We start from the raw sequence: 57,547 nt of genomic DNA on the forward strand, positions 1-57,547 counted from the left end.
GCTCACCGGGATACAGACGGAACCGGATTGGAAGCTGGTGGTCGCGGCGGGCCTGGTCGCGCTGGCCGTCGTCGCCGTCCGTCCGGTGTGGCGGGTCGCCCGCAACGCCGTGACCATCGCGCACGAGGGCGGCCACGGACTGATCGCCCTGCTGTCCGGGCGCCGACTCGACGGCATCACCCTGCACTCCGACACCAGCGGGGTCACCGTCAGCCGCGGCAAGCCCTACGGGCTCGGCATGATCCTGACGGCCGCCGCCGGGTACACGGCGCCGTCGCTCCTGGGCCTGGGCGGGGCCGTGCTGCTCTCCGCGCACCGCATCACGCTGCTGCTGTGGGTGGCGACCGCGCTGCTGGCCGTGATGCTGATCATGATCCGCAACGCGTACGGGGTGCTGACGGTGGTGCTGACCGGCGCCGTCTTCGTCCTGGTGTCCTGGTTCGCGCCGTCCGAGGTGCAGGCGGTGTTCGCGTACGCGGTGGTGTGGTTCCTGCTGCTGGGCGGCGTCCGGCCGGTCTTCGAGCTCCAGGCCAAGCGGCGGCACGGCGGGGCGCCCGACTCCGACGCCGACCAGCTGGGGCGCCTCACCCACGTGCACCCGATCGTCTGGCTGCTGTTCTTCCACATCGTCGCGCTGTGCTCGCTCGTCGGGGGCGGGACCAGGCTTCTCGGCCTCTGAGACGGGACCACGATCAAGATCTGGGGTCCGGGGAAGCCACTAAAGTGGAGGCCATGACCGAGACCCCCGCGCTCCACGCCCTCTGGCCCGCCCCCCTCGCGGACGGGGCCGTCCACGCCACCGTCACCGTGCCGGGTTCGAAATCGGTCACCAACCGCGCGCTCGTGCTCGCGTCCCTCGCCTCCGAACCGGGCTGGGTGCGCCGCCCGCTGCGCTCGCGCGACTCGCAACTGATGTCCGACGCGCTGCGCGCGCTGGGCGTCGGCATCGAGGAGACCGTCGCCTCCAGCTCGACCGACGGGGACAGCGGCGAGGCCTGGCGGATCATCCCGGCGGGCCTGCACGGCCCGGCCACCGTCGACGTCGGCAACGCGGGCACGGTCATGCGCTTCCTGCCTCCCGTCGCGACCCTGGCCACCGGCGACATCCGCTTCGACGGCGACCCGCGGTCCTACGAGCGCCCCCTCGGCGAGGTCATCAACGCCCTGCGCGCCCTCGGCGCCCGGATCGACGACGACGGCCGGGGCGCGCTGCCCATGACCGTCCAGGGCGGCGGGGCCCTGGAGGGCGGCACGGTCGAGATCGACGCGTCCAACTCCTCCCAGTTCGTCTCCGCGCTGCTGCTCTCCGCCCCGCGCTTCAACCAGGGCGTCGAGGTCCGGCACACCGGCGCGACCCTGCCGTCCATGCCGCACATCCGGATGACGGTGGAGATGCTGCGGGCGGCCGGGGCCCAGGTCGACACCCCCGAGGCCGGCGGCGAGAAGAACGTGTGGCGGGTCGCGCCGGGCGCGCTGCTCGGCCGCGACATGGTCGTCGAGCCGGACCTGTCCAACGCCCAGCCGTTCATGGCCGCGGCGCTGATCACGGGCGGCACGGTCACCATCCCCGACTGGCCGCGCCGCACCACGCAGCCGGGTGACGCGCTGCGTCGGATCTTCACCGAGATGGGCGGCTCCTGCGAGCTGACCGACGCCGGCCTGGTCTTCACCGGCACCGGAAAGATCCACGGAATCGACGTCGACCTGGGCGAGGTCGGCGAGCTGACCCCCGGCATCGCGGCGGTCGCGGCGCTGGCCGACTCGGAGTCGGTGCTGCGCGGCGTCCAGCACCTGCGACTGCACGAGACGGACCGCCTGGCGGCCCTGACGGCGGAGATCAACGGTCTGGGCGGCGACGTCACCGAGACGGCCGACGGCCTCCACATCCGCCCCCGCCCGCTGCACGGCGGCGTGTTCCACACCTACGACGACCACCGCATGGCCACCGCCGGCGCGGTGATCGGCCTCGCGGTCAAGGGCGTGGAGATCGAGAACGTGGCGACGACGGCGAAGACCCTGCCGGACTTCCCGGCGATGTGGGCGGACATGCTCGGCGGAACGCCGCGGGGAGCGGGAGCGTAGGGCCCGTCATGCGCAGGTACGGCAAGAACACCGACGAGGACGACATCCGCCAGCGCCCGAACCCCAAGGGCAACCGGCCGCGGACGAACATCCGGCCCAAGCACGAGGACGCCTCGGAGGGCTTCGTCCTGACCGTCGACCGCGGCAGGCTGACCTGTCTGGTCGAGGACCGGACCGTCCACGCCATGAAGTCGCGCGAGCTGGGCCGCAAGGCCGCGGTGGTGGGTGACCGGGTCAGGATCGTCGGTGACCTGACCGGCAAGAAGGACACCCTGGCCCGCATCGTGCGGATCGAGGAGCGCAAGTCGGTCCTGCGGCGCACCGCGGACGACGACGACCCGTACGAGCGGGTCGTCGTCGCCAACGCCGACCAGCTGGCCATCGTCACCGCGCTGGCCGACCCGGAGCCCCGGCCCCGGATGATCGACCGCTGCCTGGTCGCCGCGTACGACGCCGGGCTGGAGCCGCTGCTCGTGCTCACCAAGTCCGACCTGACCTCGGCCGACAAGATCCTGGAGATCTACTCGACCTTCGGCCTGAACTACGTCGTCACCAACCGGGAGGAGCTGGCGACGGGCGACGCCGCCGAGCGGGTGCGCGAGCGCCTGAACGGTCGGATCACCGCCTTCGTCGGTCATTCGGGCGTCGGCAAGACGACGCTGGTCAACTCGCTGGTCGCCGAGGGCCGCCAGCGCGCCACCGGTCACGTCAACGCGGTCACCGGCCGCGGCCGGCACACCACGACCTCGGCGCTGGCCCTGCCGCTGCCCTCCGGCGACGGCTGGGTCATCGACACCCCGGGTGTTCGCTCCTTCGGCCTGCACCACGTGGACCCGTCCCGGGTGATCCTGGCCTTCCCGGACCTGGTGCCCGGGACGGAGGACTGCCCGCGGGCGTGCAGCCACGACGAGCCCGACTGCGCGCTCGACGCCTGGGTGGAGAAGGGCCAGGCCGACCCGGCACGGCTGTACTCGCTGCGCCGGCTGTTGCAGACGCGGGAGCGCCGCGAGGGCGACTGACCCCGTCCGCGGGGTCGTCCGGCGGGGTGGGCCCGGGTTTACCGGAGGTCACATCGGGATAAATGCTCATCGCACCAAGTGACACGACGTCACCTGACGCGGGGAGGCACAAGCCATGGCGTGGCTGTTGGTCGTGGTCGCCGGACTCCTGGAGACCGGTTTCGCGGTCTGCCTCAAGCTGTCCCACGGGTTCACCCGCCTGTGGCCCACCATCGCCTTCGCGTGCTTCGCGCTCGGCAGCTTCGGCCTCCTGACGCTCGCGCTCAAGAAGCTGGACGTCGGTCCGGCGTACGCGGTGTGGACGGGCATCGGCGCGGCCGGCACCGCGATCTACGGCATGGTCTTCCTCGGGGACCTGGTCTCCACGCTGAAACTCGTCTCGATCTCGCTGGTCATCCTCGGTGTCATCGGACTCCAGCTGTCCGGTTCGGCCCACTGACCGCCGCCGCGGGCACGGCTCCCGTGAGCCGCAGCAGCGGCCCGGGGCCCGCGTCGTCCGCGCAGGGCGCGAGGACGTAGGACAGCGCCAGCCGTACGACGAGCTCGCAGTGCTGCGCCGGCTCCGGCGCGAGCGCGGTCGCGGCCCGCTCGCTGACGGCGCGCACCAGTTCCGCGGGCCCGGGCGCCGCCTGCCCCGGCCGTAGGCCCATCGTGGGCGGCGAGGGCAGCGCCCCGTCCCAGCACCCGGTCAGCAGGGCCCGTACGAGGGGCCGCTCCCGGGCTTCCCGTACGGTCCACTCGGCGACGGCGGCCAGCCGTTCGGCGGCGACGGCCGGGTTCCGGGCGGCATCGGGGGCCGGGGCGTCGGGGGTCAGGGCCCGGTCCACGCCGGCGAGGTAACGATCGGCCGCCCGGCGGACCAGGGCGCGGCCGAGGCCGCCCTTTCCGCCGAACTCGTTGTAGAGGGTCTGCCGGGACACCCCGGCGACGGCCGCCACCTCGGTCATCCGCACGGCGGGCCAGGGGTGGGCGGACAGGGCGGCCTCCGCCGCTCGCAGCAAGGACTCGCGCGCCGCAGGCATCGCCGTCTCCCCCCGATAGGCTCGGAGCCAGAGTTGACGGAGCGACAGATTCTGTCAAGGGCGCCTACCGGCCGCACTGTGGGACCCGTTCGCCGGTCCCCCGCAGTGTCGATACTGTTCGGACATGCCCGAGTATGACGATGACCTGCGCCTTGCCCTTGAGCTCGCCGACGCCGCCGACGCCGCCACGATGCGGCGGTTCCGCGCCCTGGACCTGGCGGTCGAGACGAAGCCCGACATGACCCCGGTGAGCGAGGCGGACACCGCCACCGAGGAGATCCTCCGGGCCGGGATCCTGGCGGCGCGGCCGTCCGACGCGATCCTGGGCGAGGAGTACGGCCTCAAGGGCGAGGGCCCGCGCCGCTGGGTCGTCGACCCGATCGACGGTACGAAGAACTACGTGCGCGGGGTCCCCGTGTGGGCGACGCTGATCTCCCTCACGGCGGAGGGCGCCGACGGGGTGTTCCGGCCGGTCGTCGGGGTGGTCTCCGCCCCGGCGCTGGGTCGGCGCTGGTGGGCCGCCCAGGGTTCGGGGGCCTTCACGGGTGGCGCCCTCGGCGGGACCACTGCCCTAGGGGTGTCGAAGGTCGCGACCCTGGGCGACGCCTCCTTCGCGTACTCCTCGCTGAGCGGCTGGGAGGAGCAGGGCCGGCTGCCCGGCTTCCTGGACCTGACCCGCGCGTGCTGGCGCACCCGCGGCTACGGCGACTTCTGGCCGTACATGATGGTCGCGGAGGGGTCCCTCGACCTGTGCGCCGAACCCGAGCTGAGCCTGTGGGACATGGCCGCGCTGGCGGTCGTGGTCGAGGAGGCGGGGGGCCGCTTCACCGACCTGGACGGGACGGACGGGGTGCACGGCGGGAACGCCGCGGCCTCCAACGGCCTGCTGCACGAGGAGATGCTGGAGCTGCTCCGGCCCCGCGCCTGACCTTCCGCACGCCGGTGAGTGCGCCGAGCACGCCCCCTTGTTGACCCTCCGCCGCCGTGGGAATCTGAGGATCCCCCCGCTTGTGCGCTTGTGAAGCGTTTCTCGAAGGAACGCCTCGCCGGAGCACCTCACCCAAGCGGGGGGCTCACCCCCAGGAGGTGGCTCTCTCCATGCTCGTCCGTGACGCCATGAGCACCGTGATCCTCACCCTAGGACCCGCGCACACCCTGCGTCAGGCGGCCTGCCTGATGTCCGGCCGGCGCGTCGGCGCGGCCGTCGTCCTCGATCCCGACCACAGCGGCATAGGCATCCTGACCGAGCGCGACATCCTCAACTCCCTCGGCGCGGGGCAGGATCCCGACCGCGAGTCCGTGGGCGCGCACACCACCAACAACGTGGTCTTCTGCACCCCGGACGCCACCCTGCGGGAAGCGGCCGAGGCCATGGTCCACGGCGGCTTCCGCCACCTGATCGTGCTGGAGGACGGTGGCCCGGTGGGCATCGTGTCCGTGCGCGACGTCGTCCGCTGCTGGGCGCCGGCCCGGCGCACCGTCCCCGCCTGACCCTCACTCCACCGTACGCGCGCAGCCGGAAACGGCCGCCGGGCCGGAACCCCGACTGGGGGTTCCGGCCCGGCGGCCTGCCACGACAAGCGGACCGATCAGCCGCGAAGGGCCTGGACCGCGGCTTCCAGCCGCTTGCCGAAGTCGCCGTCCGCCTGGCGGAAGTTGTTGATGGCCCGCTCGGCGATGTCGTCGCGCGAGACCTTGGCGATGAAGCCCGAGAGGTTCTCGATCAGACGGGTCTTCTCGTCCTCGGAGTACAGGCGGTACAGGTTGCCCGCCTGGACGAAGTCGTCGTCCTCGGAGTGCGAAGGGGTGGCGTGGTTGCCCGTGCCACCGGTGACGGGGGTGGACTGCCACAGCGGCCGGTCGGTCTGGAAGGGACCGCCGAAGCTGTTGGGCTCGTAGTTCTTCGCACCCTTGTGGCGGCCGTCGTACAGGAAGCCGTCACGGGAGTTGGTGCGCGCCTCGGTGGCGTGCGGGCGGTTCACCGGCAGGTGGTCGGCGTTGATGCCGACGCGGTAGCGGTGGGCGTCGCCGTACGCGAAGAGGCGGCCCTGGAGCATCTTGTCCGGGGAGGGTCCGATGCCGGGGACGAAGTGCGCCGGGCTGAAGATGGACTGCTCGACCTCGGCGAAGACGTTCTCCGGGTTGCGGTTGAGCTCCAGCTTGCCGATCTCGATCGGCGGGTAGTCCTCGTGCGGCCACACCTTGGTGAGGTCGAACGGGTTGAAGCGGTACTCCGCCGCCTCGGCCGCGGGCATGATCTGGACCTGGACGGTCCAGGACGGGAAGTCGCCGCGCTCGATGGACTCGCGCAGGTCGCGCTGGTGGGAGTCCGGGTCCTCACCGGCGAGGGCGTTCGCCTCGGCCTGGGTGAGGTTCTTGATCCCCTGGTCGGTCTTGAAGTGGTACTTGACCCAGAAGACCTCGCCGGCCTCGTTGTTCCACTGGAACGTGTGCGAGCCGTAGCCGTTCATGTGACGGTAGGACGCCGGGATGCCGCGGTCACCGAACAGCCAGGTCACCTGGTGCGTGGACTCGGGCGACAGGCCCCAGAAGTCCCAGACGTTGTCCGGCTCCTGCGAGCCCGTGTACGGGTCGCGCTTCTGGGTGTGGATGAAGTCGGGGAACTTGATGGCGTCCCGGATGAAGAAGACCGGGGTGTTGTTGCCGACGAGGTCGTAGTTGCCCTCTTCGGTGTAGAACTTCAGCGCCCAGCCGCGGGGGTCGCGGCGGGCGTCGGCACCGCCGAGGCTGTCCGCGACGGTGGAGAAGCGCAGGAAGGTCTCGGTCTCCTTGCCGACCTCGGACAGGAACTTCGCCCGCGTCCACCGGGAGACGTCACGCGTGAGGGTGAAGGTGCCGTAGGCACCGGCGCCACGGGCGTGCACCACGCGCTCCGGGATGCGCTCGCGGTTGAAGTGGGCGAGCTTCTCCAGCAGGAGCTGGTCCTGGACGAGAACCGGTCCGCCGACGCCGGCGGTCTCACTGTTCTGGTTGTCGGCGACCGGAGCCCCGGCCTCCGTGGTGAGCGGTCCCTGCGTCACGTGCGCCTCCTGCGTCATTACTGCTCGTCCTGTCCTTGGCGTTTGCCGAAACCGATCCTACAATGGACATTGTCTAAGTCAAGTAAGCATCCAATTCCGCACCGGTTCGGGATCTACACCGAATCGCCTCGCTGTTAGGCTGGCGTCCATGAGTGACCGCTTGCTGGAACGACTTCGCGGACGCGGCTGGCGCATGACCGCCCAGCGGCGCGTCGTCGCCGAAGTGCTCGACGGCGACCACGTCCACCTGACGGCGGACGAGGTGCACGCGCGCGCCGTGACCAAACTGCCCGAGATCTCTAGAGCCACGGTCTACAACACCTTGGGCGAGCTCGTGAGCCTCGGCGAGGTCCTGGAGGTCTCGACGGACCGCCGGGCGAAGCGGTACGACCCGAACGCCCACCGGCCCCACCAGCACCTGGTCTGCGCCCAGTGCGGCGCGATCCGCGACGTCCACCCGGCGGGCGACCCGCTGGCCGACCTGCCCGACGGCGAACGCTTCGGCTTCGCGATCTCGGCGGTCGAGGTGACGTACCGCGGCGTGTGCCCGAACTGCGCGGGCGCCTAGCCGCGAGAGCGCGGACGCGAAAGCGGCGCCGGTCGGGGCGGACAGCCCCGACCGGCGCCGCTCGTTTCGCGCCCGTCACGTTTCGCACCCGTCGCGTCCCGTGTGCGCTCACCGCCGTCGCGACTTGCACCCGGAAACGACTCAAGGCCCGGATCCCATGGGATCCGGGCCTTGAGCCTTCAGTAGCGGGGACAGGATTTGAACCTGCGACCTCTGGGTTATGAGCCCAGCGAGCTACCGAGCTGCTCCACCCCGCGTCGGTAAACCTCACTGTACGGGGAGGTCGACGGCAGATGCAAATCGGTTAACGGGTGCACCCGGGCGGGGTGCGCCCCGGGCCCGGCGGACCCGGATCGGGTGCCGGCGCGACCCGGGTCCGGATCAGGCCGAGAGCTCCTCGGCCAGCGCGTCACGCAGTCTGGCGGCCCGCTCCGACACCTCGGCCGGCCCCAGCTCCATGGCCCGCACACACCACTTCTGCCCCTCCGAGAGGTCCCCGTGACGGGCCGCGAGCAGCCCCAGCCGCAGGGCGGCCCGGCCGTGGCCGGCGACCGCCGCCCGGGTCCACCACAGGGCGGCCTCGGGCTCGCTGCCCTCACGGGCCAGCAGCAGCCCGAGGTTGAAGGCGCCGTTGCGGGAACCGGCCTCCGCCGCCTCCCGGTACCACCGCGCCGCCACGGCCAGGTCGCCGCGGGCGGCGGCCAGCATGCCGACGCGCACCTGGGCCCTGCGGTGCCCCTGCTCGGCGGCCCGCTCGTACCATTCCTCGCTCTCGGTCCGGGCGGCCCCGCCGGCCGGCTCGCCCAACGCCACCGGCTCGGGCGGCGGGGCCAGCGACTCCAGCAGGGAGGCCAGCCTGAAGGCCGCCTCCGCGCTGCCACCGCCCGCCGCGCAGCGCAGGTGCCGTTCGGCGGCGCGCTCGGCGCCGTCCCGCACGAGGGCGATGCCGACCTGGAGCGCCGCGTCGGTGTGTCCGGCCGCGGCGGCCCGCTCGTACCACTTCAGCGCCGTGCGGTCCTCGTCCCGGCTGGCGAAGAGGATCCCGAGGTTGAAGGCGGCGTCGACGCTGCCCGCCTCGGCCGCCTTGGAGAACCAGGGCTCGGCCCCGGCCGCGTCCCCGCCCTGGAGGAGCAGGATGGCGAGGGCGTTGGCGGCCTCGCGGTGCCCGGCGTAGGCGGCACGGCGGTACCACTGCTCGGCCTGCGCCGTCCGGTCCTGGGCGACGCACAGCAGAGCAAGGTTGTACGCCCCGTTCTGGTCGCCCGCGTCCATGGCGGCGCGGTACCAGCGCTCCGCGGTCTGGGTCTCCCCGCGGGCGGCGTGCAGGGCGCCCAGGGCGTTCGCGGCGTTGCCGTCGCCGTCCTGCGCGGCCCGGTGCCACCAGGTCGCGGCGCTCTCCTCGTCACCGGCGTCGCGCAGCAGGAAGCCGAGGGCGCAGGCCGCCCGGGCCTCGCCCTGCTTCGCCGAGCTCAGGTACCAGCGACCGGCCTCCTTCAGTTCGCCGCGGGCCTCCAGCAGGGCGCCCAGGTGCAGGCCGGCCCGCCGGTGGCCGCGCGCGGCGGCCTGCCGGTACCACTGCTCGGCCTCCTTGGGGTCGCCCTTGCGCAGGTGCCGCGCGAGCCGGTACGCCGCTTCGCGGTGCCCCTGCTCGGCGGCGGCCCGGAACCAGCGCTCGACGCCCTTGTCCCCTCGGTGTTCGAGGAGGTCGGCCAGGCCGTAGGCGCCCAGGGCATGGCCGGACTCCGCCGCCTGGCGCATCCAGTACTCGGCGGCCGGCTCGTCGCCGCGCTCGCGGTAGTGGCGGCCCAGGGCGTGCGCGGCGGGGGCGGATCCCGCGACGGCGGCGACCCGCCACCAGCCGGCGGCCTCGTCCGGGTGACCGCGCTGGTGCAGGAGTACTCCGAGGTTGTTCGCGGCGGCGCGGTCCCCTTCCCCGGTGGCGCCGCGCAGGTAGGGTTCGGCCCCGGCGAGGTCACCGCGGCGCAGGAGGAGGGCTCCGAGCACACTCATGGCTCCGGGGTCGCCCTTGTCGGCGGCCACCCGATGGCGTGCCTCCAGCTCGGCGTCGGTGGCTCCCTCGGCCTCTCCGAACGCTTCTTCCGCGAACGCCGCATCGGTCAGTGCGTTGTGCGCGTCAACGACCTGAGCCGCCCCACCGGCTTCCGTGACCGACTCGGTCTCCGCCCTCACAAACCGCCCTGTCTCCAGCAGAGTTGACCTGTCCCCCATAAATCCCATCGTCGCATCACCTGCTACCCGCGTACACCTGGTATGTCGCAGCCAGTGAGGTCACTACAGCGTTTTGTCGACATGCCCACAGAGAGACAAGTCAAACACGCTCCGGCCTCAACTCACCCGCCCCGGTGACCTCGTGTTCCCCGAATCACCCCGCACGGCCCCCACGCGCCGATCCGGGCATGACGAAGGCCCGGATCCCATGGGATCCGGGCCTTCGTCTTCAGTAGCGGGGACAGGATTTGAACCTGCGACCTCTGGGTTATGAGCCCAGCGAGCTACCGAGCTGCTCCACCCCGCGTCGGTGAAACCACAGTATCACGACGCGGGACGGAGCCATTACCGCGTTGGCGTCAGCCGCCCGGCTTGGGGGCCTGCAACTTCGCCTCGGCGTCGATCGCCCGCTTCAGCGCCGCCTCCAGGTCGTCCTGGGCCTTGCCGTAGGCGGACCAGTCGCCGGCCTTCATGGCCTTGTCGGCCTCCTCGACGGCCTTCTGCGCGTCGGAGAGGGCCGCCTTGACCGTCGGGTCCTGGGGCACCGGCTGCTGCGGCGTGTCACCCGGCGGCTGGTCCGGGTTCGTCGGCGTCGTCGGGACGGTCGGGGCCGCGGCCCCGAACACCACGTTCAGCGCCTTGTCGAGGGTGTCCTCGAAGGCCGTCTGGCCTCCGTAGGTCACCAGCACCTTGCGCAGCAGCGGGTACTTGAGCCCGGAACTGCGGACGTAGACCGGCTCCACGTAGAGCATGCCGCCGTCGAGGGGCACCGCGAGCAGGTTGCCGTACTCGATCTCCGAGTCACCACCGCGCAGCAGGCGGATCGACTCGGCGATCTTCGGCTCGGACTGGAACTTGCTCTGCACCTGTCCGGGGCCGTCCGGCGGCTTGCTCGTCGGCATCTTCAGGATTCGGATCTTGCCGTAGTCCGGGGTGCCCGGATCGGCGTTGACCGCCATGAAGGCGCTGAGGTTGGGCCGCTCGTTCGGTGTGAACGTCGTGGTGAGCGAGAAGACCTGGTCCTTCTCCTCCTGGCCCGGCATCTTCATCGACAGGTAGTACGGCGGGACCGCCGTGCCGGCCTTCGTCGTCGGGTCGTCCGGGACGGCCCAGGCCTCACTGCCGCTGAGGAAGGTCTGCGGGTCGGTGACGTGGTACCGGGTGAGCAGTTCGCGCTGGACCTTGAAGAGGTCCTGCGGGTAGCGCAGGTGGTCCATGAGCGGCTTGGAGATCTCGCTCTTGGTCTTGACCGTGCCCGGGAACGCCTTCATCCAGGTCTTCAGGACCGGGTCCTCGGTGTCCCACTGGTACAGGTTGACCGTGCCGTCGTACGCGTCGACGGTGGCCTTCACCGAGTTGCGGATGTAGTTGACCTGGTTCTCCTGGGCCACCACCGCGCGCTGGCTGTTGGTCAGCGAGTCCGCGGTGCTCCGCCCCAGCGTGGTCCGCGAGGCGTACGGGTAGCCGTTGGTGGTCGTGTACGCGTCGACGATCCAGACGACCCGCTTGCCGATGACCGCCGGGTACGGGGCGCCGTCGATGGTCAGCCACGGGGCGACGGCCTCGACGCGCTCCTTGGGGGTGCGGTGGTAGAGGATCCGCGAACCCTCGCCGATGGCCCCGGAGTACAGGATCTGCGGCTCGCTGAAGGCGAGGGCGTACGCGGCGCGGTTGACCGGGCTGTCGAGGTTGACGCCGGAGCCGCCCTTGTAGCTCGTCTCCTTCTCGCCCTTGTCGTCCGAGTAGTCGAGCTCCTTCTGCGGACCGCCGACGATCGAGTACTGCTTCGTCTGCTCGCCGTAGTAGATGCGCTGCTCGAAGTCCGTGCCGAACATGCCCTTGGAGGGCAGGTCGGCCTGGGTGAAGTCGGGGGCGCCGTCCTTGACGGTGGTGCCCTTGGCCGCGACCACGCCGTAGCCGTGCGTGTACTTGAAGTGGTCGTTGATCCAGTTGTTCTTCGGGATGCCGCCGATGTTCAGCTCGCGGAGCCCGATGACCGTGTCCTGGCCGCTGTACCGGTCCACGGCGAGCGTGGACGGGAAGCCGTAGTAGCCCTTGACCTGCTGGAGCTGCTGGAAGGCCGGGGAGACGATGTTCGGGTCGAGCAGGCGGACGCTGGCCGTGGTGTCGGCCGCGGACCGCAGCTTGGTGCGGTCCTCCGTCTGCGGGACGCCCGGGTAGTCCTTGACCTCGGACCCGGCGATCCCGTAGGCGTCGCGCGTCGCCTTGATGTTCTTCTCGACGTACGGCGATTCCTTGGCCTGCTCGTTCGGCTGGACCTGGAACTTCTGGACGATCGCCGGGTAGAGCCCGCCGATCAGGATCGCCGAGAGGACCATCAGGCCGAAACCGATGACCGGGAGCTGCCAGGTGCGGCGCCACAGGGTGGCGAAGAAGAGCACCGCGCAGATCGCCGCGATCGCCACCAGGATCGTCTTCGCCGGCAGGTAGGCGTTCGCGTCGACGTAGCGCAGGCCGGTCCAGTTGTCGGCGGCCTTGAAGTCGCTGGACTTCACCGCGAGGCCGTACCGGTCGAGCCAGTACGCGATCGCCTTCAGGGTGACGAAGAGGCCGAGCAGCACCGACAGGTGCCCGGTCGCCGCGGCGGTGGCGCGGGCCCCGGGGCTGGTCACGCGCAGGCCGCCGTACAGGTAGTGCACGACGACGGCGGCGATCACCGACAGCACGACCGCGGCGAAGCCGAAGCCGAGCAGGAAGCGGTACCAGGGCAGGTCGAAGGTGTAGAAGGACACGTCCAGGCCGAACTGGGGGTCCTTACGACCGAAGGGCACCCCGTTGACGTACATCAGCCAGGTCTTCCACTGGCCGGCCGCCGAGGCGCCCGCGATCAGTCCGACGATCACGGCGATGCCCAGGAGCAGCCACTTCTTGTACGCGGCGATGCTCATGCGGTAGCGGTCGAGGCTCTGCTGTTCCAGCGACATCGCGCTCAGCGGCGGCCGCAGCCGGTGCGCCAGCCAGATGTTCAGCCCGACCGCACCGGCCATCAGCAGGCCGAAGACGGCGAAGAGGCCGATCTTGGTCCACAGGGTGGTGGTGAAGACGGTGGAGTACTTGACGGAGCGGAACCAGAGCCAGTCCGTCCAGAATCCGGCGAACATGATGAACGCCATGGCCAGGACGGCCAGGACGCCCAGGGTCGTCAGAAGAGTCCGGGCGCGCCGGGAGGGGCGGCCGACTCTCATCCGTGGCCCGGAGGGGCCTCCGCCGCGGTCCGGCATCTGGAAAGCCAAGGTGCGCACCTCGAAAGTCGCTGAGTCTGGGTACTGAATCTGGGTAATGCGTCCGGTTGCTGCGCCCGCCGTGGGAGGAGCGGAGCCGGGCCCCCGATGGTAGGGCCCACTCTTGCAACTTACGGAGGCTTTAGTCAGTTCCCGGTAACCGGGGGAAAGGAGGCAGGATGTTGTCCATGTCCAACCTTTCGCCTTCCCCCGGCACGCCGATGGCCGCCACCCCGCTCACCCGTGCCGTCCTGGAGATCGACGAGTACGCCTCCACCCTCGGCTGGGACAAGCCGGCCCGGCTGTTCGCCCTGGTCGACACCGCCCGGCTGCGCAAGCAGGAACCCGGTCTCGCCCGCCAGCTCGGCCTCGACCAGGACGACACCGGCAAGAGCCAGCTCACCCCGATCGAGCAGGACTCCGTGCCGGCCGGGACCCCGCTGGACAAGTTCCTGGGAACCATCGCCTGGCCGGACGCGATCGTCGGCTGCGCGCTGACGGTCGAGCGGCTGATGCTGCCGCCGTCCGCCGAGGCGTCCGTCCCGGAGGGGTTGAGCGACAAGCAGCTGGCGAAGTGGGTCGCCGCGCACCCCGACCGTCAGGAGGTGCGGCTGACCGTGGGCGTGCTGCGCGACGGTTCGCGGGAGTCCGCCGTGCGGCTGCGGGAGAAGGACTCCTCCAACGAGGTGCTCACGGGTGCGACCCTGGTGCCGGGCCTCGCGGAGGCGCTGGCAGCCACCTTCCTCGACTAGGAGGGACCTGTTCCGGCGCCCGCCGGCCCCGCCGCTCCGCCGCCGTCAGGAGGCGGAGCACCTCGGGAGGCCGGCGGTGTCGCCCTTGGAGATCTTCTCCAGGGCCTTCGTCGCGTCGTCGATCGTGGAGACCTTGACCAGGGTCAGTCCGTCGGGCACGTGGGAGGCGGCGGAGGCGCAGTTGTCGGCCGGGGTCAGGAAGTATTCGGCCCCGGCCTGGCGGGCGCCGATGGTTTTCATCTGGATGCCGCCGATCGGTCCGACCTTGCCGCTGTCGTCGATGGTCCCGGTGCCCGCGATGAACTTGCCGCCGGTCAGGTCCTCCGGGGTGAGCTTGTCGACGATTCCCAGCGCGAACATCAGGCCGGCGCTGGGGCCGCCGACGTCGGCGAGCTTGATGTCGATCGGGAACGGGAAGGTGTGGTCGGTCCCGGCCCGGATGCCGACGATGGCGTGGCCGTCGTCCTCCGCCTTGCCCGCGGTGATCGTGATCTTCTCCGTGGTCGTGGGCTCGCGGTTCGCTCGTTCCGCCTCGGCGGCGTCCTTGGCGGGTACCACGATGAACTCGACCGGCTCGCCGGGCTTGTGCTTGGTGACCAGTTCGGCCACGTCGGCCGGGTCGGTGACCGGGGCGCCGTCGACGGACTTGATCACGTCTCCGGCGTGCAGCCTGCCCTCGGACGGGCCGCCCTTGACCACCGAGGAGACGATCACGCGGGCGTTGACCGGGATGCCGATCTGCTTGAGCGCGGCCACCTTGGCGCTCTCCTGCGACTGGCTGAACTCCTCGGCGTTCTCCTGCGTGGATTCCTTGTCGGTCTTGCCGTTCGGGTAGAGGTTCTCGTGCGGTACGACGATGTTGTCGCCGGCCGCCCAGCCGTACACCGCTTCCAGCAGGTTCATGTCGTAGTCGGCACCGGTGACGCGGACCGTGGTCATGTTGAGGTGGCCGGTGGTCGGGTACGTCTTGTGCCCCGAGATGTTCAGCACCGGCTCGCCGTGCGAGTCGCCGAGCGTGTTCACCGTGGGGCCGGGACTCATCTCGGAGTACGGGACCTTGATGAACACCCCGACGCAGAGCAGCGCGAACAGCATGAGGGTGGAGGCGAGCATCGTCGCGGTGCGGCGTGGCATGAATCGACAGTACGGGACGGTGTCGGAGGGCGGCCCCTGGGGCCGGTCCGTACGGGGGCCGTGCGCGGAACTCTCAGCGGATTCTCAGCGGGAGCACCGGGACGCTCAGACGGCGTCGGAACCGGAGTGCGCCTTTTCCTTCGTCCGGGCCTGATCGGCCTTCCCCATGGCCTCGCGGAATCGCGCGTAGCCGGCGAGTTCGGATATGTCGCCCTGGGTGCGGTCGCGAGCCGCCCAGCTGCCCCATATCGCGGCGCCGATCGCGGCGAACAGCGGAATGAGCAACCACGCCAGTGATGCCATGAACGTGCCTCCCTGCCCCGAAAGTACGTGTCGTTGGTGGCTTCAACGCTCGTGCCCGGAAAGGGGTTACGCAAATCGAGGGCGTGTTGCGCGGCCGAACGGGGGTGAGGCTACCCCCTTGCGGGGGAAGCCCCGCGTCCGGGGGGTTGGGAGGGCGAACGGTGGTGGTTCAGCAGGCGCCGACCCATTCCTCGGTTCCGTCGCTGAAAGTCTGGTGCTTCCAGATGGGGACCTCGTGCTTGAGGTCGTCGATCAGCATCCGGCACGCCTCGAAGGCCTCGCCGCGGTGCGGACAGGAGACGGCGACGACGACGGCCAGGTCTCCCACGGAGAGGTCGCCGACGCGGTGGACGGCGGCGAGGGCGCGGACCGGGTACTTCGCCACGACGCGCTCGGCGACGCGTCGCATCTCGGCCGCCGCCGTCGGGTGGCAGGAGTAGCCGAGGGAGTCGACGTCGGCGCCGCCGTCGTGGTCGCGCACCGTGCCGACGAACAGGGTCGTGCCTCCCGTCGAATCGTCGCCGACGGCCCCGAAGACCTCGTCGATCGAGAGCGGGGTCTCACGGATGTCGAGCAGCCGGATCGGGTCCGGAGCGGCCTGCTCACCTGGGTGGTCGAAGTGCGGTGCCATGTCATCCATCGTGCCTCAGCCGCTGACATGGCGGTATAGCCGATTCGCCCGGCGCGGGCCCGCCCGGTTGGGATCCTCCTACAGGAACGGGCCCCGCCGCGGGGCGTACGGACGTACCGGGCGGGCGTGTCCGGGCCGGACGCCGTGCGGGATCAGATGCCGCGGCGCTTGCGGGCGCGTCGGACGGCGGCGGCGGCGCCGAGCAGGGCGACCGTCGCCCCGGCGGCCCCGGCGGCCGTGGCCGCGTCCTTGCGGCCCAGCCGGCGGCCCGCGACGGTGTGCCGGCCCGACACCTCCTGGAGCAGCTCGGCCAGCACCTCCTCGTTGGTCCAGCGCGGCCGCCAGCCCGCCGCGTGCAGCCCGCTGACGCTGACCACCCACGGGTGCATCGTGTACGCGAGGTCCCCGGCCGGGGACGGGGTCAGACCGATCCGGTGGAGCCGGGCCGCGGCGCCCAGGGCGACGGCCGAGGGCAGCTCCATGCGCCGGATCCCGCTCAGCTCCTCGACCTCCTCCTGTTCCAGCCAGCCCTCGCAGCCGACGGCGAGCTCGCCCTCGGCCTTCTCCAGGGCCGCGTACTCCAGGGCGCTGACCAGGTCCTCGACGTGGCAGAACTGCCAGGTGGGCCGGGATCCCGCGACGACGAGCAGCCGCGGGGACTCGAAGTAGCGGGTCAGCGCGGTGTCGGTGCCGCCGACGAGGACCGCCGGGCGGACCACCGTCACGTTGAGGCCGGGGTGCGCGCGGGGGGCCCTGCGGCCGAGGCGCTCGATCTCCAGGAGGTCGCCCACGCCGGTGGCCTCGGCGGTGGCGCGCAGCTCGGAGTCCTCCGAGAGCGGGATGTCGTTGTCCGGGAGGGCCCCGTAGACCATGGCGGACGTGCACAGCACGACCCGGTGCACGCCGGCCGCGGCGGCGGCCGTCAGCACGGTCTGGGTACCGCGCACGTTGTACGCCGTACGGGTCGCGGGGTCGGTCTCCAGGTCGAGGTCCAGCGCCAGGTGGACGACGACGTCGGCGCCGCGCAGTTTCTCGGCGATGGCCGGGTCGCGGACGTCGAGGAGGTGCCAGTGGGCCTCGGCGCAGTCCCCGCGCCGCTCGTCGATGGCGACGACCTGCTTGACCTCGTCGGATGCGGCGAGGCGGGCCACCAGGGCCGCGCCGACGCCGGATGCGGCGCCGGTCACCGCGATCACCGGGCTGTGTCGTCGGGGTTCGGCCTGGTTTCGCGGCCGGCGAACGCCGGGGGCGCTGTCGCCGTGCTCGGGGCGGTTTTCGGCGTCGTGCGGCGCGCGAGCCTGCGGATCTGGGGAACTCACCGGGCGTCTCCAGCGGTTGTCTTCAGTAGGAACACGTCGTGACGCGTACCCACCAGGTGATGTCCATCCTGCCGCAGCCCAGGAGTCGGCGGAGCACCGAGCCCGTAAGCGGGTCAGGTGTCTAGGCTGGGTGGTGTTGCCGGACCATCGCCGTCGGCTCCCGCCGGCGGCCCTACGAGCCGAGGAAACCCGTGAGCGACACCCCATTCGGATTCGGCCTTCCGCCGGAGGAGCCGGAGAACGGCGACGAGGGCAAGAAGGGCGGCCAGGGCGGCCCCGCGAATCCGTTCGGGTTCGACCCCTCCGCTCTTCCGGGCGGCGCGGACAATCCGTTCGCCGCGATGTTCGGTTCGATGAACCCGGGCGACCTCGGCGCGGCGTTCCAGCAGCTCGGCCAGATGCTGAGCTACGAGGGCGGTCCCGTGAACTGGGACATGGCCAAGGACATCGCCCGCCGTACCGTCGCGCAGGGCACGGCGGACGGCGTGAAGGACACCAGCGTCGGCATCGCGGAGAAGTCCGCCGTCGAGGAGGCCGTGCGCCTCGCCGACCTGTGGCTGGACGGCGTGACGTCCCTGCCGTCGGGGGCCAACGCGGCCGTCGCGTGGAGCCGGGCCGAGTGGGTCGAGGCGACCATCCCGGTGTGGAAGGAGCTGGTGGACCCGGTCGCCGAGCGCGTCGGCGCCGCCATGGGCGGGGTGCTGCCCGAGGAGATGCAGGCCATGGCGGGCCCGCTGCTCGGCATGATGCGTTCCATGGGCGGGGCCATGTTCGGCCAGCAGATCGGCCAGGCCGTGGGCGTGCTCGCGGGCGAGGTCGTCGGCTCGACCGACATCGGTCTGCCGCTGGGGCCGGCCGGGCGGGCGGCGCTGCTGCCGCTGAACATCGAGAGCTTCGGCAAGGACCTCGGCGTTCCCTCGGACGAGGTGCGCCTGTACCTGGCGCTGCGCGAGGCGGCGCACGCCCGACTGTTCGCGCACGTGCCGTGGCTGAGGTCGCACCTGTTCGGTGCGGTGGAGGGCTACGCGCGGGGCATCAAGGTCGACACCTCGAAGTTGGAGGACGTGGTCGGGCAGCTCGACCCGTCGAACCCGGAGCAGCTCCAGGAGGCGCTGGCGGGCGGTATGTTCCAGCCGGAGGACACCCCCGAGCAGAAGGCCGCCCTGGCCCGCCTGGAGACGGCGCTCGCGCTCGTCGAGGGCTGGGTGGACGCCGTCGTGCACGAGGCGGCCAAGCCCCGGCTGACCTCGGCGGACGCCATGCGCGAGACCATGCGCCGGCGTCGTGCCTCGGGCGGTCCGGCCGAGCAGACCTTCGCGACGCTGATCGGCCTGGAACTGCGTCCGCGCCGGCTGCGCGACGCCTCCCGTCTGTGGGCCTCGCTCACCGACGCGCGGGGCGTGGACGGGCGGGACGGCCTGTGGGAGCACCCGGACATGCTGCCGACGGCCTCCGACCTGGACGACCCGGACGGCTTCGTGCACCGCGAGCAGCTCGACTTCTCCGAGATCGACAAGATGTTGGGCGAGGCGGCCGAGAAGCGCGAGCGGCCCGAGGACGAAGGCGACGAAAAGAAGTGAGCCTGCACGAAGACGCGGTCCTCGTCCTGAAGCGGTACGAGGACCAGCCCGAGCTCCGCGCCCTGTACCTGGAGCACCTGGAGGCGCATCCGGACGGGGTCTACAAGCCCTGCACCGCCGGGCACGTCACGGGCAGCGCGCTGGTGGTGGACCCGGTCCGGGGCCGGGTCCTGCTGACCCTGCACAAGAAGCTCGGCATGTGGCTGCAGATGGGCGGACACTGCGAGCCCGGTGACGCCACGCTCGCCGAGGTGGCGCTGCGCGAGGCCGTCGAGGAATCGGGGATCGCCTCCGGGCTGACCCTGGTGCCGGGTGGTCCGGTGCGGCTGGACCGGCATCCGATCCCGGCGCCGTGCAACTGGCACCTGGACGTCCAGTACGCGGCGCTGGCCCCGGCCGGTGCCGTTGCGGAGATCAGCGAGGAGTCGCTGGACCTGCGCTGGTTCCCGTACGAGGAGGTGGCGGCGGTGGCCGACACCTCGGTCGTGCGGCTGCTGGAGGCGACGCGGGCCCGTCTGGGCGACTGACGCGCGCGACGCGCGGGAGGGGCGGACCTTGTCGGGTCCGCCCCTCCCGCGCTGTGCGTCCGGGCCCGTCAGTTCCAGGCGTTGTTCTGGTTCTGGGCGTGCGCGCCGTGCTGGCCCATCCCGAACTGCGCCGCGGCGCCCTGTCCGACCTGGGCGTTCTGCGGCGGCAGCACCTCGCTGGGCTGCACGAGGGCGAAGCCGGTGCCGAGGAAGCTGAGTTCCCAGCCCTCTCCGGTGTTGCCGCGGCGGCGCCACACCCCGGCGGAGTGGGTCTGTGCCTGCATCTGGACGCGCAGCGAGGTCGACCAGGCGACGATCGCGTCGGCGTCGGCATTGACGTACTTGTCCGGGGTGACCTGCATCATCAGGGGCTGTCCGGAGGTCATCAGGGCGACCTTGCCGCGGCCGCTGATGTTCAGCTGGTACTTGCCGGAGCCGGAGATCCCGTACTGGCTGTCGACGGCGATGGCCTCGGTGTGCAGGGTGGAGTCGAGGGCCAGCACGTAGCTGCTGTCGACGGTGAGGCCGTCCTGGTCGACGTCCACGACGTGGACGTACTGGGCGAGGTTCGCCAGGTAGACGGTGCCCTGGCCGGAGCAGCGCATCAGGTCCAGGCCCTCACCGGTGCGGGCGCGGGCGTTGCGCTGGTTGCTGCTCTGGTACTCGCCGTCGAAGTCGACGATGCCCTGGTAGGCGACCATCGCGCCCTTGCGGGCGAGGACGTCGTCGGAACCGCTCAGGGAGACCCGCAGGAGCTGGGGGTTCTGGACGGTGTACCGGTCCTGGGACTGCGCTTCCGCGTAGCCGAAAAGTGCGCTCTGCATGATGTGTCCGCTCCCCCTCAGCCCCGGGTCCGGAGCCGGTCGGTGCTGTCCTCGCTGGGCTGTACGACGACGATGCCCTGGCCGGAGAAGGCCATCTGGTAGGCCTCCCCGCTGCCCCGGCCGATCATCGACGAGGCCTTGAAGCTGCGCTTCCCCTTGACCTTGAGGTTCGGGGACCAGGCGACGAGCGCGTCCGGGTCGACGTACGTCTCGTCGTCGCCTCGGCCGCAGTCGACCACGATGGGCGTGCCGCGGGAGGTGATCGCGACCCATCCGGTGCCGGAGATCTGCACGTTGAACAGGCCCTGGCCGGCGAACTTCGCCATGCCCTTGACCCGCTCGACGCCCCACTGGAGGTGGGCGTCGAAGGCGAGGAGGTTGGTGCCGTTGACGGACAGGGCGTCGTTGTTGAGGTTGATCACGACGACGTCGGCGCCGTAGTCGGCGAGGTAGAGCAGGCCGTCGCCGGTGGCCTTCATCAGCGGGGCGCCCTCGCCGGTCAGCCACTGCGAGGCCATCTGGCGGACGGCGGGCGGGTTGGGCTCGTACTGGACGAAGCCCTCGTAGGCGACCATCGAGCCGGTGCGGGCGAAGAGGTCCTGGCCGCTCTGCATGGCGACCTTGAGCATGGCCCGGCCGTGGTTCTCCATGCGGGCCGTGACGGGACCGGGGGCGTAGCCCGCGAGCTGCTGGTTCGTTGCGTTCATGGCGTTCATGTGGGGCTCCCTCAGACCTCGTACGGCTGGACGACGATGAAGTTGCCGGGAGCGCCGCGGAACTGGAGGTTCACGGTCTCCCCGCTGTGACCGGGGTACGCGTTGCGGCGCAGCCGGACCTGGCTGGAGATGATCACCTGTGAGGCGGCCGACCAGGCGACGATGGCGTTGCTGTCCGCGAACGTCGTCGGGGTGACGGGCAGGACGACGGGGACGCCGTGCGTCTTGACGATGACCGTGCCGGTGCCCTGGAAGAGCATGGTGAACAGGGCTCCGCCGGGGATGCCGTGGCCCTCGATGCGCCGGACCTCGTGCTGGAGGGACTCGTCGAACGCGAGGACGCTCTCGGCGGAGACGCAGATCCCGTCGCCCTGGAGCTCGATGGCGTGCAGGTGGGCGCCGTTCTCCGCGAGGAAGACCTGACCCCGGCCGGTGCAGCGCATCAGCTGCATCTCCTGGCCGGTGGCGTTGCCGACGATGCGGCCCGCGAAGCCCGCGCCCTTGTAGCTGAAGTCGACCTTGCCCTGGTAGAGGACCATGCTGCCCTGGCGGGCGAGGACGGCCTGCCCGCCCATCGACAGGTCGACCCGCATGAGCTGCTGGTTCTGCGGGGTCCAGCGGGCGCCGGTGGGCGCCTCCTTGTACGGCTGGAGCGCGGCGGCGAGGCCGGCGCCGGCCTGCGGGGCCTGGCCGTGGGCCGGCTGCAGGCCGTAGCCGGGCTGCTGGCCGTACGGGGGCGGCTGCTGGCCGGGGATCTGGCCGTACGACGGCTGCGGCGGCTGCTGCCCGTAGGGCGCCGGGGCCGGGGGCGGGACCTGGCCGCCGTACGAGGGCTGCGGCTGCTGCCCGTACGAGGGCGGGCCGGGCTGCTGCGGCGGGTGCGGCGGGTTGCCGTAGGGCGCGGGCGGGGCCAGCGGGGCGACCATGGTCGGGGCGCTGTGCACCGGCGCCGGGGGCTGCTGCGGGGCGGGTGCCTGCGGCTGCTGCGCCGGACCGCCGAAGGACGGAGCGGGGGCCGGCGGCTGCGGTGCGGGCTGGTGCTGCTGGGCCGGTGCCCCGAAGGACGGGGCGGGGGCGGCGCCCTGCGGCGGCGGGGCGAATCCCGGCGTCGCGGATGCCTGAGGCTGCGCCTGCTGCGGTTCCTCCTCGGCGACCTCGCCGCCGAAGTTCTGCAGCAACGCGGCGAGCCCGCCGTCGAAGCCCTGTCCGACGGCGGCGAAGCGCCACACGTCCTTGAGGTAGAAGTCGCCGATCATCAGCGCGCGCTCGGTGCTGAACTCGGAGCCGTCGAACGAGTAGCGGACGACTTCCTCGCCGCCGGCCACGATCCTGATGTAGCCGGGGCCGATCTGCGACATCTGCCCGGCGCCGTCGAGCGTGGCGCTGAAGGAGAGCCGGTGGATGGAGGCCGGGATCCGGTCGAGGGTCACCCGGAAGGATTCCGTGTCACCCGCCTGCGGGCCGAGCTGCTGGATGGACTCTTCCGGCGACTTCGGCTGGTTGAAGAAGACGAAGTAGCGGTCGTCCGAGAGCTGCTCGTTCGCGTCGAGGCCGAAGCAGCTGATGTCGAAGGTCAGCCCGGGCCCGGAGATCTGGACGCCCACGTACAGATCCGTACCCGCCGTCAGATCACTGATCCTGGCCTTGTGGCCGCGCTGGAATTCCCTGGCCATACGTCCGACCGTCCCCCATCCCGACTCTGAAATGTGTCCCGCGGCATGCGTGCCGGTGCATGCGTGCCGCTCAGGCTAACGGCTCCCGCCGACATCCGGCCAAGTCGGTACCGACCCGGTACAAACCGTGTTCCGGGGCCCGCGCTCATTCGTCCCGGGAGGCCGGAACCTTCGGGAGGCGCTCGGCCGCGACCACTCCTTCGAGGTATCCGCGGGCCCTCTCGGTCTTCGGATACGCCTCCAGGAGTTCCCAGAAGCGGGGGCCGTGGCCGGGCACGAGGAGGTGGGCCAGCTCGTGCAGCAGCACGTAGTCGACCACGTATTCGGGCATGCCCTGGAGGCGGTGCGAGAGCCGGATGCTGCCCTCGGCGGGGGTGCAGGAACCCCAGCGGGTGTTCTGGTTGGTGACCCAGCGCACCGTGCGGGGGCGGGCACGGGCACCGAAGTACTGCTCGGACAAACGCTCGGCGCGTTCGGTCAGTTCCGCGTCGCCGAGGGTGCGCCTGCTCTCCTGGGCCGCGAGCTTGTCGAGCATCACGCCCACCCAGCGGCGCTCCTCCGCCTCGGACATCCGGGCAGGGATCAGGACGACCGTACGGTCACCCTCGCGGTAGGCGGATACGGTCCTTCGGCGGCGCGCGCTCCGGCGGACTTCGACGGCGCGCTGCGGTGGATCGGCGGACACGCGTCGAAGGTACCCGCTCGTCGTGGTGGAAGTCCCGCGCGTCCGGGGTTCGAACATGATCGATTCGCTGCGGATTCGGGATCGGATACCGAAACCTCCCCTTTTCTCCATCTCATATGCCTAATACCCCTTGCCTGTGGACAAATTCCCGCACGCGGCGCGACGGACGGGCATGGTGGCCGAAAGCGGCGAATCGGGGCCGGCCGATCCATCGGGGATCGGGCGGGGATCCGGGGGGCCGCGCTCGAAGGGGGTCGTCATGTATCCGAAGGTGAAGCCCGCGCTGGCACGGGCCTGGCGCGATCTGCAAACGGTGCAGTTCGGGGTCACTCCGGCCCACGCGGTGGTGCTCGGTCCGGTGGACACGGCCACCGGCTCGCTCATCGACCGCATCGACGGGACGCGGAGCATGGACCTGCTGCGCTCGGAGGGCACCGGTCTGGGGCTGCCGCAGGGGCGGGTGGACGAACTCGTACGACGGCTGGCGAGGGCCGGGCTGCTGGACGACGTCACCGCGGGCGGGCCACGGGCCCAGGCCGTGCGGCGCCGGCCGGAGACCCTGGAGCGACTGGGGCCCGACCTGGGCTCGCTGTCACTGGTGCGCCGGGAGCCGGGTGGTGACTTACGGGGGATCGCGGCGCGCAGGGTGATACGGGTCCAGGTGCGCGGGAGCGGGCGGGTCGGGGCGGTGATCGCGGCCGTGCTGGCGGCGGCGGGGGTGGGTCGGGTCGAGGTGCTCGACGGTGGCCGGGTGGTGCCGGCCGATGTGGCGCCGGGCGGGCTGGGTCCCGCGAGCATCGGCCGGCTCAGGGCCGAGGCCGCGGCCGCGCTGGTGCGGGACTCCGCCCCGGGGCGGGGTCCGCGCGCCGGGGAGGCGTCCGGGCCGGAGCCGGGGCTGGCGCTGGTGGTGGTCGCTCCGCGGGACGGGCTGCGGTCCTGGGCGCCGGATCCGCAGGAGGCGGCCGACTGGGTGGCCACCGGCACCCCGCACCTGTACGCGGGGGTGCTGGAGGGCACCGGGACGGTGGGGCCACTGGTGTTGCCGGGGTGCACGGCGTGCGCCGGGTGCATGGAGCGCGACCGGGTCGATCGGGATCCGGCGTGGCCGCGGATGCTCGTCCAATGGCGTTCCGCGCACCGCCGCCGCGCCACCGGCGCCTGCGACGTGACCCTGTCCACGGCGGTGGCCGGTCTGGCCGCGGCCCACGCCCTGTCCTTCCTCGACGGGGAGGTGCCCGCGTCGGCCGGGGCCCGCTGGGAGGCGGCGCTGCCGGGCCTGTCCTGGGACCGCTCGGCCGTGTGGCCCCATCCGGACTGCCCGTGCGGGGCGGCCGCGGCCGGGGAGACGGCGCCGCCCCCGGCCCCGGTGCCCGTGTCGGTCCCCGGTTCGGGGCGCGGTGCGGGAAGGTCGGTCGATCATGGCGGGGGCCGTGGCGGTGGCGGCGTCGGCGGCGGTCGAGTGGCGCTGCAGAACGTCGGGGCAGGATCGGGCGCGGACCTCCGGAGTCGGCCATGACAGGATGCGTCGGTGCCGAGGATCGCTTTGAACCGCAGCTTGCGGCACAGCTGTCTGGGAACTGGAGGGGCGCATGTCTGATCTTCCCCGGAAGGCCGTCACCCGCACCGTCAAGCTGGCCGCGCTGCCACTCGGGATCGCCGGCCGCGCCACCTGGGGGTTGGGAAAGAGGATCGGCGGCAAGTCCGCCGAGATCGTCGCCCGCGAGCTCCAGCAGCGCACCGCCGAGCAGTTGTTCCGCACCCTCGGCGAACTCAAGGGGGGTGCCATGAAGTTCGGGCAGGCCCTTTCGGTGTTCGAGTCGGCGCTGCCCGAGGAGGTCGCCGGGCCGTACCGGGCGGCGCTGACCAAGCTTCAGGAGGCGGCCCCGCCGCTGCCGGCGGCCCGGGTCCACGAGGTGTTGGCGGAGCGTCTGGGCGCGGACTGGCGCGAGCTGTTCGAGGAGTTCGAGGACAAGCCGGCCGCGGCGGCCTCGATCGGGCAGGTCCACCGTGCGGTGTGGCACGACGGCCGGCAGGTCGCGGTCAAGGTCCAGTACCCGGGTGCCGGCGAGGCCCTGTTGTCGGACCTCAAGCAGCTGGGCCGGTTCGCCGGACTGCTCGGGCCGCTGATCCCCGGCATGGACATCAAGCCGCTGATCACCGAGATGCGCGACCGGGTCTCGGAGGAACTCGACTATGAGTTGGAGGCCGAGGCGCAGCGCACGCACGCGGACGCCTTCGTCGACGACCCGGACGTGTTCGTGCCGGACGTCGTGCACCAGGGCGACGAGGTGCTGGTGACGGAGTGGATGGAGGGCACCCCGCTGTCGGAGGTGATCGCCGACGGCACCCAGGAGGAGCGCGACCGCGCCGGGCAGCTGCTGGCCCGGTTCCTCTTCTCGGGGCCCGCCCGGACGGGACTGCTGCACGCGGATCCGCACCCGGGCAACTTCCGCCTGATAGCGGGGGCGGACGGCCGGACGCGACTGGGCGTGCTGGACTTCGGCACCGTCGACCGGCTGCCCGGTGGCTGGCCCAAGCCCATCGGCCGGTCCCTGCGGATGACGTTGGACGGGGATGCCGAAGGGGTCTACGGAATCCTGCGGGCCGAGGGCTTCGTCCGGGACTCCATCGACCTCGACCCCCAGGCCGTCCTCGACTACCTCAAGCCGATCATCGAGCCCGCCGAGGCCGAGGAGTTCACCTTCACGCGGACGTGGCTGCGCGGGCAGGCAGCCCGGATCGCCGATCCGCGCTCCCCCGCGCACCAGTTGGGGCGTCAGATCAACCTGCCGCCGTCGTACCTGCTGATCCACCGGGTGACGCTGAGCACCATCGGGGTGCTGTGCCAACTGGGCGCGACGGTGCGACTGCCGGACGAACTGGGCGCTTGGCTGCCGGGGTTCGGGGCGGAGGACCGGCCCGCGTAAGCGGCGGCGAGTCCCTCGCCGGGCGGACGAGCAGCCCGGAGGGAGGGACTGCCCCGACCCGGTGGGGATCGCCCCATGGGGGTCGCCCGATGGGGATCGCCCGGTGGGAACGCGCTCGCCGGGGGCCCGGCCGGGTGACGGAAGGGTCATCGGGCGGAGGCGGTCACCGGATCGGTCGTCACCACCAGGCGGAGTCGAGGCGGCCCTCGATGGCCCGGAGGTTGGCCCGCGCGCAGTCGACACAGAAGTACTGCCTGGTCCCGTTCTCCACGGAGCAGGTCCAGGTGGGCGGGGCGCCGTCGGGGGCACGGGTGCCGCAGCGCGCGCAGACGTCGGGCTGGGCCTCGGGTCCCGGCGGGGCGGGGTGGGGAGTCGGCTGGTCCACCTCCAGACGATATCCCCGCGGGCCCGGAGCGGCCGGCGCAACGCACCGGGGGGCCGGTCCGTTCGGACCGGCCCCCCGGGTACTTCGTGGTTCGGGCTGTGTCAGCCGTCAGTGCATGACGGCCATGGCCAGCGCGCGCCGGGCGCGCAGCGACACGCGCTCGGCGCGACGCTGCATGCGCCGCGCGGCGACCAGGCGCAGGGCTTGACGCTCGGCGTCCGCCTCACGCATGCGGTCGTCCATATGGGCACGAGCCATGGCTTCTGGGATGAGTTGCATTTCGCGGGTCCTGTTCTGACGCGAGGTGATCGCGCCTGCGGTGATGAAGTCTGCGGTGGCGGAGCCGTGCGGCTGCTCGCTCGTGGTGGCGTTGGGGGACATGAGGGCCTGCTTCAGGGGGTCGCGCGTCAGGGGGCGGTCGATGGTTCCGATGGCGGTCATGCCGCTGCAACCGGGTTCTTGCGCGGACGGCCACGCGGGCGCTTCCGGGCCACGACGACGCCCTGGACGAAGAGCTCTCCACCCCAGACACCCCAGGGCTCGCGGCGCTCCTTCGCGCCGGCGAGGCAGGCCTCGACGAGCGGGCAGGTGCCGCAGAGCGACTTGGCGTACTCGACGTCCGCCGGGGACTCGGCGAAGAAGACCTCGGGGTCGAAGGTGCGACAGGGAACCGGTACGCCGAGGTTCTCGATGGCGTCGTCGAGCGCGGTGAGCGCGGTGAGGGGGATCAAGGTGGAGTCCTCCGGGACTGCGGGCGGGGAGATCGTTTGGGTCTGCGGTACGGACGGGGCGTGCGCTTCGAGTTGCACGGTGTTTTCTTCCTCGTCTTGTTCGGCTAGTCGTTCCGGCCTGTTGGCCGGGGGCGGCTCGGCTGCCAACTCACACCGACTGGTTCTGCCAGTCCCGAGGCCCCTTCGCTCCGTCGTCCCCGTTCGGGGACAAACAGAAGGGCCGCGGATCCCGGGTGGGGTTCCGCGGCCCTGAAGGCGCCGGCCTGATCGTGCGATCAGGCTGGATCACTCCAGGGTTCGAGCCCGCGGAAGGCCCACATCAGGTGGTGCTGCTGCTTCGTCGTCTGCTTCGTCCGAGCTCCGGCACCGGCTGCGGCCGCGAAGCCATAGGCGCCATGCGCCTGGGCTTCGGCTACTGCCACCAGTGCCTTGGTCGGTCGCTCATTGCGCTCACTGACGGGAAGGACCGCCAGCAGGGCAGGGCTGTCAGCGCAAATCGCGGACAGACCGGTACCCGGAAGGGAGACGGAACCGAGCAGGCAGGAAGCGTCGACCGAGCGATCGGTCATTTTGGTGAAGTTCGTGTAGCCGGCCACTGGTCTCGCCTCCTCTCGGCGTCTCGGGGACCCTGCCCGAAGGCCGGTCCCATACGTATTCGGATAAGTACAGCACGGATCCAGGGCTTCGGAGAAGCCACCGTTTCCGTTGCTAAGAACCTATGGGGATTCGCTGGGCATGTGCAAACTATTTTTCCGACGAGTTTCTACGCGTCGTCAGGATCCTCGCCCGCAGGCTCCTGGCCTGCGCAGATGGCCAGGACATCGGCTCCGTACCGGTCGAGCTTGCGGCCACCCACTCCGGAGATCATCGAGAGCTCGCCCGCCTCGGAGGGCGCGGCCTCCGCGATCGCCATGAGCGTCTTGTCCGTGAAGACGCAGTATCCGGGCAGCCCCTGGGCCTTCGACTGGACGGCCCGCCAGGCGCGCAGCCGCTCGTAGAGCCCTTCGTCCATGTCGGACGGGCAGTCCTCGCAGCGCATCAGTTTCATGTCCCCGGCCTCGGTCAGGGTCCTGCCGCAGACACGGCACAGCGCCGGGCCGCGGCGGCCGCGCTTGCGGGCAGCGCGGTCGGTCACGGCGCCGGGGCCGGTTCCCGGGGCCGCCGAGCCCGGCCGCAGGCCGTTCAGGAAGCGACTGGGGCGACGGGAGGCCCGACCGCCGGGAGCCCGGGAGAGCGCCCAGGAGAGTGTCAGGTGGTGCCGGGCCCGGGTGACGCCGACGTAAAGGAGGCGCCGTTCCTCCTCGACCTGCTCGTCGGTCTTCGCGTACGTGATCGGCATCATGCCGTCGGTGAGGCCCGCGAGGAACACGGCGTCCCACTCCAGGCCCTTCGCCGCGTGCAGCGAGGCGAGGGTGACGCCCTGGACCGTCGGGGCGTGCTGGGCGGCCTTGCGCTCGTCCAGCTCGATCACCAGGTCGGTGAGGGTCGCGCCGGGACGGCTCCGGGCGAAGTCCTCGGCGAGCCGGACCAGCGCGGCGACGGATTCCCACTGGTCGCGGACCGCGCCGGACCCGGCAGGGGGTTCGGCGGTCCAGCCGGTGGAACTCAGCACGGCCCTGGCCTGGGAGCCCAGCTCGACGACATCCTCCAGCAGCGGGTCGTTGCCGCCGCCGGAGCGGGCGGCTCCGCGCAGGGCCAGTACGGCCTTCTGGACCTCGCCCCGCTCGAAGAAGCGCTCGGCGCCGCGCAGCTGGTAGGGGACGCCGGCGTCGGCGAGGGCCTGCTCGTACACCTCGGACTGGGCGTTGATCCGGTAGAGCACGGCGATCTCGCCGGCGGGAACGCCCGCGGCGATCAGGTCGCGGATCCGGGCGGCGACGCCCTCGGCCTCGGCGGGTTCGTCCGCGTACTCGGCGTACTGGGGGTCGGGGCCGGGCTCGCGCTGGGAGATCAGTTCCAGGCGGTGTTCGGCGGCGCGACCCTTGGCCTGGTTCAGCAGCCCGTTCGCGAGGTGGACGACCTGGGGGGTGGAGCGGTAGTCGCGAACCAGCTTGACCACGGTGGCCTGCGGGTAGCGGGTGCGGAAGTTCAGCAGGTGGTCGGGGGTCGCGCCGGTGAAGGAGTAGATCGTCTGGCTGGCGTCGCCGACGACGCACAGGCTGTCGCGATCACCGAGCCATAGTTCGAGGAGGCGCTGTTGGAGGGGGCTGACGTCCTGGTACTCGTCGACCACGAAGTGCTGGTACTGGCTGCGGATCCGGTCTGCGATGTCGTGGCGGTCCTGGAGGATGCCGACGGTCAGCAGCAGCACGTCCTCGAAGTCGATCATTCCGCGGTCGCGCTTGAGTTGTTCGTACGTCCCGTAGATCTGGGCGATCTCCGCCATGTCGCGGGGGGCCTCGCGGCCCGCCTTCAGGGCGGTGGCCGGGTAGTCGGCGGGCACGGTCTGGGTGACCTTGGCCCATTCGATCTCGCCCGTGACGTCGCGCAGCTCGTTGCGGTCGAGGCGGATGCGGCAGCGCGCACCGGCCTCCGCCACGAACTGGATCTTCCGCTCCAGCAGCCGGGGCACCTCGCCGCCGACCGCGCGCGGCCAGAAGTACTGGAGCTGGCGCAGGGCGGCCGAGTGGAAGGTGCGCGCCTGGACGCCGTCCGCTCCGAGGGTGCGCAGTCGGCCGCGCATCTCGCCGGCGGCGCGGTTGGTGAACGTGACCGCCAGCACACTGGCCGGCATGAGCTGCCCGGAGCGGACGCCGTAGGCGATGCGGTGGGTGATGGCCCGGGTCTTGCCGGTGCCCGCGCCCGCCAGCACGCACACCGGCCCGCGCAAGGTCGTGGCGACCTCGCGCTGCTCCGGGTCGAGGCCCAGGAGCACGGCGTCGGCGGCGTCTGCGTCGGCCGGGAAGGGGGAGGAGTGCGTTGCTGATGTCACCCTGCCATGCTGCCAGGTCCGGTGGGACGGGCGGGAAATCCGTCCACAGGCCCGACGGGTTCGTCGTACCGGTGCGTCCGGCGACCACCGGCCACCGGCCACCGGCCACCGCACCGTCGGGGATCGGAGCCGGTGTCGGGGTCGGGAATGGCACGGCGGTCCCGTGCGTTCGAGTACTCGGACCACCGAGGCCCCACAGAGGCCCACCGAGGCCCCCACGAAGGAGAGCGCAGCATGCAGGACACGGGCACCGTCACGATGTACAGCACGACCTGGTGCGGCTACTGCAACCGGCTGAAGAAGCAGCTGGACCGGGAAGGCATCGCGTACGACGAGATCAACATCGAGCTCGACCCGGCGTCCGCCGCGTTCGTGGAGAAGGCCAACGGCGGCAACCAGACGGTCCCGACCGTGCTCGTGAAGTCGGCGGGCGGCAACGAGTCCGTCATGACGAACCCGAGCCTGGCCCAGGTCAAGCAGGCCCTCGCCGTCTGATCCGGGCAACCCGCGATCCGTAGCGGTTCGGTACCCGGAAAGGCCCCCGCCGTACGGCGGGGGCCTTCTGCTGTGCCGGCGTCGCGGGGACGCGGGGACGCGTCCGTGGTCACCCGTCGCGGCCGGCGTCGTGGACGCCGTCACGGCCGCGACGGTGACGAAGGTGTCACGGCCGCGATGGTGACGAAGGTTACGAGACCGGCGGACGCGGCAGCGGCTTGCCGTACCAGAGTTCGACCAGTCGGGCTGCGATGGAGATGCCACCGGCGGGAGGCGTGACCTCGCCCCGCTCGATCGCCTGCGCCAGGTCCTCCCGGGAGAACCAGCGGGCCTCCTCGATCTCCTCGCCGTCGACGGTGATCTCCGAGGTCACGGCCCGGGCGGTGAAGCCCAGCATCAGGCTGTACGGGAACGGCCAGGGCTGACTGGCGACGTACTCGACCTCGCCGACCTTGACGCCCGCCTCCTCCCACACCTCGCGGACCACCGACTGCTCGATCGACTCGCCCGGCTCGACGAACCCGGCCAGCGTCGAGAAGCGGCCCTCGGGCCAGTGGACCTGGCGGCCGAGCAGCGCGCGGTCCCGGTCGTCGGTGACCAGCATGATCACGGCCGGGTCGGTGCGCGGGTAGTGCTCGGCGCCGCAGCCCGGACAGCGGCGGATGTGCCCGGCGGCCGCGACGACCGTGCGCTCGCCGCAGCGGGAGCAGAAGCGGTGCATGCGCTGCCAGTTCTCCAGCGCCACGGCGTGGACCATCAGCCCGGCGTCGCGCGGGTTCAGCAGGAGTCCGGCCTCGCGCAGCCCGGCCGGACGGGCCGACTGGTCGATGCGGCCCGGCAGCGAGTCCTTCTGCAGCGCGAAGTACCGTACGCCGTCCTCGTCGGTGCCCAGGAAGTAGCGGTGGGTCTCGGTGACCGGGGCCTCGAAGGCCGGGGTCATCACGATGCCGGTGCCCCCGTCGGGGGTGTCGTCGATGAGGACCTGGCCGCCGGAGACGACGAAGACGCGGGTCGTCGGGTGGCTCCAGGCTGCGGCCAGCCACGCCTCGTCGAGGCGGTGGTGGGCGGCGCGGTCGATTCCGCTGGGCGCGGCCAGCGTGATCGGACGCTCGGTACGGGTGCTCACTGGTACTTCCAACTCCCCCGGTGGTGGGACAAGGCAGGCGTGGCGATGGGTGGGTGTGCGGGCGTGATCAGCCGGTCTTCCAGTGCTCGGCGAGGTCGCCCCAGAGGTGGGCGGCGGTTTCCACGCCCTTGAGGAGGAGGTCGATCTCGACCTTCTCGTTCGGCGAGTGCCAGCCGTCGGACGGTACGGAGATCCCCAGGAAGAGGACGGGGGCCTCCAGGACGTCCTGGAGGTCGGCCGCCGGTCCCGAGCCGCCCTCGCGGGTGAAGCGGACCTGCCGGCCGAAGGCGCGTTCCATGGACCGGACGACGGACTGCAGCGCCGGGTGGTCCAGCGGCGTCAGGCACGGCCGGGTGGGGGCGCCGAAGGTGATGGAGTGCCGGATCCCGTCGGGGACGCGGGCGGCGACCCAGTCCTTCACGGCGGCCTCGACCTCGTACGGGTCCTGCCCCGACACCAGGCGGAACGACAGCTTCAGGTGGGCGGAGGCGGGCACGATCGTCTTGCCGCCGGGGCCCTGGTAGCCGCCGCCGATGCCGTTGACCTCGGCGGTCGGTCGGGCCCAGACGCGCTCCAGGGTGGAGTAGCCGGCCTCGCCCGAGGCGGCGTGCGACTTGGCGGTGCGGAGCCACTCGGCCTCGTCGAAGGGCAGCTCGGAGATCAGCCGGCGTTCGGCGTCGCTCAGCTCGGTGACGTTGTCGTAGAAGCCGGGGATCGTGACCCGCTCGTCCTCGTCGTGCAGGGCCGCGACGAGGCGGGCGGCGACGGTGGCCGGGTTGGGCACGGCTCCACCGAAGGCACCGGAGTGGATGTCCTGGTCGGGGCCGTGGAAGTCGATCTCGCAGTCGGCGACGCCGCGCATGCCGGTGCACACGGTGGGGGTGGTCTCGGACCACATGCCGGTGTCCGAGACGATCACGACATCGGCGGCGAGCTGTCGCGCGCGGGCCTCGACGAGGTCACGGAAGTGCGGGGAGCCGGACTCCTCCTCGCCCTCGATGAGCAGCTTGAGGTGCACGGCGGGGGCGGCGGAGCCGGTCGCGGCGAGGTGCGCGCGCACGCCGAGGGTGTGGAAGAAGACCTGGCCCTTGTCGTCGGCGGCGCCCCGCCCGTACATCCGGCCGTCCTTGACGACGGGCTCGAAGGGTTCGGTGTGCCAGCCGTCGGCGAGGGCGGCGGGCTGAACGTCGTGGTGTCCGTAGACGAGGACGGTGGGCGCGTGCGGGTCCTCGCTCGGCCAGTGCGCGAAGACGGCGGGGGCGCCGTCGGTGGGCCAGACCTCGACGACCGGGAAGCCGGTCGCGGTGAGCTTCGCGGCGAGCCAGTCGGCGCTGCGGCGTACGTCGTCCGCGTGTTCGGGCTGGGCCGACACGGAGGGGATCCGCAGCCACTCGGCGAGGTCGTCGAGGAAGGCGGTGCGGTGGGTGTCGATGTACGTGCGGACGACGTTGTCCGCCTGGATCTCGCTCATGCCCCGAGCCTAGCCTTCCGCCCGAGGGTCACCGTCCGTGCCCGTTTTGCCTTGGAGGATCCGCTCAAGGCGGGCCCGGTCGGGCAGGTCGCGGGGGCGTATCACGCGGCCGCTGCGGACGTGCAGGAAGGCGGCGCCGACCCGGTCGAGGGGGGTGCCGGTGGCTTCCGCCCAGGCCAGTCGGTACACGGCGAGCTGGAGGGGATCGGCCTGGGTGGTGCGGCCGGTCTTCCAGTCGACGACCTCGTACGAGCCGTCGGGGTTGCGGTAAACGGCGTCGATGCGGCCCCGGATGACCCGGCCGGCGAGGGTGAGCTGGACGGGGGCCTCCATCCGGTACGGGGTGCGCTCGGCGTACTCGCTGCGCTCGAAGGCCGCCTTGAGGGAGTCGAGGTCGGCCTCGTCGGCGATCTCCTGGTCGGAGCCGGGCAGCTCGGCGACGGGGTCGAGGAGGTCGAGGTGAGGGAGCGGCAGCTCGTCGAAGCGGGACTCGACCCAGGCGTGGAAACGGGTGCCCTGACGCGCGGCGGGCTGCGGGGGTTTGGGCATGGGGCGTGCGAGGTCGCGTACGAAGCCCTGCTCGTCGGCGGCGAGGCGCAGGAGCTGGCTCGCGGAGAGGGCGGACGGCAATTCGACGTCACGGACGGCTGCGCGGGCGCGGCGGAGCTCGCCCTCCAGCGCGTCGAGGTCACGGTCCCAGGAGGCGATGGCTCGGGCCTCCTCGGGCGTGACGGTGGCCCGGCCGGCCGTGGGGTGGGATCCGGCGGAGGCTCCCGGACCGGCGGCCGCTGCCGCCGCCCAGGGCTCCGTGGCCCAGGGGTCGTCGTGGCCCGGGCCGGGCGTCCGGTCCGGCGCCGCCGGGCGGAGGCCGTTGTGGTCCGGTCGCGCCGGGCGGGGGCGGGCAGGCTGCGCCGCCCGCGCACCGTCCCAGGGGTCGTGCTCGCCGACCTCGGCGGCGGGCTCGCCGGCCCAGGTGTCTTCCGACGGGAGGTCGGGCCCCCCGGCCGAGGGGTTGTCCGGTCGCGGTTCCGGCCCCCGCGCGCGGGGACCGGGTACGGCTGCTTCGCCCGCCCACGGGTCGTCCGACAACGGGTCCGGGGCGCCGGGGGCGGGTACTGCGGGCACCTGCTCCCCCGGGGCGTCCGCCTGCGGCCCGCGCGCGCCGGCGCGGGAAGCGGGCAGCGTGGGCTCGCCCGCCCACAGGTCGTCAGGCAGCGGGTCCGGCGCGCCGGCGCGGGAAGCGGGCAGCTCGGTGTCGTCCGCCGGCAGTCCGGGCGCACCGGTGCGCGGGGCGCTCGGCGCGGCGTCGTCCGCATCTGGGGCGGCCGACGGCGCGTACGGGGCGCCGGCGCGGGCAGCGGGCAGCGCCAGGTCGCCCGCCCACAGGTCGTCCGACGGTGGGTACGGGGCGGCGGCGCGGGCAGCGGGCAGCGCGGGCTCGTCCGCTTCGGGGGCGGCCGACGGCGGTCGCGGCGTGGCGGGGCCGGGCGGCGCGGGGTCCTCGGTCCAGGGGTCCGGCGCCCACGGGTCGTCCGGCCAGGGGGTTTCGTCGGTGGGGTCCTCGCAGTGCGGGGGCCAGAGGTAGGGGTCGGGGGTCGGGGTGGGGGCGTGCCGCTCGGGGCGGTGTGCCAGGTGGGACTCGACGAGGGCGGCGGCCCGTCGGCGCAGGGCCAGCGAGTCGGGGTCGAGGGGCAGGGGCCAGGAGTGCTCGGGGGCGGATTCCGCCGCCAGGGCCGGGTTCTCGGCGTCCGGGGCGGGCTCCTCGGCCCAGGCCTCGATCTCGCCGAAGCCGGCCGTGCAGTGGTCGTGCAGGGCGGTCAGGAAATCGGAGGGCCCGCGACGGCGCTTCTGGGTCGGCCCCCACCAGTGGCCGGAGGCGATCAGCAGCGACCGGGGGCGGGTGAAGGTCACGTAGCCCAGGCGGAGTTCCTCGACGGCCTTGTGTTCCTTGAGGGCGGCCTTGAAGGACTTCAGGCCGGCCGAGGTCCAGGCGGGGTCGTCGGGCAGGGTCGCGGTGTCACCGCGCAGGCCGTACGGGAGGACCTTCGCGTAGGAGGTCCAGGCCTCCGGCGGCTTCTCCTTCGGGAAGGAGCCGGCGCACAGGTCGGGGACGACGACCACGTCCCATTCCAGGCCCTTGGACTTGTGGGCCGTGAGCACCTTGACGGTGTTCTCCCCGCCCGGCAGCCCGTGGTCGAGGCCCTTCTCGTACTGGGCGGCGGTGCGCAGGAAGCCGAGGAAGGCGAGCAGGGTGGCCTCGCCGTCGAGGGCGGCGAAGCCGGCGGCGACGTCCATGAAGTGGGAGAGGGTCTCGCGGCGGCGGGCCGCCAGCGCGTGCGGGGACGCGGACAGCTCGACGTCGAGCCCGGTCGTGGCCAGCACCCGGTGCAGTACGTCCATCAGCGGGTCGGCGAGGGAGCGCCGCAGGTCGCGCAGTTCCTGGGCGAGGTGCGCGAACCGGACCCGGGCGGCGGCGGAGAAGGGGAGTTCGTCGGGGGTCCGGCCGGCACCGTCGAGGAAGGTCTCCAGGGCGTCGGCGAGGGAGACGATCTCCGCCGGGTCGACGCCTTCGACGGCGGCGGCGAGCCTCCCGTCGGGTCCGGCGTCGGGACCGGACGGGCGGGCGACGAGTTGCCGGGCGCGGCGCCCGAGGAGCGCCAGGTCGCGGGGGCCGATCCGCCAGCGCGGGCCGACGAGGAGCCGGACGAGGGCGGCGTTGGCGCCGGGGTCCTGGAGCACCTCGCACACGGAGACCAGGTCGGCGACCTCCGGCAGGTGCAGCAACCCGGACAGGCCGACGACCTCCACCGGTACGTCACGGGCCACCAGGACGGCCTGGATCCGCGCGAAGTCGGCGGCGGAACGGCACAGCACGGCGATGTCGCCGGGTTCCTTGCCGGTGCGCACCAGGTGGGCGACGGAGTCGCCGAGCCACTCCAGTTCCTCGGCGTGGGTCTCCAGCAGGGCGCAGCGGACCGAGCCGTCGCGTTCGGCGCCGGGCGCGGGGCGCAGCGCCTCGACCCCTTCGTGCATGGCGCGCAGCGGGCCGGCGAGGCCGTTGGCCAGTTCGAGCAGGCGGCCGCCGCTGCGCCGGTTCTCGCTGAGCGAGAGGCGGGTCGCGGGGGTGCCGTCGGCGTGCGGGAAGTGCTCGGGGAAGTCGTCGAGGTTGGCGACGGAGGCTCCGCGCCAGCCGTAGATGGCCTGGCAGGGGTCGCCGACGGCGGTCACGGCGTGTCCGGTGCCGCCGCCGAAGAGCCCGGACAGCAGCAGTCGCTGGGCGACGGAGGTGTCCTGGTACTCGTCGAGGAGGACGACCCGGAACTCCTCGCGCAGCAGCGCGCCGACCTCGGGCCGGGTGGTGGCGAGCTGCGCGGAGAGGGCTATCTGGTCGCCGAAGTCGAAGAGGTCGCGGGAGCGTTTGGCGACCCGGTAGCGGGAGACGAGCTCCAGGAGTTCGAGGCGGCCCCGGACGGCCTCGGGGACCTTGCGGAGGTCCTCGTTGCCGAGGCGGGTGTCGGCCAGTTCGGCGAGGAGGGCGGTGTCGTACGCGCGGAGCCGGGCGGGCTCCACGAGGTGCTCGGAGAGTTCCCCGTCGAGCGCGAGGAGGTCCCCGACGAGGTCGGGGAGGGATTTGGTGAGGGCCGGGTACGGGCCGGGGGCCTCGCGGAGCACCTTCGCGGCGAGCTGGAAGCGGGTGGCGTCGGCCAGGAGGCGTGCGCTGGGTTCCAGACCGATGCGCAGGCCGTGGTCCTTGAGGAGTTGCCCGGCGAAGGCGTGGTAGGTGGAGATCCGGGGCTCGCCGCCCGCCGTGCCGGCCTCCACGTCGGCCGGGGAGGGGTCGGGGTCGCTGATGCCGGCGCGGGCGAGGGCCTTGCGGACGCGTTCGGCGAGTTCGCCGGCGGCCTTGTTGGTGAAGGTGAGCCCGAGGACCTGTTCGGGGGCGACGGCCCCCGTCCCGACGAGCCACACGACGCGGGCGGCCATCACGGTGGTCTTGCCCGAGCCGGCGCCCGCCACGACGACCTGGGGGGCGGGCGGGGCGGTGACGCAGGCCATCTGTTCGGGCGTGAACGGGATCCCGAGGAGCTCCTTGAGCTGCTCGGGATCGGTGAGGACGGGGGTGCGCCCGGACTCGTACGCGGTCACCTCAAAAGGCTAGCCGCCCGCACCGACACTCCTCGCCGCCGTCTCATTCCACGGTCTGGCGGCCCTCGGGGCGGGCGCTGCACGCGCTGCGGAAGGAGCAGCGGGCGCAATGTTCGCCGGTGGCGGGGGCGAAGCGTTCGTCGAGGACCCGGCCGGCGGCGGTGGCCAGGAGGTCACCGACCCACTCGCCGGAGGTTCCGTCGTGGAGGGGCTGCTGCGCCTGGACCTTCGGGATCTCGTCGCCGCCGTCCTTCTTGGCGGCGCCCTGGCGCAGCTGGACGAGTTCGGCGCCGCCGGGTTCGGGGCGCAGGCCGTCGAAGACCTCGTCGACGGCGCCCTCGCGTACGGCGAGCTGGTAGACGGCGAGCTGGGGGTGGCGGGCGACCTCGTCCTTGGTCGGGGTGGCCTTGCCGGTCTTGAAGTCGACGACGTACGCGCGGCCCTGCGGGTCGGCCTCGACGCGGTCCATGGAACCGCGGATCCGCACGGCGTACTCGCCCGCGTCGAGGGTGACGTCGAAGTCGTGCTCGGTGGCGACGGAGGCGCGGCCACCGCGGTCGGTGGTGTGCCAGCGCAGGAAGCGTTCCAGGGCGGCGCGGGCGTTGTCCTTCTCCTGGCGGGACTTCCAGGGGGCGTCGAAGGCGAGGGCGTCCCAGACGGAGTCGAGGCGTTCCATCAGCACGGCGAGGTCGGCGGGGGTGCGGCCGGAGGCGACCTCGTCGGCCAGGACGTGGACGACGTTGCCGAAGCCCTGGGCGGCGGTGGAGGGCGCGTCGGCCTTGACCTCGCGGCCCAGGAACCACTGGAGGGAGCAGGTGTTGGCGAGCTGGTCCAGGGCGCTGCCGGAGAGGGCGACGGGCCGGTCCCGGTCGCGGAGCGGGACGGTGCTGACGGTGGGTTCGTACAGGCCCCACCAGCGCTGCGGGTGCGCGGCGGGGACCAAGGGGCGGTCGTCGTCGTCGGTGAGCGCGGCGAGGCGGGCGAGCCGGCGGGCGGCGGCGTCGCGCAGGGCCTCGGAGGCGTCGGGGTCGACGGTGGTGGCGCGCAGCTCGGCGACGAGGGCGGGTACGGCGAGGGGTCGGCGGGGCCGTCCGGTGACGTCCTTGGGGGTGACGCCGAGTTCGGTGAGGAAGCGGGAGGGCTGGTCGCCGTCCTCGGCGGGGGCCTTGACCGCGGTGACGACGAGGCGGTGGCGGGCACGGGTGGCGGCGACGTAGAAGAGCCGCCGTTCCTCTGCGAGGAGCGCGCCGGGGGTGAGGGGTTCGGCGAGGCCGTCGCGGCCGATCCGGTCGGCTTCGAGGAGGGAGCCGCGGCGGCGCAGGTCGGGCCAGAGCCCTTCCTGGACCCCGGCGATGACGACGAGGCCCCATTCGAGGCCCTTGGAGCGGTGGGCGGTCATCAGGGTGACGGCGTCGCGGCGGACGGCCCGGGTGGTGAGGGTGTCGGCGGCGATGTCCTCGGCTTCGAGCTGTTCGAGGAAGTTGAGCGCGCCGCGGCCGCCCGTACGTTCTTCCGCGCGGGCGGCGTTGTCGAAGAGGGCGCAGACGGCGTCGAGGTCGCGGTCGGCGTTGCGGCCGGCGGCTCCGCCGCGGCGGGCGCCGCGTTCGAGGCGTTGCGGCCAGGGGGTGCCGTCCCAGAGTGCCCACAGGGCCTCTTCGGCGGTGCCGCCGCCCTGGAGGAGTTCGCGGGCCTTGCGCAGGAGCAGGCCGAGGCGCTGCGCTCCGCGGGCGTAGGCGGGGTCGTGGGCGGTGAGCCGCTCGGGTTCGGCGAGGGCGCGGGCCAGCAGGACGTCGGAGGGCGCGGGGGCGGTGACCCCGGCGGCCCGTTCCTCGTCGCGCAGTGCCCGGCCGAGCCGGCGCAGGTCGGCGGCGTCCATCCCGCCGAGCGGCGACCCGAGCAGCGTGAGCGCGTCCTCGACACCGACCCAGCCCTCGCCCCCGACGACCACCGGTCCGTCACCGCTGTGGCCGTCGGCGTCGGCGCCCGCGTCCGCATGGGCGTCACTGTCCACGTCGGCGTCGGCGTCGGTGTCCGCGTCACCGTCCACGTCGGCGTCGGCGTCGGCGTCGGCGTCGGCGTCGGTGTCCGCGTCACCGTCCACGTCGGCGTCGGCGTCGGCGTCGGCGTCCGGCCCGGTATCCGTCGCCGTGTCGGAGGCCGCGATTCCGGCGCCGCCCCCGGCGCGCTCGGCGCCGTCGACCGAGCCGGTCACCGGGCCCGAGACCGGGTCGGCCGGGGCCTCGTCGGACGCCGCTTCCGCAGCCGAGCCGTCGACGGCACCGGTCACCGAAGCGGAGCCGGGCTCGACGGTGCCGGACGGAGCCCCTTCGGACGCCGCTTCCGCGGCCGAGCCGGCGGTGGCGGCCTTCGGCCCGCCCGGGGCTCCGGTGGGGCCGGTCGGGTCGGAAGCGGGGCCGTCGGTGGCGGCCGGGTGCCCCGCCGACGCCCCTCCCGCGACCGAGCCGTCGGCGGAGCCGGTCGGGTCGGAGCCCGAACCGGGGGGCGGGGTCGGCATCGTGGCCGCCGTGGCGGCGAGGCGCAGGGCCGTCAGGAGGGGGGCGACGGCCGGTTCGTGGCGCAGTGCGGTGGCGGAGGCGTCCGTCTCGGCCGGGACGCCCGCCGTGACGAGCGCGCGGCGCATCGCCGGGAGGGTGCGGCCTCCGGAGCGGACGAGGACGGCCATGTCCTGCCAGGGCACCCCGTCCTCCAGGTGGGCGCGGCGCAGGACGTCGGCGATGTTGTCGAGCTCGGACCCGGCCGTCGGGTAGGTGTACACCTCGACGCCGCCGCCCTCCCGCACCGGCCGGAGCGCCCGGTGGGCCTTGACGGCCGCGGACGGAAGGCGCGGCACGGGCATGCGGGTGGTCAGCAGCCGGGTGGCGGCGAGCAGCGCGGAGCCCGAGCGGCGGCCGACGGTGAGGGCCCGCACGGCCGCGCCGGGGAAGGCGGACTCGAAGTCCAGGACGTTGTTGATGTCGGCGCCGCGGAAGGCGTAGATCGACTGGTCGGGGTCGCCGAAGGCGACGAGCGTGCCGCCGGGGCCGTTCAGGGCGCGCAGCAGTCGCAGCTGGGAGGCGTCGGTGTCCTGGTACTCGTCGACGAGGATCACGTCGTACGCGGAGGCGAGGGCGGGGGTGCCCTCGGCGAGCAGGACGGCCCGGTGCAGGAGTTCGGCGTAGTCGAGGGCGCCCTGGAGGTCGAGGACGTCGAGGTACTCGGAGAGGAAGGCCGCGGCGGCCTTCCAGTCGGGGCGTCCGAGCCGGGTGGCGAACGAGTCGAGCGCGGCCGGGCCGAGGCCGAGCTCGCGGGCGCGGGCCAGGACGGCGCGGACCTCGTCGGCGAAGCCTCGGGTCGTCAGCGCGGCCCGCAGGTCGTCGGGCCAGCGGATGGAGCGGTGCCGGCGCTGGCCCTCCAGCAGGGTGCGGACCATGACGTCCTGCTCGGGTCCGGACAGCAGCCGCAGCGGGTCGGCGAAGAGTTCGTGGTCCTGGTGGGCCCGGACGAGTCCGTAGCAGAACGAGTGGAAGGTGGTGGCCTGCGGGGCGCGGGCTCCGCCGAGGCGCAGGGCGGCCCGGTCGCGCAGTTCCACGGCGGCCTTGCGGCTGAAGGTGAGGATCAGGATGCGGGCGGGGTCGGTCCCGGCCTCGACGCGGGCGGCGGCGGCCTCGACGAGGGTGGTGGTCTTGCCGGTGCCCGGTCCGGCGAGGACCAGGAGCGGTCCGTCGGTGTGATCAACCACCGCGCGTTGGTCTGCGTCCAGCACAGGGGGAGCCACCCGCTCCGGCCCGGTGCGCACCAGGCGGTACGCGTCGGCAGCCCGCGTACGCCGCTCTGAGCGGCCGGAGGAAGAGGTGATCACGTGAGGTGCCGGTCCTGGTGGGTCTGCGGTTGCTGCGGTGGTGACGGCGGCGACGGGAACTGCGTCGGCCGGACCCGTCGCGTGCGCCGAAGGGGCCACGCTACGCCAATCGCGCCGGCTGCCGCAGTCCCCCGTCGGGGGGTGGGACGTCGCCCCGGAGGGCTCCGATGTCGTCCCCCGTACGGGCCTTCGACCGCCCGCCGCCGCTCCGCATGGCCGAAGCTGTCAGGTGTGAGCCTCGTCGCCTCCGTCCCGTTCGTCACCGCCGTCCCAGCGGGCCCGCCTCATGTCCAGTCGCGGTTCGCCGGAGGCGGTCTCGCGCAGCGGAGTGCCCTCGGCCCGGTAGTGCTCCAGGGCCCGCCGCTCGCTGCCGGGCAGGGGGCGGCCGTCCGCCCGTACGACCCGCCACCAGGGGACGGCTCCTCCGTACAGGGCCATGACGCGGCCGACTTGCCGGGGTCCGCCCTCGTCGATCCACTCCGCGACGTCGCCGTACGTCATCACCCGGCCGGGCGGAATCCGCTCGGCCGCTTCCAGCACCCGCTCCGCGTGGGCGGGCAGCTCTTCGCTCATCCGGCACATGCTGCCCGATGCCACCGACATCCGGACGGAAGCTTCGGTTCCATACCGGCGCGCACCCTGCTGCCCCGGCCGACCGTCGGTCCGTGCCACCATCTTCCGGGCGGTGACTGGTGATACGTGATCAAGAAGAGACGGATGTGACGGCGAAGGAGCAGGGTGTGAGCCCTCCGGACGGCAGTACGCCGGGCGCGGGCCGGGGCGGCCGCAAGGGCCGTGGCAAGGGCCGTCGTCGGGGCGGCCGCGCCGGTGACGGCGGGGAGGCGGGCAGAGGCCGCGGCCCCGGACCGGACACCGGCCCGGACACCGCCGCCCTCGCCGAGGCACGCCCCGACGCGGGCGCGGACGCCGGAACCGACGCGGCGGCGACGGGCTCGGGCGGTGCCGCACACCCCGCCGGCCCCGAAGCCCGGACCGACGACGCCCGACCCGATGCCCGGCAGGACGGGACCCGGTCCGACGACACCCGGTCCGACGACGCGCACCCCGACGACCCTCCCGGTCACCACCCCACGGCCGCCGACCGCGTCGAGGTGGACGAGCCGTTGCTCGCCGCCCGCGTGCACCGGCCCTCCGACCTCGTACGGCTCCTGGCGGGCGTCCTCGGCATCGCCGTCGTCCTGGCCATCGCCGCCTTCGCCCACGCCACCACCGCGGGCCTGGAGCAGGACATCACCAAGGGCACCGGTCAGGCGCCCGACCTGTTGATCAAGGTCGCGGGCCTGGTGTCCTCGATCGCGGTGCTGCTGGTCCCGGTGGCGTTCGCCATCGAGCGCCTGATCAAACGCGACGGACTGCGCATCGCCGACGGCGTCCTCGCCGCGGTCCTCGCGCACGGCGTCACCCTCGCCACCGACCTGTGGGTCTCCCAGGCGGCCTCCGCCACCGTCCAGGACGCCCTCACCCGGCCCACCGGGGTCGCCGGGGCGCTCACCGATCCGGTGCACGGCTACCTCGCGCCCGTGATCGCGTACATGACGGCGGTCGGGATGACGCGGCGGCCCCGATGGCGGGTCGCGCTGTGGGTGGTGCTGCTGCTGGACGCCTTCGCGATGCTGGTCAGCGGCTACACCACACCCTTCTCGATCATCCTGACGGTGCTGATCGGCTGGAGCGTCGCGTACGGCACCCTGTACGCGGTCGGCTCGCCGAACGTGCGGCCGACCGGGCAGAACCTCCTCGCCGGACTGCGCCGGGTCGGCTTCCAGCCGGTCAGCGCGATGCGCGCGGAGGCACCCGACGGGGACGGCGCCGAGGTCGGGGACCGGGGGCGGCGCTACCACGTCACCCTGGAGGACGGGCCCGCGCTGGACGTCACCGTCGTCGACCGCGAGCAGCAGGCCCAGGGGTTCTTCTACCGGGTGTGGCGGCGGCTGACCCTGCGCGGGATCACCACGCGACGCAGCATCCAGTCGTTGCGCCAGGCCCTGGAGCAGGAGGCCCTGCTCGCCTACGCGGCCATCGCGGCCGGGGCGAACGCGCAGAAGCTGATCGCCACCTCCGAGCTGGGTCCGGACGCCGTGATGCTCGTGTACGAGCACCTGGGCGGGCGGAACCTGGACGCGCTGGCCGACGAGGAGATCACCGACGAACTGTCCCGCAACGCGTGGGAGCAGGTACGGGCCCTCCAGTCGCGGCGCATCGCGCACCGCAGGCTCACCGGGGACGCCCTGGTGGTGGATCGTTCCGGCAAGGTCATCCTCACCGACCTGCGCGGCGGCGAGATCGCCGCCGGTGACCTGGTGCTGCGCATGGACATCGCGCAGCTGCTGACGACGTTGGGCCTGCGGGTCGGTCCGGAGCGGTCGGTGGCCTCTGCGGTCTCGGTGCTCGGGCCCGACGCGGTGGCCGACTGTCTGCCGCTGCTCCAGCCGATCGCGCTGAGCCGCTCCACCCGCTCGACGCTGCGCAGGCTCGCGCGGGAACGGGCGGCCCGGGAGCGGGAAGCCGTACTGGAGTCCTCGCGGATCGCGAAGGCGGAGCGCGAGGCGGACGCCGAGCAGGCGGCCTCGTCGACCAGCCCGGCGGCCGAGCGCAAGGCGGAGAAGCGGGCGCTGGACGACGCCATGGAGGAGGCGCGGGAGGAGGACCTCCTCAGCCAGATCCGCCGGCAGGTGCTGCTCATCCGTCCGCAGGCGCCGGTGGAGCCGGCCCGGCTGGAACGGATCAGGCCGCGCACGCTGGTGTCGTTCATCGCGGCGGCCTTCGCGGCGTACTTCCTGCTGTCGCAGATCGCCGACCTGCAACTCGGGACGATCATCGCGAACGCCGAGTGGGGCTGGGTCGGGGCGGCGCTGGCCTTCTCTGTGCTCAGCTACTTCGCCGCCGCGATGAGCCTGCTGGGCTTCGTGCCCGAGCGGGTGTCCTTCCTGCGGACGGTGGTCGCCCAGGTGGCGGGCTCCTTCGTGAAGCTGGTGGCACCGGCCGCGATCGGTGGTGTCGCGCTGAACACCCGCTTCCTCCAACGGGCCGGGATCCGGCCGGGCCTGGCGGTCGCGAGCGTCGGCGCCTCACAGCTGTTCGGCCTGGCCAGCCACATCCTGCTGCTGCTGGCGTTCGGCTACCTGACGGGCACCGAGAAGACCCCGGAGATGACGCCGTCCCGGGCGGTCATCGCGGGTCTGCTGACGGTGGCGGTCCTCGTACTGGTCGTGACGGCGGTGCCGTTCCTGCGGAAGTTCGTCGTGACGCGGGTACGGGCCCTGTTCGCGGGTGTCGTCCCGCGCATGCTCGACATCCTCCAGCGACCGCAGAAGCTCCTCACCGGCATCGGCGGCATGCTGCTGCTGACGGGCTGCTTCGTCCTGTGCCTGGACGCCTCGATCCGGGCCGTCGGGGGCGGCGAGGACATCAGTTACGCGAGCATCGCCGTGGTCTTCCTCGCCGGCAACGCCCTGGGCTCGGCGGCGCCGACGCCGGGTGGCATCGGCGCGGTGGAGGCCGCGCTCGTGGTCGGCCTGGTCGCGGCCGGCCTGGACCGGGACATCGCCATCTCGGCCGTGCTGCTGTTCCGCACGATGACCTTCTGGCTGCCGGTCCTGCCGGGCTGGATCTCGTTCAACTTCCTGACCCGCAAGGAAGCGATCTAGGGAGCGATCCGGGGACCCGGGGTTCCGGGCCGGTTCCCCGGATCGCCTCATCGCCCGGACTCGGGGCCCCGCTCGGGCCCGGCCGCGTGGCCGGCTCGGAGGGGGAAGGCCGCCTGGAACGCGAGCCTCGGGCCGGCCCCCGCACCGATCCGTTCGAGCCGGGTGTCGAGCGCGAGGTACTCCTCCCACGGGGGCCGCCCGGTCGCCCCGCTGAGCCGGCTGACGAGGAGGTCCTCCAGCTCCGGGACCCGCTTGTCCTTCCACACCTTGTCGGCGGTGCTGACCAGGAGGTCCTCCGTCAGCACGCCGGGCCCCGTCCAGGAGGCGTGGGTACCGGCGAACCGGGCGAGTTCGGCGGGGAAGCCGCGTTCCATCAGCAGGATCCGGCCGGCCTCCTCGTGGGCCGAGCCCGGTCCGGACAGTTCCTCCGGGTGCAGGGTCTTGCCGATGTCGTGGGTGGCGGCCCCGAAGAGCACGGCCTCCCGGTCGAAGGCGAGGCCCGGGCACCGGTCGCCGACCCATTCGGTGAGCTGCCACGCCACGTCGTGGACGGCCCTCAGGTGGGCGGCGAGCCGGGGAGGGGCGTCGAGGGAGCGCAGCAGTTCGGCCACCACCGGCGGCAGCGGCCTCAGGGCGGGCTCGGCGTCGGATTCCAGGGCGCGGGAGAGGGCGTCGGCTGAGGGCATCGGGGCAGGATAGGACTCCGGCCGCCGGGGCGCGACGGACGCGCACGCCTCAGAACGCCAGGAGCAGGGTGGTCAGGAGGGCCGCCGAGAGGGTGAGTTCGACCGCGCCGACCAGTGGGGGCCGCAGACCGCGGCCCGGGAGCACGGCCGCGCGGACGAGGCAGGCGGTGAAGGTCGGGGCCAGCCAGGCGGACAGGGCGCTCGCCGCGGCCAGGGCCACCGCGTGGTAGGCGATCGAGCCGCGCCGGTACGCCCGGGAGCGGCGCTCGCGGATCATCGTCTTCACGTACGGCACGGTCCCCGCGAAGTAGAGCAGGCAGGCCAGGGCGGGGCGCCAGGTGGTCGCGGGGGCCGCGCCGCCGAGTCGGGCCGCGACGAGCAGCATGCCGCAGGCCGGGACCACCGCGACGAGGCCGTTGACCAGGGCCCGTTCCCGGCCCCGCACCGCGTACCGGGTGTTCACCGCGACGAAGGGCGCCGCCGCCGCGCCCGCGATCAGCAGCCAGGGGTTCAGGAGCACCGGCGGCAGGGCCGCCGTCCCGGCCGCGGCGCCGAGGACCACGGCCGGCCGGCCGTGCCGGGCGGCCGAGCGCAGGCCGCGCGCCCACAGCCGCAGCCACTGCTGGGCGTGGAAGACGGCGGCGTACCCGAGCAGCCAGGCGGCGAGGAGCAGGAGGTGTTCCGGTCCGGGCCGGGGCGAGAGGAAGGTGCCCGCGAGGAAGGGCACGGCCAGCATCGCCCACGCCCCGTGCTGATCGGGGATCCAGCGGTACCCGACGGCTGCCGGCATCCGGGCCTCCTCCTGTTGCCGCGCCCCGACCGGCACGCCCACGGCGCGATTCGCCCATGACCCCGCGCGGTTGGGGTCCCCTCCAGGGTGGACCCGCTCGGCCCGCGAAAGTGCGGAAGGAGGTCACGGGTGGACGGGACCTTTGTCACCGGGTTCGCGTGCGCGGCGGGCGTAGCGTCGTTCCGGGGTCCGTTCCGTCCCGTTTCCCGCCCTGGAGGGTCGTTGTGCACGAGCGTCAGAAGAGCCGCCGGGGGCGTCCGGAGAGCCAGGGCCGTCCGGAGGACCGGCCGCAGCCGGACGCCGTCGAGTCGCTGATCAGGGCGGGCAGTTTCTTCACCCGCGCCGAGGTGTCCGACGACCTGCGCACGGTGCACCGGACGGGCGGCCGCGCGGCCGAGACCTTCTACCGGGACCGGTGGAGCCACGACAAGGTCGTGCACTCCACGCACGGTGTGAACTGCACGGGCTCCTGCCGGTGGAAGGTGTTCGTCAAGGACGGCATCATCACCTGGGAGACCCAGGCGACCGACTACCCGTCCGTCGGCCCGGACCGCCCCGAGTACGAGCCGCGCGGCTGTCCGCGCGGTGCCTCGTTCTCCTGGTACTCCTACTCCCCCACCCGGGTCCGGTACCCGCTCGTGCGCGGCACGCTGCTGGAGATGTACCGCGAGGCCAAGGCGCGCCTGGGCGACCCGGTCGCTGCGTGGGCGGACGTCCAGGGCGATCCGGAGCGCCGGCGAGCGTACCAGCGGGCGCGCGGCAAGGGCGGTCTGGTGCGGGCCACTTGGGAGGAGGCGACCGAGATCATAGCCGCCGCGCACGTGCACACCATCGCGGAGCACGGTCCGGACCGGGTCGCGGGCTTCTCGCCGATCCCCGCGATGTCGATGGCCTCGCACGCGGCGGGCGCCCGTTTCCATTCCCTCATCGGGGCACCGATGTTGAGCTTCTACGACTGGTACGCCGACCTCCCGGTGGCCTCGCCGCAGGTGTTCGGCGACCAGACGGACGTGCCCGAGTCGGGCGACTGGTGGGACGCGGCGTACCTGATGATGTGGGGCTCGAACGTCCCCGTGACCCGTACTCCGGACGCGCACTGGATGACGGAGGCCCGCTACCGGGGCCAGAAGGTCGTCACCGTCTCCCCGGACTTCGCGGACAACACGAAGTTCGCCGACGAGTGGATGCACCCGCACCCCGGGACGGACGGGGCGTTGGCCCTGGCGATGGGGCACGTCGTCCTCAAGGAGTTCTTCGTGGAGAAGGAGACCCCCTTCTTCACCGACTACGTCCGCCGGTACACCGACCTGCCGTTCCTGGTCTCGCTGACGGAGACCGAACGGGGGCTGGTGCCGGGCAAGTTCGTCACGGCCGCCGACCTGGGGCAGGACACCGGGAACGCCGAGTGGAAGACCGTTCTCGTCGACGACGTCACCGGTGAGCCCGTCGTGCCGAACGGTACGCTCGGGCACCGTTGGGGGAAGAACGAGACGCCCGAGTGGAACCTGGACCTCGGGGACACCGTGCCCCGGCTGTCCCTCCTCGGGGAGGGCGCGAGCGCCGAGATCGTCCTGCCGCGCTTCGAGGACGACGAGCGGGGCGGCACCGTCCGGCGCGGGGTGCCCGTGCGGCGGCTCGGTGGCCGCCTCGTCACCACGGTCTTCGACCTGATGCTGGCGCAGTACGGGGTCGGCCGCCCGGGCCTGCCCGGCGAGTGGCCCACCGGGTACGAGGACGCCTCGCAGCCCGGCACCCCCGGTTGGCAGGAGTCGCTGACGTCGGTGCCGGCCGCCCAGGCGGCCCGTGTGGCAAGGGAGTTCGCGGAGACGGCCGAACGCTCCGGCGGGCGCTGCATGATCCTGATGGGCGCCGGCACCAACCACTGGTTCCACTCGGAGACGATCTACCGGTCGTTCCTGGCGCTGCTCACCCTGACCGGATGTCAGGGCCGCAACGGCGGTGGCTGGGGGCACTACGTCGGCCAGGAGAAGTGCCGTCCGGTGACGGGCTGGGCCACTCTGGCCGCCGCCTCCGACTGGTCGCGGCCGCCGCGCCAGATGATCGGCGCGGCCTGGTTCTACCTGCACACCGACCAGTGGCGCTACGACACCCTGCCCGCCGAGGCGTTGGCGTCGCCGCTCGCTTCGGGCGCCTTCGCGGGGATGACCGGCGCGGACTGCCTGGCGGCGAGCGCGCGCATGGGCTGGATGCCGTCGTACCCGACCTTCGACCGCAATCCGCTGGAGCTCGCGGAGGCCGAGGACCCGGTTGCCGAAACGGTTCGCCGGCTGGAGGACGGCACGCTGGGCTTCGCCGGCGAGGACCCGGACGCCCCGCGCAACTGGCCGCGCGTGCTGAACGTGTGGCGGGCCAACCTCCTCGGTTCCAGCTCCAAGGGCAACGAGTACTTCCTCAAGCACCTCCTGGGGACCCATTCCAACCTCCCCGACGACGGCCCGCGTTGCGAGCCGAGGGACGTCACCTACCGGGAGGAGGACGTGGAGGGGAAGCTGGACCTGCTGATGTCCATGGACTTCCGGATGACGTCCACGACGCTGCTGTCGGACGTCGTCCTCCCGGCGGCCACCTGGTACGAGAAGCACGACCTGTCCTCGACGGACATGCACCCCTTCCTGCACGCGTTCACCCCGGCCGTGGACCCGCCCTGGCAGGCCCGTTCCGACTACGACGCCTTCCTCGCGATCGCCCGCCGCTTCGGCGAGCTGGCCGGCCCCCGGCTCGGCGTCCGCAAGGACCTCGTCGCGACCGCGCTCCAGCACGACACGGCGGGCGGCGAGATGGCCCAGCCCGGCGGGGTGGCCCTGGACTGGTCGAAGGGCGAGTGCCCGCCCGTACCCGGTCGGACCATGTACAACCTGACGGTCGTCGAGCGGGACTACGGGGCGGTCGGTGAGAAGTTCGCCGCGCTCGGACCGCTCGTGGACCGGCTCGGCGTCACGACGAAGGCCATCACCTACGACGTCGCCGAGGAGGTCACCTACCTCGGCGAGAAGAACGGCCTGGTCAGGGGTGGGATCGCGGACGGCCGTCCGCGTTTGGACACGGCCCGGCGGGCCTGCGAGGCGATCCTCTCCCTGTCCGGTACCTCCAACGGAAGGCTGGCGACCCAGGGGTTCGAGACGTTGGAGAAGCAGGTCGGCACGCACATGGCCCATCTGGCCGCCGAGGCCGAGGGCAAGCGGATCACCTTCGCGGACACGCAGGCGCGGCCGGTCCCGGTGATCACCTCGCCCGAGTGGTCGGGCTCCGAGGCCGGCGGGCGGCGCTACACGGCCTTCACCGTGAACACGGAGCACCTCAAGCCCTGGCACACCCTCACCGGCCGCCAGCACTTCTTCATCGACCACGACTGGCTGCACGAGGTCGGGGAGTCCCTCCCCGTCTACAAGCCGCCGCTGAACATGCACACCCTGTACGGGGAGCCCGAGCTGGGCGTCGTCGACGGGAAGTCGGTCGCCGTCCGCTACCTGACCCCGCACAACAAGTGGGCGATCCACAGCCAGTACCAGGACAACCTCTACATGATGACGCTCGGCCGGGGCGGTCAGACGGTGTGGATGTCCCCGCAGGACGCCGAGGCGATCGGTGTCGCGGACAACGACTGGATCGAGGCGGTCAACCGCAACGGCGTGGTCACCGCCCGCGCGATCGTCTCCCACAAGATGCCGCCCGGCACGGTCTACATGAACCACGCGCAGGAGCGGACCGTCGGCGTCCCGAAGACGGAGAGGACCGGGCGCCGCGGCGGCATCCACAACTCGCTGACCCGGGTGATGCTCAAGCCCACCCACCTGATCGGCGGCTACGCCCAACTGACCTGGGCCTTCAACTACCTCGGCCCGACGGGGAACCAGCGCGACGAGGTGACGGTCATCCGCCGCCGCGAGCAGAAGGTGGAGTACTGATCCGCATGCGCGTCATGGCACAGATCGCGATGGTCATGAACCTCGACAAGTGCATCGGCTGCCACACCTGTTCGGTCACCTGCAAGCAGGCATGGACCAACCGGCAGGGCACCGAGTACGTCTGGTTCAACAACGTGGAAACCCTCCCCGGCCAGGGCTACCCGCGCCGCTGGGAGGACCAGGGGAAGTGGAAGGGCGGCTGGGAACGCACCCGCTCCGGGCGGCTGCGCCTGCGGGCCGGCGGGCGTCTCGCCAAGCTGGGCAAGATCTTCGCGAACCCGGACCTCCCGGGGATCGACGACTACTACCAGCCGTGGACGTACGAGTACAAGAACCTCACCGAGGCCCCGGCCGGCGACGACATGCCCACGGCCCGACCCGTCTCCCAGATCACCGGCGAGCCCATCGACACGATCGAATGGGGCCCCAACTGGGACGACAACCTCGGCGGCGCCCCCGCGCACGCGCCGAAGGACCCGATGGTGGAGAAGATCCGCGACGAGGTGGGCGAGAAGATCCGCTTCGAGTTCGAGCAGAGCTTCATGTTCTACCTCCCGCGGATCTGCGAGCACTGCCTGAACCCGGCGTGCGTCTCCTCCTGTCCCTCGGGCGCGATGTACAAGCGCGAGGAGGACGGCATCGTCCTCGTCGACCAGGACCGCTGCCGCGGATGGCGGATGTGCGTGACGGGCTGCCCGTACAAGAAGGTGTACTTCAACCACCACACCGGCAAGGCCGAGAAGTGCACGTTCTGCTTCCCGCGCATCGAGGTTGGCATGCCCACCGTGTGCTCCGAGACCTGCGTCGGCCGGATGCGCTACCTCGGCGTGATGCTCTACGACGCCGACGCGGTGGCGCGCGCCGCGGCCGTCGAGGACGAGCACGACCTCTACCCCGCCCAGTTGGACTGCTTCCTCGACCCGCACGACCCGGCCGTGGCCGCGGCAGCCCGCGAGGCCGGCATCACGGACGAGTGGCTGGAGGCGGCCCGCGAGTCCCCGGTGTACGACCTGATCGCCACCTACCAGGTCGCGCTCCCCCTCCATCCGGAGTACCGCACCATGCCGATGGTCTGGTACGTCCCCCCGCTGTCCCCCGTGGTCGAGGCGGTCGCCGCCACCGGCAGCGACGGCGAGGACGCGGGCAACCTCTTCGGGGCGATCGACGCGCTGCGCATCCCCGTCGAGTACCTGGCCGCGATCCTCACGGCGGGCGACGCGTACGCCGTCGAGGCGGTGCTGCGCCGGATGGCGGCCATGCGGGCCTACATGCGGAAGATCAACCTCGGCGAGCCGACGGACGAGTCCATCGCCGCCGCGGTCGGGCTGACCGGCCGCGAGATGGAGGACATGTTCCGGCTGCTGGCCATCGCCAAGATCGAGGACCGGTACGTGGTCCCCACGGCCGCCCGCCCCGAGGCGGACGCGCTCGCCGACACCCACCCGCTCGACGCCGGCTGCCCCGTGGGCGAGCCCGCGCAGCCCCGGGTGATGCTCAACCTCAGTCCCACCAGGAGGAGTTCGTGAACCCCCATGGCCTGGTACGCCTGGTCGCCGGCTGTGTCCTGCAGTACCCGGGCGAGCACTTCCACGACGAGCTCCCCCGGCTCCGGGCGGCCCTCACCGGGGCACCCGCCGAACCGGCCGCGCTGCTCGGAGCGTTCCTCGACCACACCGAACGGCTGGGGCCGATCGAGCTGTGCGCCGAGTACACCTCCACGTTCGACACCCGCAACCGGCGCTGCCTGTACCTGACCTGGTGGACCGACGGCGACACCCGCCGGCGGGGGCTGTCCCTCGTCCGCCTCAAGCGGATCTACCGGGACTTCGGACTGGAGTTCGCCGGCGAGGAGCTCCCCGACTTCCTGCCGGTGGCCCTGGAGTTCGCGGCGCTGCGGGAGGAGGCCGGTACCGAGCTGCTCCAGGAGCACCGGGCCGGGCTGGAGCTGCTGCGCCTCGCGCTCACCGAGTCCGGGTCCCCGTACGCCCGGGTCCTGGAGGCCGTCTGCTCGACCCTGCCCGGCACCTCGCCGCAGACCCGGGCGGCGGCGAAGGCGCTGGCGCGCAACGGGCCGCCGCAGGAGCTGGTGGGCGCGGGCTCGGCCCTCGAACCGTTCGGCCCGGGCATCGACCCGCCGCAGGACCTCCCGGTCGACTTCCCGGTAGTGCTCGCGGGCGGCTTCCCGCCCGGCCGGACCGCCGACCTCCCCTGGCCCACCACCGGAAGGAGGACGGCCTGATGGACCTCCTGCTGTGGGGCGTGCTGCCGTACGTCTCGATCGCCCTGCTCGTCGCGGGCACCGTCTGGCGGGCCCGGTACGACCAGTTCGGTTGGACCACCCGCTCCTCGCAGTCGCACGAGTCCCGGCTGCTGCGGATCGGCTCCCCGCTCTTCCACTTCGGCATGCTCTTCGTCGTCGTGGGCCACGTCGTGGGCCTGCTCATCCCGATGGACTGGACCGACGCCCTCGGGCTGAGCGACCACGCCTACCACCTCCTCGCCGTCTCCACCGGGGCCGTCGCGGGCGTCGCCGCCGCCGCGGGCATCGGGATCCTGGTGTACCGACGGTTCAAGGTCCCGGCGGTCCGCCGGGCGACCCTGCGCGGCGACCACCTGATGTACACGTTCCTGCTCGGGGCGATGGCCCTCGGGCTGACCGCCACGCTCCTCAACTCGACCGGTGGGACCGGCGGTTACAACTACCGCGAGGGCGTCTCGGTCTGGTTCCGGAGCCTGTTCGCCCTCACCCCCGACTACGGGTTGATGGCCGGCGCTCCGCTGGTCTTCAAGCTGCACGTCCTGTTCGGCCTGACCCTGTTCGCGCTGATCCCGTACTCGCGGCTGGTGCACATGTTCTCCGCGCCGCTGAAGTACCTGGCCAGGCCGTACGTGGTCTACCGGCGGCGCGATCCCCGGCAGACGGCGAACCGCCCGCAGAGGCGGGGCTGGGAGCGGCTGTCATGAGGCCGCCCACCGTCGTGCGGCGGCCCCGGCACGCGGTCGCCGAGCGTCCCTTCCTCGTCATCTGGGAGGCCACCCGGGCCTGCCCGCTGGCCTGCCTGCACTGTCGGGCCGAGGCGGTGACGGCCCGCGACCCGCGCGAACTGGACGGGGCGGACGCCCGCCGGGTGATGGACCAGAGCGCCGCCTTCGGCCGGCCCGGCCCACTCTTCGTGATCACCGGCGGGGACCCGTTCCAGCGCGCCGACCTCACCGACCTCATCGCGTACGGGACCTCGCTGGGGCTGCGGGTCGCCGTCTCCCCCTCGGGCACCCCAACCCTGACCAGGGCGAACCTCGAAGCCGTCCGGAACGCCGGCGCGGTGGCCCTGTCCCTGTCCCTGGACGCCTCCACGGCCGCCCGGCACGACGCCTTCCGGGGCGTGCCCGGCGTGTACGAGCGGACCCTGGAGGGTTGGCGGGCCGCCCGCGAACTGGGCCTGAAGGTCCAGGTCAACACGACGGTCTCGCGGGACGGCCTGGAGGACCTCGCCGACATCGCGGCCCTCGTCCGGCGCGAGGGCGCGATGCTGTGGTCCGGCTTCCTGCTGGTGCCGACCGGCCGCGCGCGGGACCTGGACCCGCTCACCCCGGCCGAGATCGAGGACGTGCTGAACTTCCTCCACGACTGCGGCGCGGTGATGGCCACCAAGACGACGGAGGGCCACCACTTCCGCCGGGTCACCCTCCAGCGGACCGTGCTCGACGCGCACGGCGAGCGCCCCGCCCTCGGCCCGCTGTACGAGCGGCTGCGCGCCCGCGCCGACGAACTCGGGTTCTTCGAGGGCGCGCGGCGGGCCGTGCGCCGGGCCCCGATGGACGTCTCCTCGGGGCGCGGCTTCGTCTTCGTCTCGCACACCGGCGAGGTGCACCCGAGCGGCTTCCTGCCGCTGTCCGGCGGCAACGTCAAGGAACGCACGCTGGCCTCGGTCTACCGGGAGTCGCGGCTGTTCACCGAGCTGCGCGATCCGGAGCTGCTGCGCGGCCGGTGCGGGGCGTGCGAGTACAAGGCGGTGTGCGGGGGCTCGCGGTCGCGGGCGTACGGCGCCACCGGGGACGTACGGGCGGCGGACCCGTACTGCGCGTACGAGCCGGGCAGCTTTCCGTACCCGGGCGAGGTGGCGGCCCTGACCGAAAGCACGATGCGCTGAGCCCCACCCCTCCCATATGTTTCAAAAGGGAACATATCGTCCACGGCCGCAGGAGAAGACAATGCGTTCAGTGATCGTCGTCGGTGGCGGCATCAGCGGGCTGGCGGCCGCCTGGCAGCTGCGCGGACGCGCGGACGTCACCGTCCTGGAGGGACAGGCCCGGGTCGGCGGCAAGCTGCGCACGGGCACCATCGCCGGCATCACCGTCGACGAGGGCGCCGAATCACTGATGGCGCTGCGGCCCGAGGCCGTGGAACTGGCCGCGGCCGTCGGGCTCGGCAACGCGCTGCGCGACCCGGCGCAGTCCCCCACCACCATCTGGACCGACGGCGCCCTGCGTCCGCTGCCCGCCGGACACGTGATGGGCATCCCCACCGATCCGGCCGCCCTGACCGGTACCGGGCTGCTCTCCGCGGAGGGCGTCCGACGGGTCGCTGAGGAGGAGGCCCTCCCGGCCGTCCCGCTCACCGAGGACTGCTCCGTCAGCGCCTACCTCGGCGCCCGCCTCGGGCAGGAGGCTGTCGACCGGCTGGTCGAGCCGCTGCTCGGCGGGGTCTACGCGGGCCGTGCGGACCGGCTCTCGCTGCGCGCGGCGATGCCCCGGATCGCGGCCCTCGCCGAGCAGGGTGCCCCGCTGCTGCCCGCCCTGCGCCGGATGCGGGCCGCCGGGGCACCCCGCTCGGCCGCGGTGGCCGTCCAGGGCGTGGCCGGCGGCACGGGCCGCTTCCCGCAGGCCGTGGCACGGGCGTGCGGCGCGCGCATCCTCACCGGTACCACGGCCCGCTCCCTGCACCGGCTGCCGGGCGGCGGCTGGCGCGTACAGGCGATGACCTCCGACGGCCCGCTGACGATGGACGCCGACGCCGTGATCCTCGCGCTCCCCGCCTTCGCCGCAGCCGAGTTGCTGCGACCGCACTCCCCCCTCGCGGAGGAGGAACTGGCGGCCATCCCCCACGCCTCGACGGCCGTCGTCACCATGGCCTTCGCCCGGGCCCGGTCCCACTTCCTGCCGCAGGGCAACGGGTTCCTCGTGCCGGCCCGGGACGGCCACACGATCAAGGCCGCCTCGTTCCTGTCCAACAAGTGGGCCTGGCTCCACGACTCGGCGCCCTCGGTGTTCGTCCTGCGTGCCTCCATCGGCCGGATCGGCGAGGACGAACTGCTGGACCGGCCCGACCGGCACCTGGTGCGCACCGCCATCGCCGAACTCCACCACGCGGTGGGGCCCATGGGCGAACCCCTGGCCGCCCGCGTGACCCGCTGGGACCGGGGTCTGCCGCAGTACGGCGTCGGTCACCGGGAGCGGGTGACGCGGATCCGCGAGGCCGTCGGGAAGCTGCCCGGCCTCGCGGTGTGCGGAGCGGCCTACGAGGGCGTGGGCGTCGCGGCCTGCGTGGCGACGGGCCGCAACGCCGCGAAGGAGATCCTGGCCGACGACTGACTCCGGCGCCGGGAGGACGGGCCGCCGGACCCCCGAACGGCCCACGGCGCGGGCGCGGCGGCCATGGCCCCCGCAGGATGGGGAACATGCCGAGAAACGCCCTGCGGAACGCCGCTGCCGCCGCCCTCGCCGCCGCGCTGCTCACCACCGCCGCCTGTTCCGACGGGGGCGGCACGGAGAAACCCGGCGCCGACGGCTCCGGTGACGTCAAGCCCCTCAAGTGGGGCGATTGCGAAGCACCCACCGCCCTGCAGGGCGGTGGCCCGGCGCCCGCCAAGGACTGGCAGTGCGCCACCCTCGATGTGCCGCTCGACTACGCGGACCCCGGGGGCGAGACGATCCCGATCGCGCTGATCCGTGCCAAGGCCCGGGACCAGAAGAACCGGATCGGCTCGCTCGTCTTCAACTTCGGCGGTCCGGGCGGTTCCGGCATCGCCACCCTCCCCGGCGCGGCCAAGGAGTTCGACGCCCTGCGCGACCGGTACGACCTGGTCAGCTTCGACCCCCGGGGGGTGGGCGCCAGCGCACCCGTCCGGTGCGAGACCGACAAGCAGTTGGACGCGTACTACGCCCAGGACTCCTCCCCGACCACCCCCGCGCAGGAGAAGGCGTACCTGGACGCCATCAAGGAGTACCAGAAGGCCTGCCGGGCGAACTCGGGCCAGGTCCTGCCGTACGTCGGCACCGAGAACGCGGCGCGCGACCTGGACCGGATCCGTCAGGCCCTCGGCGACGAGAAGCTGAACTACTTCGGCATCTCCTACGGCACCGAACTCGGCGGGGTCTACGCACACCTCTTCCCCAAGAACGTCGGCCGGGCCGTGTTCGACGCCGTCGTGGACCCGACGCAGACCTCCGAACAGGGCTCCCTCGGCCAGGCCAAGGGTTTCCAGCTCGCCCTCGGTAACTTCGCGCAGGACTGCGTGGACCGGGGCGACGCCTGCCTGCTCCAGGGCAGCACGGCCAAGGAGATCGAGGAGAACGTCATCAAGCTCCAGAAGTCGCTGGCGGCCAAGCCCATCGCGGGCATCGGCGACCGGCAGCTCACGGAGAGCGCGGCGACCAACGGCATCGCGCAGGCCCTCTACTCCAAGGAGCTGTGGCCGCTGCTGGAGCAGGGCCTCGACGAGGCCGAGGGCGGTCAGGGCCAGCTGCTGATGGCCCTGTCCGACTCCCTCAACGGACGTGACCAGCAAGGGCGTTACAGCAACATCATGGCCGCGAACACGGCCATCAACTGCGCCGACTCCAAGGAGCGCTACACCCTGGAGCAGACCAGGGCCAAGCTCCCGGAGTTCCGCGCGGCGTCGCCCGTCTTCGGTGACTTCCTCGGCTGGGCCATGCTGAGCTGCACCGACTGGCCCGTGGCGGGCGCCTGGGAGACCCCGGACGTCTCCGCCCCCGGCTCCGCCCCGATCCTGGTGATCGGCAACACCGGCGACCCGGCGACCCCGTACGAGGGGGCC

Annotated in this window: 45 protein-coding genes and 2 tRNA genes (2 of these 47 cut by a window edge); 21 read left to right on the forward strand and 26 right to left on the reverse strand. The window is 72.7% G+C overall.

Annotated features, from left to right (window positions below; translation table 11 throughout):
- The 4 genes from ACZ58N_RS04720 to ACZ58N_RS04735 form a co-directional block, all read left to right on the forward strand.
- Nucleotides 1-679 carry the 3' portion of a M50 family metallopeptidase gene (locus tag ACZ58N_RS04720; RefSeq protein WP_471155606.1) on the forward strand. 35 nt of this gene lie to the left of the window's left edge, so 679 of the gene's 714 nt are visible here — the last part of the coding sequence; its start codon lies off the left edge, out of view; it ends in the stop codon at nt 677-679.
- A gap of 53 nt (nt 680-732) precedes the next feature.
- A complete protein-coding gene (gene aroA / locus ACZ58N_RS04725) occupies nt 733-2,082 on the forward strand; it encodes a 3-phosphoshikimate 1-carboxyvinyltransferase (protein ID WP_471155607.1) in 1,350 nt (449 codons plus the stop codon).
- Between the two features lie 8 nt (nt 2,083-2,090).
- Nucleotides 2,091-3,101, forward strand: a complete 1,011-nt coding sequence (gene rsgA, locus ACZ58N_RS04730) for a ribosome small subunit-dependent GTPase A (RefSeq protein WP_471155609.1) — start codon at nt 2,091-2,093, stop codon at nt 3,099-3,101.
- A 115-nt stretch (nt 3,102-3,216) separates the two neighbouring features.
- On the forward strand, nt 3,217-3,540 hold the full coding sequence (locus tag ACZ58N_RS04735; protein WP_329099136.1) for a DMT family transporter: 324 nt from the start codon (nt 3,217-3,219) through the stop codon (nt 3,538-3,540).
- On the opposite strand, the gene ACZ58N_RS04740 is transcribed toward ACZ58N_RS04735, so the two are convergent.
- Nucleotides 3,506-4,123 (reverse strand): TetR/AcrR family transcriptional regulator, encoded by a 618-nt coding sequence (locus ACZ58N_RS04740; protein WP_471155611.1) that lies wholly within the window; start codon nt 4,121-4,123, stop codon nt 3,506-3,508. The two genes, ACZ58N_RS04735 and ACZ58N_RS04740, sit on opposite strands and share 35 nt — an antisense overlap.
- A gap of 124 nt (nt 4,124-4,247) precedes the next feature.
- Between ACZ58N_RS04740 and hisN the strand changes: the two genes are divergently transcribed.
- Both hisN and ACZ58N_RS04750 read left to right on the forward strand, forming a co-directional pair.
- Entirely contained in the window at nt 4,248-5,051 is an 804-nt protein-coding gene (gene hisN / locus ACZ58N_RS04745; RefSeq protein WP_471155613.1) for a histidinol-phosphatase, read from the forward strand.
- Nucleotides 5,052-5,221: 170 nt separating this feature from the next.
- Nucleotides 5,222-5,614: a CBS domain-containing protein gene (locus ACZ58N_RS04750; RefSeq protein WP_471155616.1), complete on the forward strand. Its 393-nt coding sequence runs from the start codon at nt 5,222-5,224 to the stop codon at nt 5,612-5,614.
- A gap of 98 nt (nt 5,615-5,712) precedes the next feature.
- Here ACZ58N_RS04750 and ACZ58N_RS04755 read toward each other — a convergent pair whose 3' ends face one another.
- A complete protein-coding gene (locus tag ACZ58N_RS04755) occupies nt 5,713-7,182 on the reverse strand; it encodes a catalase (protein ID WP_471155619.1) in 1,470 nt (489 codons plus the stop codon).
- Between the two features lie 130 nt (nt 7,183-7,312).
- Between ACZ58N_RS04755 and ACZ58N_RS04760 the strand changes: the two genes are divergently transcribed.
- Nucleotides 7,313-7,732, forward strand: coding sequence for a Fur family transcriptional regulator (locus ACZ58N_RS04760; protein WP_471155622.1), 420 nt, complete (start codon nt 7,313-7,315; stop codon nt 7,730-7,732).
- A 183-nt stretch (nt 7,733-7,915) separates the two neighbouring features.
- Here the strand turns inward: ACZ58N_RS04760 and ACZ58N_RS04765 are convergent.
- From ACZ58N_RS04765 to ACZ58N_RS04780, 4 genes are all read right to left on the reverse strand, one after another.
- Nucleotides 7,916-7,989: transfer RNA gene (locus tag ACZ58N_RS04765), tRNA-Met, on the reverse strand.
- 124 nt (nt 7,990-8,113) lie between these two features.
- Nucleotides 8,114-9,970, reverse strand: coding sequence for a tetratricopeptide repeat protein (locus ACZ58N_RS04770; protein WP_471155625.1), 1,857 nt, complete (start codon nt 9,968-9,970; stop codon nt 8,114-8,116).
- Nucleotides 9,971-10,194: 224 nt separating this feature from the next.
- A tRNA-Met gene (locus tag ACZ58N_RS04775) sits at nt 10,195-10,268 on the reverse strand.
- 52 nt (nt 10,269-10,320) lie between these two features.
- On the reverse strand, nt 10,321-13,203 hold the full coding sequence (locus ACZ58N_RS04780) for a UPF0182 family membrane protein (protein WP_471156541.1): 2,883 nt from the start codon (nt 13,201-13,203) through the stop codon (nt 10,321-10,323).
- A gap of 179 nt (nt 13,204-13,382) precedes the next feature.
- Here ACZ58N_RS04780 and ACZ58N_RS04785 point away from each other — a divergent pair, with 179 nt between their 5' ends.
- Nucleotides 13,383-13,955 carry a PPA1309 family protein gene (locus tag ACZ58N_RS04785; RefSeq protein ID WP_471155629.1) on the forward strand — a complete coding sequence of 191 codons (573 nt, stop codon included), beginning with the start codon at nt 13,383-13,385 and terminating at the stop codon, nt 13,953-13,955.
- A gap of 45 nt (nt 13,956-14,000) precedes the next feature.
- Here the strand turns inward: ACZ58N_RS04785 and ACZ58N_RS04790 are convergent, their stop codons facing one another.
- From ACZ58N_RS04790 to ACZ58N_RS04805, 4 genes are all read right to left on the reverse strand, one after another.
- Nucleotides 14,001-15,089 (reverse strand): YlbL family protein, encoded by a 1,089-nt coding sequence (locus ACZ58N_RS04790; RefSeq protein ID WP_471155630.1) that lies wholly within the window; start codon nt 15,087-15,089, stop codon nt 14,001-14,003.
- Between the two features lie 105 nt (nt 15,090-15,194).
- Nucleotides 15,195-15,392: a hypothetical protein gene (locus ACZ58N_RS04795; RefSeq protein WP_281211018.1), complete on the reverse strand. Its 198-nt coding sequence runs from the start codon at nt 15,390-15,392 to the stop codon at nt 15,195-15,197.
- 169 nt (nt 15,393-15,561) lie between these two features.
- Nucleotides 15,562-16,023, reverse strand: a complete 462-nt coding sequence (locus tag ACZ58N_RS04800) for a molybdenum cofactor biosynthesis protein MoaE (RefSeq protein WP_471155633.1) — start codon at nt 16,021-16,023, stop codon at nt 15,562-15,564.
- 152 nt (nt 16,024-16,175) lie between these two features.
- On the reverse strand, nt 16,176-17,342 hold the full coding sequence (locus ACZ58N_RS04805) for an SDR family oxidoreductase (protein ID WP_471155635.1): 1,167 nt from the start codon (nt 17,340-17,342) through the stop codon (nt 16,176-16,178).
- Between the two features lie 191 nt (nt 17,343-17,533).
- On the opposite strand from ACZ58N_RS04805, the gene ACZ58N_RS04810 reads away from it, so the two are divergent.
- Nucleotides 17,534-18,922, forward strand: a complete 1,389-nt coding sequence (locus ACZ58N_RS04810; protein WP_471155637.1) for a zinc-dependent metalloprotease — start codon at nt 17,534-17,536, stop codon at nt 18,920-18,922.
- Nucleotides 18,919-19,449, forward strand: a complete 531-nt coding sequence (locus ACZ58N_RS04815) for an NUDIX hydrolase (RefSeq protein ID WP_471155640.1) — start codon at nt 18,919-18,921, stop codon at nt 19,447-19,449. The genes ACZ58N_RS04810 and ACZ58N_RS04815 overlap by 4 nt, the downstream gene beginning before the upstream one ends.
- Before the next feature lie 68 nt (nt 19,450-19,517).
- Here the strand turns inward: ACZ58N_RS04815 and ACZ58N_RS04820 are convergent, their stop codons facing one another.
- The 4 genes from ACZ58N_RS04820 to ACZ58N_RS04835 all read right to left on the reverse strand — a co-directional run bounded on the left by ACZ58N_RS04820 (nt 19,518) and on the right by ACZ58N_RS04835 (nt 23,404).
- The gene (locus ACZ58N_RS04820; RefSeq protein WP_471155644.1) at nt 19,518-20,273 is read right to left on the reverse strand and encodes an AIM24 family protein; all 756 of its coding nucleotides are present in this window, start codon (nt 20,271-20,273) and stop codon (nt 19,518-19,520) included.
- A 17-nt stretch (nt 20,274-20,290) separates the two neighbouring features.
- Nucleotides 20,291-20,980 (reverse strand): AIM24 family protein, encoded by a 690-nt coding sequence (locus ACZ58N_RS04825; RefSeq protein ID WP_471156543.1) that lies wholly within the window; start codon nt 20,978-20,980, stop codon nt 20,291-20,293.
- A gap of 20 nt (nt 20,981-21,000) precedes the next feature.
- Nucleotides 21,001-22,662, reverse strand: coding sequence for a TerD family protein (locus ACZ58N_RS04830; RefSeq protein WP_471155647.1), 1,662 nt, complete (start codon nt 22,660-22,662; stop codon nt 21,001-21,003).
- A 145-nt stretch (nt 22,663-22,807) separates the two neighbouring features.
- Entirely contained in the window at nt 22,808-23,404 is a 597-nt protein-coding gene (locus ACZ58N_RS04835; protein ID WP_471155649.1) for a M48 metallopeptidase family protein, read from the reverse strand.
- A 202-nt stretch (nt 23,405-23,606) separates the two neighbouring features.
- Here ACZ58N_RS04835 and ACZ58N_RS04840 point away from each other — a divergent pair, with 202 nt between their 5' ends.
- Nucleotides 23,607-24,863 carry a ThiF family adenylyltransferase gene (locus tag ACZ58N_RS04840; protein ID WP_471155653.1) on the forward strand — a complete coding sequence of 419 codons (1,257 nt, stop codon included), beginning with the start codon at nt 23,607-23,609 and terminating at the stop codon, nt 24,861-24,863.
- A gap of 73 nt (nt 24,864-24,936) precedes the next feature.
- The gene (locus tag ACZ58N_RS04845; RefSeq protein ID WP_471155655.1) at nt 24,937-26,274 is read left to right on the forward strand and encodes an ABC1 kinase family protein; all 1,338 of its coding nucleotides are present in this window, start codon (nt 24,937-24,939) and stop codon (nt 26,272-26,274) included.
- A 178-nt stretch (nt 26,275-26,452) separates the two neighbouring features.
- On the opposite strand, the gene ACZ58N_RS04850 is transcribed toward ACZ58N_RS04845, so the two are convergent.
- The 5 genes from ACZ58N_RS04850 to ACZ58N_RS04870 all read right to left on the reverse strand — a co-directional run bounded on the left by ACZ58N_RS04850 (nt 26,453) and on the right by ACZ58N_RS04870 (nt 30,322).
- Nucleotides 26,453-26,659, reverse strand: a complete 207-nt coding sequence (locus tag ACZ58N_RS04850; protein ID WP_389708090.1) for a hypothetical protein — start codon at nt 26,657-26,659, stop codon at nt 26,453-26,455.
- Between the two features lie 108 nt (nt 26,660-26,767).
- On the reverse strand, nt 26,768-27,100 hold the full coding sequence (locus ACZ58N_RS04855; RefSeq protein ID WP_281210649.1) for a hypothetical protein: 333 nt from the start codon (nt 27,098-27,100) through the stop codon (nt 26,768-26,770).
- Nucleotides 27,097-27,468 (reverse strand): WhiB family transcriptional regulator, encoded by a 372-nt coding sequence (locus ACZ58N_RS04860; protein ID WP_362877507.1) that lies wholly within the window; start codon nt 27,466-27,468, stop codon nt 27,097-27,099. The genes ACZ58N_RS04855 and ACZ58N_RS04860 overlap by 4 nt, the downstream gene beginning before the upstream one ends.
- A 197-nt stretch (nt 27,469-27,665) precedes the next feature.
- Nucleotides 27,666-27,959: a hypothetical protein gene (locus ACZ58N_RS04865; RefSeq protein WP_471156545.1), complete on the reverse strand. Its 294-nt coding sequence runs from the start codon at nt 27,957-27,959 to the stop codon at nt 27,666-27,668.
- Nucleotides 27,960-28,153: 194 nt separating this feature from the next.
- Entirely contained in the window at nt 28,154-30,322 is a 2,169-nt protein-coding gene (locus ACZ58N_RS04870; protein WP_471155661.1) for an ATP-dependent DNA helicase UvrD2, read from the reverse strand.
- A gap of 234 nt (nt 30,323-30,556) precedes the next feature.
- Between ACZ58N_RS04870 and ACZ58N_RS04875 the strand changes: the two genes are divergently transcribed.
- Complete coding sequence (locus ACZ58N_RS04875; RefSeq protein ID WP_281210652.1) at nt 30,557-30,817, forward strand: mycoredoxin; 261 nt, start codon at nt 30,557-30,559, stop codon at nt 30,815-30,817.
- A 190-nt stretch (nt 30,818-31,007) separates the two neighbouring features.
- Here the strand turns inward: ACZ58N_RS04875 and nudC are convergent, their stop codons facing one another.
- The 5 genes from nudC to ACZ58N_RS04900 all read right to left on the reverse strand — a co-directional run bounded on the left by nudC (nt 31,008) and on the right by ACZ58N_RS04900 (nt 41,992).
- Complete coding sequence (gene nudC, locus ACZ58N_RS04880; RefSeq protein ID WP_471155663.1) at nt 31,008-31,955, reverse strand: NAD(+) diphosphatase; 948 nt, start codon at nt 31,953-31,955, stop codon at nt 31,008-31,010.
- Between the two features lie 55 nt (nt 31,956-32,010).
- The gene (locus ACZ58N_RS04885; RefSeq protein WP_471155666.1) at nt 32,011-33,414 is read right to left on the reverse strand and encodes a dipeptidase; all 1,404 of its coding nucleotides are present in this window, start codon (nt 33,412-33,414) and stop codon (nt 32,011-32,013) included.
- Between the two features lie 9 nt (nt 33,415-33,423).
- Nucleotides 33,424-37,560: a UvrD-helicase domain-containing protein gene (locus ACZ58N_RS04890; protein WP_471155669.1), complete on the reverse strand. Its 4,137-nt coding sequence runs from the start codon at nt 37,558-37,560 to the stop codon at nt 33,424-33,426.
- A gap of 43 nt (nt 37,561-37,603) precedes the next feature.
- Complete coding sequence (locus ACZ58N_RS04895) at nt 37,604-41,356, reverse strand: UvrD-helicase domain-containing protein (RefSeq protein WP_471156547.1); 3,753 nt, start codon at nt 41,354-41,356, stop codon at nt 37,604-37,606.
- 288 nt (nt 41,357-41,644) lie between these two features.
- Entirely contained in the window at nt 41,645-41,992 is a 348-nt protein-coding gene (locus ACZ58N_RS04900; protein ID WP_471155671.1) for an MGMT family protein, read from the reverse strand.
- A gap of 167 nt (nt 41,993-42,159) precedes the next feature.
- Here ACZ58N_RS04900 and ACZ58N_RS04905 point away from each other — a divergent pair, with 167 nt between their 5' ends.
- Entirely contained in the window at nt 42,160-45,087 is a 2,928-nt protein-coding gene (locus ACZ58N_RS04905; RefSeq protein WP_471155674.1) for a lysylphosphatidylglycerol synthase transmembrane domain-containing protein, read from the forward strand.
- Nucleotides 45,088-45,134: 47 nt separating this feature from the next.
- Here ACZ58N_RS04905 and ACZ58N_RS04910 read toward each other — a convergent pair whose 3' ends face one another.
- Both ACZ58N_RS04910 and ACZ58N_RS04915 read right to left on the reverse strand, forming a co-directional pair.
- Entirely contained in the window at nt 45,135-45,773 is a 639-nt protein-coding gene (locus ACZ58N_RS04910) for an HD domain-containing protein (protein WP_471155677.1), read from the reverse strand.
- Nucleotides 45,774-45,822: 49 nt separating this feature from the next.
- Nucleotides 45,823-46,563 (reverse strand): YwiC-like family protein, encoded by a 741-nt coding sequence (locus tag ACZ58N_RS04915; protein ID WP_471155680.1) that lies wholly within the window; start codon nt 46,561-46,563, stop codon nt 45,823-45,825.
- Between the two features lie 311 nt (nt 46,564-46,874).
- Between ACZ58N_RS04915 and ACZ58N_RS04920 the strand changes: the two genes are divergently transcribed.
- The 7 genes from ACZ58N_RS04920 to ACZ58N_RS04950 all read left to right on the forward strand — a co-directional run.
- Nucleotides 46,875-50,489, forward strand: a complete 3,615-nt coding sequence (locus ACZ58N_RS04920) for a nitrate reductase subunit alpha (protein ID WP_471156550.1) — start codon at nt 46,875-46,877, stop codon at nt 50,487-50,489.
- A gap of 5 nt (nt 50,490-50,494) precedes the next feature.
- Nucleotides 50,495-52,015, forward strand: coding sequence for a nitrate reductase subunit beta (gene narH, locus ACZ58N_RS04925; RefSeq protein WP_471155683.1), 1,521 nt, complete (start codon nt 50,495-50,497; stop codon nt 52,013-52,015).
- On the forward strand, nt 52,012-52,728 hold the full coding sequence (gene narJ, locus ACZ58N_RS04930; RefSeq protein ID WP_471155685.1) for a nitrate reductase molybdenum cofactor assembly chaperone: 717 nt from the start codon (nt 52,012-52,014) through the stop codon (nt 52,726-52,728). The genes narH and narJ overlap by 4 nt, the downstream gene beginning before the upstream one ends.
- Nucleotides 52,728-53,453 (forward strand): respiratory nitrate reductase subunit gamma, encoded by a 726-nt coding sequence (narI, locus tag ACZ58N_RS04935; protein WP_471155687.1) that lies wholly within the window; start codon nt 52,728-52,730, stop codon nt 53,451-53,453. Before narJ ends, narI begins: the two co-directional genes overlap by 1 nt.
- A complete protein-coding gene (locus ACZ58N_RS04940; protein ID WP_471155690.1) occupies nt 53,450-54,640 on the forward strand; it encodes a TIGR04053 family radical SAM/SPASM domain-containing protein in 1,191 nt (396 codons plus the stop codon). The genes narI and ACZ58N_RS04940 overlap by 4 nt, the downstream gene beginning before the upstream one ends.
- 61 nt (nt 54,641-54,701) lie before the next feature.
- Entirely contained in the window at nt 54,702-56,081 is a 1,380-nt protein-coding gene (gene hemG / locus ACZ58N_RS04945; RefSeq protein WP_471155693.1) for a protoporphyrinogen oxidase, read from the forward strand.
- Nucleotides 56,082-56,167: 86 nt separating this feature from the next.
- A protein-coding gene (locus ACZ58N_RS04950; protein ID WP_471155696.1) for an alpha/beta hydrolase crosses the window boundary here: on the forward strand, nt 56,168-57,547 show its 5' portion. It continues 216 nt past the right edge of the window; 1,380 of the gene's 1,596 nt are visible here — the first part of the coding sequence; it begins with the start codon at nt 56,168-56,170; its stop codon lies beyond the right edge, outside the window.

The organism is Streptomyces sp. NPDC040432, from assembly GCF_055595445.1.

Coding starts and splice junctions, on each gene's coding strand:
- hisN (WP_471155613.1), top strand. CDS start 4,248: ATGCCCGAGTATGACGATGACCTGCGCCTTGCCCTTGAGCTCGCCGAC.
- ACZ58N_RS04820 (WP_471155644.1), bottom strand. CDS start 20,273: ATGCAGAGCGCACTTTTCGGCTACGCGGAAGCGCAGTCCCAGGACCGG.
- narI (WP_471155687.1), top strand. CDS start 52,728: ATGGACCTCCTGCTGTGGGGCGTGCTGCCGTACGTCTCGATCGCCCTG.
- ACZ58N_RS04875 (WP_281210652.1), top strand. CDS start 30,557: ATGCAGGACACGGGCACCGTCACGATGTACAGCACGACCTGGTGCGGC.
- ACZ58N_RS04830 (WP_471155647.1), bottom strand. CDS start 22,662: ATGGCCAGGGAATTCCAGCGCGGCCACAAGGCCAGGATCAGTGATCTG.
- rsgA (WP_471155609.1), top strand. CDS start 2,091: ATGCGCAGGTACGGCAAGAACACCGACGAGGACGACATCCGCCAGCGC.
- narH (WP_471155683.1), top strand. CDS start 50,495: ATGCGCGTCATGGCACAGATCGCGATGGTCATGAACCTCGACAAGTGC.
- ACZ58N_RS04735 (WP_329099136.1), top strand. CDS start 3,217: ATGGCGTGGCTGTTGGTCGTGGTCGCCGGACTCCTGGAGACCGGTTTC.
- ACZ58N_RS04825 (WP_471156543.1), bottom strand. CDS start 20,980: ATGAACGCAACGAACCAGCAGCTCGCGGGCTACGCCCCCGGTCCCGTC.
- ACZ58N_RS04790 (WP_471155630.1), bottom strand. CDS start 15,089: ATGCCACGCCGCACCGCGACGATGCTCGCCTCCACCCTCATGCTGTTC.
- ACZ58N_RS04865 (WP_471156545.1), bottom strand. CDS start 27,959: ATGACCGATCGCTCGGTCGACGCTTCCTGCCTGCTCGGTTCCGTCTCC.
- ACZ58N_RS04910 (WP_471155677.1), bottom strand. CDS start 45,773: ATGCCCTCAGCCGACGCCCTCTCCCGCGCCCTGGAATCCGACGCCGAG.
- ACZ58N_RS04770 (WP_471155625.1), bottom strand. CDS start 9,970: ATGGGATTTATGGGGGACAGGTCAACTCTGCTGGAGACAGGGCGGTTT.
- ACZ58N_RS04835 (WP_471155649.1), bottom strand. CDS start 23,404: ATGTTCGAACCCCGGACGCGCGGGACTTCCACCACGACGAGCGGGTAC.
- ACZ58N_RS04940 (WP_471155690.1), top strand. CDS start 53,450: ATGAGGCCGCCCACCGTCGTGCGGCGGCCCCGGCACGCGGTCGCCGAG.
- ACZ58N_RS04900 (WP_471155671.1), bottom strand. CDS start 41,992: ATGAGCGAAGAGCTGCCCGCCCACGCGGAGCGGGTGCTGGAAGCGGCC.
- ACZ58N_RS04760 (WP_471155622.1), top strand. CDS start 7,313: ATGAGTGACCGCTTGCTGGAACGACTTCGCGGACGCGGCTGGCGCATG.
- ACZ58N_RS04755 (WP_471155619.1), bottom strand. CDS start 7,182: ATGACGCAGGAGGCGCACGTGACGCAGGGACCGCTCACCACGGAGGCC.
- ACZ58N_RS04840 (WP_471155653.1), top strand. CDS start 23,607: ATGTATCCGAAGGTGAAGCCCGCGCTGGCACGGGCCTGGCGCGATCTG.
- ACZ58N_RS04785 (WP_471155629.1), top strand. CDS start 13,383: ATGTTGTCCATGTCCAACCTTTCGCCTTCCCCCGGCACGCCGATGGCC.
- ACZ58N_RS04740 (WP_471155611.1), bottom strand. CDS start 4,123: ATGCCTGCGGCGCGCGAGTCCTTGCTGCGAGCGGCGGAGGCCGCCCTG.
- ACZ58N_RS04915 (WP_471155680.1), bottom strand. CDS start 46,563: ATGCCGGCAGCCGTCGGGTACCGCTGGATCCCCGATCAGCACGGGGCG.
- ACZ58N_RS04750 (WP_471155616.1), top strand. CDS start 5,222: ATGCTCGTCCGTGACGCCATGAGCACCGTGATCCTCACCCTAGGACCC.
- ACZ58N_RS04885 (WP_471155666.1), bottom strand. CDS start 33,414: ATGAGCGAGATCCAGGCGGACAACGTCGTCCGCACGTACATCGACACC.
- aroA (WP_471155607.1), top strand. CDS start 733: ATGACCGAGACCCCCGCGCTCCACGCCCTCTGGCCCGCCCCCCTCGCG.
- ACZ58N_RS04845 (WP_471155655.1), top strand. CDS start 24,937: ATGTCTGATCTTCCCCGGAAGGCCGTCACCCGCACCGTCAAGCTGGCC.
- ACZ58N_RS04795 (WP_281211018.1), bottom strand. CDS start 15,392: ATGGCATCACTGGCGTGGTTGCTCATTCCGCTGTTCGCCGCGATCGGC.
- ACZ58N_RS04780 (WP_471156541.1), bottom strand. CDS start 13,203: ATGCCGGACCGCGGCGGAGGCCCCTCCGGGCCACGGATGAGAGTCGGC.
- ACZ58N_RS04800 (WP_471155633.1), bottom strand. CDS start 16,023: ATGGCACCGCACTTCGACCACCCAGGTGAGCAGGCCGCTCCGGACCCG.
- hemG (WP_471155693.1), top strand. CDS start 54,702: ATGCGTTCAGTGATCGTCGTCGGTGGCGGCATCAGCGGGCTGGCGGCC.
- ACZ58N_RS04855 (WP_281210649.1), bottom strand. CDS start 27,100: ATGACCGCCATCGGAACCATCGACCGCCCCCTGACGCGCGACCCCCTG.